We start from the raw sequence: 53,376 nt of genomic DNA on the forward strand, positions 1-53,376 counted from the left end.
TGCGCAAGACGGCGTCGGGGATCAACATCTCCACCGTGTACCGCACGCTGGAGCTGCTGGAGGAGCTGGGGCTGGTCAGCCACGCCCACCTCGGGCACGGTGCGCCCACCTATCACCTGGCCGACCGGCACCACCACATCCACCTGGTCTGCCGGGACTGCACGAACGTGATCGAGGCCGATCTGTCGGTCGCCGCCGACTTCACCGCCAAGCTGCGCGAGCAGTTCGGCTTCGACACCGACATGAAGCACTTCGCGATCTTCGGCCGGTGCGAGAGCTGTTCCCTGAAGGGTTCAACTACCGAGTCGTAGGCGACTCGTAAGCGAGTCGTACGCTGGGCGTATGAAGAGCCCCCTGCTGTCCCTGCCCGGCGCCGTTCCCGCCGAGGGTGTGGACGAAGGCGTCGCCGCCCACTACGGCGACCTGTTCCGCGAGCAGCGTGCCCTCGCCGACGGCACCGGCTTCGTCGACCTCTCCCACCGCGGTGTCGTCACCGTCACGGGCGACGACCGGCTGAGCTGGCTGCACCTGCTGCTCACCCAGCACGTCAGCGACCTGCCGACCGGCCAGGCCACCGAGGCGCTGATCCTCTCCGCGAACGGCCACATCGAACACGCGCTGTACCTCGTCGACGACGGCACGACCGTCTGGGCCCACGTCGAGCCCGGCAGCCAGGAGGCGCTGATCGCCTACCTGGAGTCGATGAAGTTCTTCTACCGGGTCGAGGTCGCCGACCGCACCGCCGACACCGCTGTCGTGCACCTGCCGGCCGGTTCGATCGCCCAGGCCCCCGCCTCGGCCGTCGTGCGCGAGACGCCGTACGGGCGTGACCTCTTCCTGCCGCGGGAGGAGCTGGAGAGCTTCGCCGCCGAGGCCGGGCCCGCGGCCGGGATCCTCGCCCACGAGGCGCTGCGGGTCGAGCAGCACCGCCCGCGCCTCGGCTTCGAGACCGACCACCGGACCATCCCGCACGAGCTGGGCTGGATCGGCACGGCCGTGCACCTCCAGAAGGGCTGCTACCGCGGGCAGGAGACCGTCGCCCGGGTGCAGAACCTCGGCAAGCCGCCGCGCCGGCTGGTCTTCCTGCACCTGGACGGCAGCGAGGTCCACCTGCCGCCGAACGGGGCGGAGATCCGCCTCGCGGACGACGGGCCCGACGGCCGGAAGATCGGTTTCGTCACCACGTCCGCCCGCCACCACGAGCTGGGCCCGGTCGCCCTCGCCCTGGTGAAGCGGAACGTGCCGGTGGACGCCCGGCTGATGGCCGAGGAGACCGCGGCCGCACAGGAGACCGTCGTCGAGCCGTAGGGCCTCCAGGGCCCGTCTCAGACCTCCACGAGGACCGTGAACGGGCCGTCGTTCGTCAGGGACACCCGCATCTGCGCGCCGAAGCGGCCCGTCGCCACGGTCGCGCCCAGCGCGCGCAGGTGCGCGACGACCTCGTCGACCAGGGGTTCGGCGACGTCACCGGGGGCGGCGGCGTTCCAGGTGGGGCGGCGGCCCTTGCGGGCGTCGCCATAAAGAGTGAACTGGCTGATCACCAGCAGCGGCGCGTCGAGGTCGCTGCACGACTTCTCGTCGTGCAGGATCCGCACCGACCAGAGCTTGCGGGCCAGTTGCGCCGCCTTCTCCTTGGTGTCGTCGTGGGTGACGCCGACCAGGACGCACAGGCCCTCGCCGTCGATCGCCCCCACGGTCTCGCCGTCCACGACGACGCTCGCGCCGTCCACCCTCTGCACCACTGCACGCATCCCGCAATGATGCCGTGCGCCCCTAGGGTGGGCAGGGGCGGGTCCGTAGGGGGTTTCTTTTCCCTGCGAACCCCCCATCTGGGGCCGATCGGGGCCGATCGGGGGCACTCGGTCACATAGCGGCCACTTGGGGTGGCACGATGCTCCCAGACGCCGGGCGAGGGGACGGTTGAGGCGCATGAGCACACCGAGTACGGGGCGGTCGTTCGGGACTGCCGCGTTGACATGTCCGAGTGGCCGGGGCGGTCCGAGCGGTCCGGCCGGCCTGGGTGGTCTGGAGGCGCCCCGGGCGCCCGTGCAGCGCACGGACAGCCCCGAGCTGCCGGCCGACCCCCCGGAGGGGGACCTGACCGCGCTGAGCCTGCCGGAGCTGCGCACGCTGCGCCGGGACGCCCAGCGCGAGGAGGCCGACCTCAGTTACGTACGGCGGCTGCTGCAGGGCCGTATCGACATCCTGCGCGCGGAGCTGGCGGGGCGCGGGCCGGCCCCGTCGTCGTCCGTGGTCACCACCGCGGCGACCGGGTCGGTGGTGGAGCGGCTCTCCGAGATCCTCGCCGACGCGCCGGCCCGGCAGCGTTCCTCCGCCCGGCACGTGACGCTGGCCACCCCGCGCAGCGAGGAGTGCCGGCGGCTGGCCGCGGAGATGATGGGCGAGGTGGAGCTGTCCGACCTGACGGCCCGCACCGACGTCGAGCTGACCGCCGGGATGGGGCGGCTCGTCCGCTACGAGCAGCAGGTCTCCCGCAGCAGGCAGCGGCTCCAGCGCACGGCGGACGGCTGCAGCGCGGAGATCGCACGCCGGTACCGTGAGGGGGAAGCACAAGTCGACGACCTGCTCGTGTGACACGGGGCGGCCATCCGCGCCGCCCCTGGAGCCCGGTGATCCCGGGCCGTCGCCGCGGGGGGTCGCCCGTTCCGGAAGGCCACCGCCGATGCCCGCGCCCCAGCCGTCGCAACCGTTGCAGCCGTCACACTCGTCGCAGCCGTCGCATGCGGACCGGGCCGCGCCCACGTCCGCCCTCTCGCCCGTCGTGCCGCCCGTCCTCGCCGAGGTCGTCCGGTCCGGCTTCGTCGAGGGGCGGCACCGGGGCAGCCTGGTGGTCCTGGGCACGGACGGGGCGGTGGAGCTGGCGCTGGGCGAGGTGACGGCGCCGGTCTTCCCGCGCTCCTCGAACAAGCCGATGCAGGCGGCGGGCGTGCTGCGAGCGGGCCTCGACCTCGCGGGGGAGCGGCTGGCGCTGGCCGCGGCGAGCCACTCCGGAGAACCGTTTCACCGTGATCTGGTCCGCAAGATGCTGGACGAGTACGGCCTGGACCCGGCGCTGCTCCAGTGCCCGCCCGACCTGCCGCTGGACGCCGAGGAGCGGGATACGTACCTGGCGTCGGGCGCCGTGCCCGACCGCGTCACCATGAACTGCTCCGGCAAGCACACCGCGATGCTGGCGGTCTGCGCGCAGCGGGGCTGGCCGCTGGAGACCTATCTCGACCCCGAGCACCCGCTCCAGCGCGTCATCCACAGGGTTGTGGAGGACGCGGCGGGCGAGCCGGTCGCCGCCGTCGGCACCGACGGGTGCGGGGCGCCGCTGATGGCGATCAGCCTGGTCGGGCTGGCCCGCGCCTTCCGCTCCTTCGTCGCCGCCGAGCCCGGTTCGGCCGAGCGCCGGGTCGCCGACGCGATGCGCGCCCACCCCGAGTACGTCGCCGGCAGCCGGCGTGCCGACACCTGGCTGATGCGCGAGGTGCCCGGCAGCCTCTCCAAGATGGGCGCCGAGGCCGTACAGGCGGTGGCCCTGCCGGACGGACGCGCCCTCGCCTTCAAGATCGAGGACGGTGCGAGCCGGGCCCTGGGCCCGGTGCTGGCCCGCGCCCTGACCCTGCTGGGCGTGGACGCGCCGGTCGTCGGGCGCATCGGGCGCGCGCCGCTGCTGGGCGGGGGCCGCGAGGTGGGGGAGATCCGGGCGTCCTTCTGACGTCCGGGGTGTCCGGGCCGTCCGGGGCGTCCGGGGCCTTCGGGGCCTTCGGGCGCCCGTTAATCCCCGCGACGCGGCCGGAGCGGCGATCTACGGTGAGCGTATGAGCCGCCGCACCGAGATAGACGTACGTCCCATCACCGAGGCCGATTTCACCGACTGGAACCGGGCCCTGAACACCGGGTTCCTGCAGCCGCCCGCCGTGTCCGAGGAGCAGCTGGAGGCGCGGCGGCGGCAGTTCGTGCCCGGCCGGTCGCTCGGCGCCTTCGACGGCGACCGGTGCGTGGCGACCTTCCGGTCCTTCGACCAGGAGCTGACGGCCGTCGGGGGCGGCCAGGTCCGGGCCGACGCGATCTCCAACGTCACCGTCACCGCGACCCACCGCCGCCGCGGCCTGCTCACCCGGATGATGGCGCAGGACCTGGCCGCGGCGAAGGAGCGCGGGGACGTCGTCGCGACGCTGATCGCGGCGGAGTACCCGATCTACGGCCGGTACGGCTTCGGCCCCGCCACCACCCTGACCGAGTGGGCGGTCGACGTGCCCCGGGCCGGCCTCGACCGGCGCTGGGCGGCCCCGGAGGACGGCGGCCGGATCGACCTCGTGGACGGCGCGGACGTCCGCAGGCTCGGCCCCGGGCTGCACGAGCGGCTGCGCCGGTCCCAGCCGGGCGCGGTCAGCCGGACCGAGCTGTGGTGGCAGTCCAGGACCGGCGTGGTCAACATGAACGGCACCCCCTGGACCGAGCCCTGCTACGCCCTGTACCGCTCGGCGGACGGCGAGGTCGAGGGCCTGGCCTCGTACCGGGCCGACGACCACTGGGGCGACGCCAAGCAGCCGCTGAACACGGCGACCGTGGACTGGCTGCTCGCCGTGACCCCGGCCGCCGAGCGCGCGCTGTGGCACTACCTGTGCTCGATCGACTGGGTCCAGACGGTGAAGAGCGGCTGGCGCTCCCCGGACGACCTGCTCCCGCACCTGCTGCCGGACCCGCGCGCGGCCCGCATCACCATGCAGGCCGACTGGCTGTGGGTGCGGATCCTGGACGTCGCGCGGGCGCTGGAGGCGCGGACGTACGACGGGCAGGGGTCGCTGGTCCTCGATGTCGTGGACCGGGGAGGCCTCACCGGCGGGCGGTGGCGGCTGGAGGCGGGCCCGGACGGGGCGTCCTGCGCGCCGACCACCGAGAGCGCCGACCTCGTGCTGGACGTGGGCGAGCTGGCCGCGCTGTGGCTGGGCGACGAGTCGGCGGTGCGGCTGGCCGCGCTCGGCCGGGTGCGGGAAGAACGAGCGGGCGCCGCCCGTGTGGTCGACGCCCTGCTGCGTACGTCCAGGCGGCCTTGGTGCCCGGACATGTTCTGAGGTGAATCCCTTCCTGAGGTGCCTCCCTTCCTCCGGTGACGGTGGACGTGCGCATCCGTAGCGCGGGTTCTTCGACGTGCTCTTCAGTTGTGGTTGTGGTTGTTGTGCCTGTTGCGCTTGTCGTGCCTGTTGTGCGTGGTGCCTACTGACCGGCCGGGCTCCCGGCTCCCCTCCGGAAGGGGGCCCGGCCGTCAGTACGTCGGTTCAGCCGGACTGGGCGAGCAGCATCACGAGGATCACCGCACCCACACCGCCGATCATGGTGTTCTTCGCCTTGATGCCGATGGACAGCGCGACGAACGCGATGATGCCCATCGGCCCGTACTTCCACTGCACGAGCTGCTCGAACCCGATGGCCAGAGCCGCGACGACGATGGCGATGAGCGGCATGGTGGACCCCCTGTCACCGTGGTGGCCAACCCCCGTGAGGCTCGACCACGTTGCTCAAGTTGGCTGCCAACTTCACTGTACTTATCTCCGCTTGGAAGCGTCTCATAACCACCTTCCCGCGAACTGCCGGAAGATGGCGAGAAGTTGTAGGGTTTGGTCGTGGAGCCGGAACACGCCCCCGTCAACGGGCGGGAGAGACCGCAGCGGCCACAGACAACACATCGAGAGGTGGCCGACGAGCTGCGCGCCCGGATCAGGTCCGGTCGGCTGCGGCCGGGCCAGCGCATGCCCACGCAGGCCCAGTTGGCGGAGGAGTTCGGCGTGGAGCGGGGTGCCGTCCGCCAGGCCCTGCGCATCCTGCAGTCGGAACGTCTGCTCACCAATGTGTCCAAGGGGAGCCCGGCGACCGTCGCACCCGACCTGTACGGCCCCCAGGCCGGCCCCGAAGCGCGGCCGATGCCCACCGGCGTGGCCCTCGCCTCCCGGATCGCGGCGGCCTTCGCCGCCGAGCACGTCGAGATCGACGCGCTCTGCCTGACCTCCGTCTCCCTCACCCTCGCCCTCGGTGAGCCGCTGCGCCAGATCCACGCCGGGCGACTGAAACCGGCCAAGGTCGACGTCCGGGTCCTGCTGCCGAGCGGCGACATCGACCTCGCCTTCCCGGTGGCGGTCACGGGCGGCGCGGCGGGCGGCCCGGTGCACCAGCGGTGGCTGGCGATGCGTGACGCCCAGGGGCAGGTGCTCCGGCACAATCTGCTGAGCCTGCGCGCCACGCACGGCATCGACGTGCGCGTCTCCTTCCGCGCGCTGCCCTTCACCCCGCCGGTGAAGCTGTACGTGCTCAACGGCGGCGAGGCCCTGTTCGCGTACTACACCCTCGGCCGGCGCGAGCAGGAGATCGACCACGAGCAGCTGGAGATGTACGACGCGGAGGGCATCCGCTCGACGCTGTTCGCCTTCGAGCAGGGCGATGGCCTGCGCGACGGCGTGTTCGTGAAGCAGTCCCGGCTGTGGTTCGACGCGCTGTGGGGGACGATCAGCTCGGAGCTGGTGCTCCCGGGCTGACCGCCCGGGTCACAGCGCGGGACCGGCGACCAGGAGGGCCAGCAGCACCGCTCCGGCGGAGCTGACGGAGGGGCTCTTGGCCTTGATGCCTATGGTGAGCAGGAGCAGGCCGACGATGCCGGTGGCACCGTACTTCCACTGGACGATCTGCTCGAAGGCGATGACGAAGACCGCGGAGACCAGGGCGAGGACGGGCATGGCCTTCCCCCCTTCGGGAAGATAGACTTTCGCCAACTGGGAGAAGTTGGCAACCAACTCTCCCTAGGTTGTCCCCACTTGGCTGCTACCTATAAACAAGTTTCAAACAACTCCCTATAGGTAGGTCGAAGTTGTAGCGTTTGGTCGTGACTCAGGAGAACGTGTCCGTGAACGGCAGCAGAAGGCTCTCGTCCCAGGAGATCGCCGACGTCCTGCGGGAACGGATCCGCGGGGGAGACCTCAGGGCGGGCGACCGCCTGCCCACCCAGGCCGAACTGGCCGAGGAGTTCGGCGTGGAGCGCGGCACCGTCCGCCAGGCCCTGCGCGCACTCCAGGAGGACGGCCTGCTCACCAACGTCAGCAAGGGCAGCCCGCCCCGCATCGCCGAGCCCGCCACACCGCGGGCCGAGCCGCAGCCGACGATGGTGGCGCTCGGGCCGCGCCTGGCGGAGGCGTTCGCGGCGCCGCACGTCCGGGTCGACGTCGTGTGCCACACCTCGGAGACGCTGATGCTGGCCCTCAGCGAGCCGCTCCGGCTGATCCACGAGGGCCGCATCCACCCGGAGTCGATCGACTTCCGCGTGCTGATGCCGTCCCGCGACATCGAACTCGCCTTCCCCGTCCTGGTCGAGGACGAGGAGGACGACCCGGTCCACCAGCGCTGGCTGCAGATGCGCAACGCCCAGGCGCGGGTCCTCCAGCACAACCTGCACGCCGTGCGCTCCACCCACCGCGTCGACGTGCGCATCGCCTTCCGCGCCCTGCCGTTCACCCCGCCGATGAAGCTGTACCTGCTCAACGGCGAGGAGGCCCTCCTCGGCTACTACATGCTGACCCGGCGCGAGGAGGAGTACGAGAGCCGGACGCTCCAGATGTACGACGCGCTCGGCTCCCAGTCGCTGCTGTTCTCGTTCCTGAAGCGGACCGGTCACCGCGACGCGGTGTTCGTGGAGGAATCACAGAAGTGGTTCGACGCCCTCTGGGAAACCATCACCACGGACATGACACTCTCCTAGTGACTTCCGATACGGAACAGACGGAACCGGTGAGCGAGCGGGCCGGCCCGGACGAGCAGTCCGAGGCCCTGCGGGACCTGGTCATGGGCGCCCGCGTCGTGCTGTGGGACTTCGACGGCCCCATCTGCAGACTGTTCGCGGGCTACTCGGCCGACCGGGTGGCGGCCGAACTGGTGGACTGGCTGGAGCGGCTGGGCCTGAAGGACCTGCTCACCCAGGAGGAGCAGGTCCACCCGGACCCGCACGCCCTGCTGGCCGCGGTCAACCGCAGACACCGGCAGAGCGACCTGCTCGCCGAGTTCGAGGAACGGCTGACCCGGGAGGAACGGCGCGCCGTGCCCACCGCGTGGCCGACCGCGTACGCGGACGCCCTGATCCGCACCTGGTCCGCCCTCGGCGTGGGCCTCGCGGTCACGACCAACAACTCGCCCCGCGTGGTGAGCGAGTACCTGGAGACCCGGGACCTGCTGGGCTGCTTCGCCCCCCACATCTACGGCCGCACCGGGGACCCGCACCTGCTCAAACCCGACCCCCACTGCCTCAACCGCGCCCTGAGCGCGATGGGCACCGCCCCCGCACGGGCCCTGATGGTCGGCGACTCCGCCTCCGACGTGACCGCCGCCCGACGGGCCGGCGTGCCCTTCCTGGGCTACGGCCACAACGAACGGAAGACGAAGCTCCTCAAACAGGCGGGCGCGGCCACGGTCGTCGACTCCCTGGAGCCGGTCCTCAGACTGCTGTGGGAGGCGGCGGGGCCGGGACTCGTGCGGGCCTGACCCGCCCCGGCGTCGTACACGTGCCCATTCGTTCGCCGTGCGGAGGGACGGCGCGGCGGCGTTCGCCGGGGTTCCGCGAGGTTGAGGGGGACAACAGGAGTACCGTTTTCCCACTCCTGCACCTCCGCAAGGGTCAAGGCGAAAGAAAAACGGTAGATGTCGCCTCAATCGGCCTCCCCCGCCCGGCTCCGTGCCGTCGAGGTGAGCGGTGACGCAAGCGCGGTCGAGGGCCCCCTGCGCGGTTACCACCACGAGACGTACGTGGTTCCGCTGCCCGGAGCCACGGGTGCGGCGGACGGGGCCCGCTGGAAGTGCCGGGAGCCGCGCAGCGGCCTGCTCTGGTTCGACCGCCGGTGCTTCGTCTCGGAGGAGCAGCTGCTGCGCGCGCTGCAGGGCCGGATCACCGATGTGCCGGACGTCTTCGAGGTCGGCGGGCTGGCCCTGCAGCGGTTCGTCGAGGGCCAGACCCTCGGTTCCCTGCACGGGGCCGGCCGGACGGTGCCCGAGGGGTTCACGCGGCAGATCGTGCGGCTCTTCGGCGAGATGGCGGCTGTCACGGCGCGGACGCTGCCGGTGGAGCGGCGGTGCAGCCCCGAGGACCGGCCGGCGGACGGCGACACCGACGGCTTCATGGAACGGCTCGTCTGCTTCACCGAGCAGCGCGTCTACGCGGAGAACCTGCCGCGGTTCGGCTCCCTGTACGCGGCCCTGGGGCTGGACGACGACGCGTTCAGGCGCTTGCGCAAGCACGTCGCCGGGCTCCGGGAACGTCCGTTCTGCCTGCTCCACGCCGACCTGCACCGCGAGAACATCATCGTCGACGCGGACCGGCGGCTGTGGACCATCGACTGGGAGCTGGCGATGGTCGGTGATCCGCTCTACGACCTCGCCACTCATCTGCACCTGATGCGCTACCCGCCCCGGCAGGGCCCCCGGGTGGTGGAGCAGTGGTGCCGCACGGTCGAGGGCGTGCGTCCCGGCGGCACCCGCGGCTGGCGGGAGGACCTGGAGCGGATCGTCGGCTACAAGAGAGCGCAGTCGGTCTTCACCGACGTCGTCCGCGAAGCCGTCTCGCTGGGGAGCGGGGCGCGGTCGGCCGGTCCCGGGGCCGCCGCCGCCAGGCTGCACTCCGTCCTGACCGGCGCGGCCCTGCCCCTCGGACTGGAGTCGGTGCCCGGCCCCGCCGAGATCGGTACCGCACTCGTGCGGTGGGGCCGCGCGCACCCGGACGAGGAGGGGGTCCTGCCGGGCACCCCCTAGGCTCGCCTGCATGAACGCCCCCGGTCTGCGCGAGCGCAAGAAGCAGCGGATGTTCCGGACCCTGTCGGACATCGCCATCGAGCTCTTCCTGGAGAAGGGCTTCGACGCGGTGTCCGTCGCCGAGGTGGCGGCTGCGGCCGAGGTCTCCAAGCCGACGCTCTTCCGGTACTTCCCGGCCAAGGAGGACCTGGTCCTGCACCGGATCGCCGACCACGAGGACGAGGCGGCCCGGGTGGCGGGAGCGGGGCTGCCCGCGCCGGTCGACGCGCTGCGGCGGCACTTCCTGGCGGGCCTTGAGCGGTGCGACCCGGTGACCGGGCTCAACGACCACCCCGCCGTGCTCGCCTTCCACCGGCTGCTCTACGGCACCCCCGCCCTGGTCGCCCGGATGCACACCCAGCTGGAGCGGTCCGAGGCCGCGCTCGCCGAGGTGCTCGGCGGCGATCTGGACGCCAGGCTGGCGGCCGGGCAGATCATCGCCGTGCAGCGGGTCCTCGCACTGGACAACTGGCGGCGGATCGCCGCCGGAGAACGGCTGGAGGATGTCCGGGGCGACGCGGTCGCGGCGGCGGAGCGGGCGTTCGCCGGACTCGCGGCCGGACTGCCGGGGGTGGCCGGGCCGACGGCCACCTGACCGGGCGGAGAGCCGGGCCCCGCGTCTGCGACATGATCCAAACGTTTGGCCCTAGGCTCCGGCGCCGCCGTCGACCGGCACGATCGCGCCCGTCACCCACGAGGCGCGGTCGCTGAGCAGCCACGCGGCGACCTCGGCGATCTCACGGGGCTCGGCCATCCGGCCGAGCGGGGTCGACGTGTTGATCCGCGCGACGACCCCGGGCATCGCCGCCTCCCACGCGTCGATCATCTCCGTCGCGGTGCCGCCCGGCGTGATGCCGTTCACCCGGACGCGGTCCCCGGCCCAGCTCACCGCGGCGGTCTCGGTGAGGCTGTTCAGCGCGCGCTTCATGGCGCCGTACGCGGGCAGGGCGGGGTTCGCGCGGCGGCTGCCGATGCTCGACGTGTTGACGATGGCCCCGCCGCCGCCCCGCCGCATGAGTGCGGCCTCGGCGTTCATGGCGGTCCAGTGCGAGCGGAAGTTCACGGTGAACTGCGTGTCGACGTCCTCGTCGCTCGTCGTGTCGAGCGGACCGGGCCGCTGGATCGCCGCACCGTTGTTGAAGGCGCCGTCGAGGCGGCCGTGCAGCGTCCCGACGTGCTCCACGGCGGCGCGGACGCTCGCGGAGTCGGCACGACGCTGTCGAGGGCGTCGGCGCTGCGAGCGGCGAGCACGACGGCGGCGCCCTCGGCGGCGAAGAGCCGCGCCGCGGCCGCCCCGATGCCGCGGCTGGCACCGGTGATGAACACGACCTTGCCGGTGAGCAGGCCGATGGGTGAGCGGTGGGTGCTCTTCGGGGTGTCCGTGGTGTCTGTGGTGTTCACGGTGTTCACGGTGTTTGCGTCGTTCGTGTCGTTCGTGTCGTTCGTCATGGAGCCAGCGTCCGGCCGGCTCCCGGCCGGATACAGGCACAGGCTGTACCAGGACCCGGCGGCCGTGCCGTGTGCACACTTGGGGTATGGACAGGAAGGAACTGGGAGCGTTTCTCCGCAGCCGCCGCGAGCGGCTCCGGCCTCAGGGCGTCGGCCTCCCCACGGGTCCGCGCCGCCGGACACCGGGTCTCAGACGCGAGGAGGTGGCAGTCCTCGCGCACATCTCCACCGAGTACTACGTCCGGCTCGAACAGGGCAGGGCGCCGCGGCCCTCGGGCGAGGTCCTCGCCGGGATCGCGGACGCGCTGCGGCTCACGGACGCCGAGGCCGGTCACCTGCACGTCCTCGCCGGCACGCCGCCGAGCCGTACCGGACTGCACCGGCGCGAGGTACGCCCCAGCATCCTCGCGCTCCTCGAACGGCTGCCGCAGACGGCCGGCTTCGTCGTCTCCGCCACCTACGAGGTGCTGGCGTGGAACTCTCTCGCGGCCGCGCTGATGGAGGACTTCGCCGCCCTCACGCCCCGGGAGCGCAATCTCGCGCGCCGGGCGTTCCTCGGCGACGGACCCGCCGACGGGGCGCTGTACGGCAGCTCCCAGGCCGCGGAGTTCCGGCTGCACGTGGTCATGGGACTCCGCTCGACCCTCGCCCGGTACCCGTCGGACCCCGCGGTGCGGGAACTCGTCGACGACCTCTGCGACGGCAGCCCCGAGTTCGCCCGGCTCTGGGAACGGCACGACGTCCAGGCCGCGCAGACGCTCACCAAGACCTTCCGGCACCCGGTCGTGGGCCCCATCACCGTCGACTGCGACTCGCTCGGCCTCGCGGACGGCGACCAGCACCTCGTGCTCTACTCCGCGCCGGCCGGATCCCCGGACGCCGAGGCCCTGGCGCTGCTGGCCGTACTGGGGACGGAGGCCGGCGAGTTCCAGCGGTAGCCGCCCGGCCGGACGCTCCAGGCCGGACGCCGCACGGCCGGGCGGTGCGGTGCCTCAGTGCAGCGGGCCGCCTTCGGCGATGTCGGGTGGACCGTGAGGCCGTCGGCTCGGGCCCGGCGGTGCCGCCCTTCCAGTGAGCGTGACCGGGGAAATAATTTAACCGGGTAACGGTATTCCGGTAGGCTCGCTGGAATGACGTCGACCGAACCCGCGCTCCAGCGCGCCCTCGACCGCGAACGCGCCCACCACGAGCACTGCCGGACCGTCCTCACCGCGATGGTCGAGGGCGCCCAGGAACACGTCGTCACCGGCGAGGACGTCTCCGCCTCCGGTGCCGATGCCGAGGCCCTCGGGTACCGGCTGCGCAGCCGGGCCAAGGAGATGCGCGAACTGCCGCCGGGCCCGCTGTTCTTCGGACGGCTCGACTTCGCGGAGGGGGAGGAGCCCGGGCGGTCGCTGCACATCGGGCGGCTGCGGATCACCGAGCACCCGGCCGCCCCGCCCCTCGTCGTCGACTGGCGCGCCCCCGTCTCCCGCGCCTTCTACCAGGCCACCGCGGGCGACCCGCGCGGCGTGGCCGTCCGCCGCCGCTTCGGATGGGCGCCCGGCAGCAGCGGCGACGCCGCCGACCTCACCGGCATGGAGGACGAGCACCTCGGCCGGGGCGAGTCCCGGGCCGGCGCCATCGTCGCGCGGGAGATCGAACGGCCCCGCGTCGGACCCATGCGGGACATCGCCGCCACCATCCAGCCCGAGCAGGACGACCTGGTCCGCGCCGATCTCGGCGCCACCGTCTGCGTACAGGGCGCCCCCGGCACCGGCAAGACCGCCGTCGGACTGCACCGGGCCGCGTACCTCCTCTACACCCACCCGCAGCGCATCCGGCGCGGCGGACTGCTGATCCTCGGCCCGAACCCGACCTTCCTCTCCTACATCGCCGAGGTGCTCCCCGCCCTCGGCGAGAGCGGCGTACGGCAGTCCACGCTGGACCGGGAGATCGCCCGGCACCCGGTCACCCGCACCGACGACGCACCGGCCGCCGCCCTCAAGCACGACGCCCGGACCGCCGAGGTGCTCCGCCGCGCCCTGTACGCGCGCGTGGACCCGGGCGCCGCGGGCGACCTCGCCGTGCCGGACGGCTCCTACCGCTGGCGGGTCCCGGCCGAGGCGCTGGCCCGCATCGTCGCGGAGGTCCGGGAGGAGGAGCCGCCGTACGGCGTCGGACGCGAGCGGGTCAGGGCCCGGATCGTGCGGTACGTCCAGGAGCGGGCCGAACGGCGCGCCGGGCCGCGCGGCAACGCCTGGCTGCGCCGCGTCGAACGGTGCCGTCCGGTCGGCGCGGCCCTCGACGCCGCATGGCCCCGGGTGCGCCCCGAAGAGATCGTCGCGCCGCTGCTCGGCGACCCCGGAGTGCTGGCCCGCGCCGCCGACGGGCTGCTGGACCAGGAGGAGCAGCAGGCCCTGCGGTGGACGGGGCGGGTCCCGCGGTCGTGGAGGTCGGCGCGCTGGTCCGCCGCCGATCTGCTCCTCCTCGACGAGGTCGCCGGACTCCTCGAACACCCCGCGGGCTACGGCCACATCGTCGTCGACGAGGCCCAGGACCTCTCCCCGATGGAGTGCCGGGCCGTCGCCCGCAGGTCCGCCTTCGGTTCGCTCACCGTCCTCGGCGACCTCGCCCAGGGGACCACGCCGTGGGCCGCGCGCTCCTGGCGGACCGTGCTCGCCCACCTGGGCCGCCCGGACGCGGCCGTGGTGCCGCTGACCACCGGATTCCGGGTGCCGAAGGAGGTCGTGGGCCTCACCAACCGGCTGCTCGCACGGCTCGGCGTGGACGTGCCGCCGGCCCGTTCGCTGCGCGGCGACGGCGAGTTGACGCTGCGCGAGACCGCCCCCGGCGCCGTGCCGGAGGCGGTCGTGGACGCCGTACGGCACGCGCTCACCCGGGACGGCTCGGTGGGCGTCGTCGCCGCCGACCCGGACGTGCCGGGGCTGTGGGCCGCCCTCGACGCGGCCGGAATCGCGGCGGCCGGGCCCGAGGCGCTGGGCTCCCGGGTGGTCGTCGTGCCGGCGAGCGTGGTCAAGGGCCTGGAGTACGACCACGTCGTCGCCGTCGAACCGGCGGCGATCGCGGCCGCGGAGGGCCCCGGCGGGCGGGGCCTGCACCGGCTGTACGTGGTGCTCACCCGCGCGGTGTCCCGGCTGGACGTGGTCCACGCGCGGCCGCTGCCCTTCTGACCCCCGACTCCGCCCGACTGCGCCCGACTCCGTCCGGTCGGCGCCCGCTCCGTCCGGTCAGCGCCCGGTGATCACGTCCGCGACCCGGGTGTAGCCGTCGGAGCCGTGCCCCCGCGCGACGACCCGGCGGGCCTGTCCCTCGATCACCCGCATCAGGCTCGCGTCGATGCCGTGCGCCTCGGCGGCGTGGACGACATGCGCCATGGTCGAGACGGCCGAGGTGACCGGGTTGATCGCGCCCGAGTACGTCCCGGCGTCCGTGTCGGCGGCGAACTCCGTGAACAGCGGCGGCAGGATCGCGGCGATGCCCTGCGCGAACGGCGCGAGTTCCGCGCCGGTGACGCCCTCCGCCCGGGCCACCGCGAGGGCGTGCGCGTAGCCCGCCATCGCCGTCCAGAAGATGTCGAGCAGCGCGATGTCGTAGGCCGCCGCCCGCCCGGGGTCCTCGCCCAGGTGGGTGTGGGTGCCGCCGAGCGCGGCCAGCACCGGCCGGTGCTCCTCGTACAGCTCCTCGGGGCCGCTGTGCAGGAACACGCCGTCGTCCGTGCCGATGGTCGGGGCGGGGGTCATGATCGCGCCGTCCAGGTAGCGGACGCCGTGCCGGGCGGCCCACTCGGCCGTGTCCCGGGCGCGGCCGGGTGTGTCGGCGCTCAGGTTCACGACCGTCCGGCCCTTGAGTGCGGCGGTGACGGCCTCCTGGCGCAGCACGGCGTCCGAGGCGTCGTAGTTCACCACGCAGACGACCGTCAGCGGCGAGGCGGCGACCGCCTCCTCGGCCGACGCGGCGGCGACCGCGCCCGCTGCGACCAGCTCGGCGTCCCGCCCCGGCGTGCGGTTCCAGACGGTGGTGGGTACCCCCGCGGCCACGAACGCGGCGGCCAGCGCCCGGCCCATCGGACCCAGGCCGACGACGGTGACGGCGGCGGCGGTGGCGGCGGCGGCGGAGGGCCGCCCGGTGTGTGCGGACATGCTTCAACTCCCGTAACATGAAGAACAATTGCTGATGAATGGGGGCACCTCATGGCACACCGGCGCCACGATCCGAACGTCTGCGGAGTGACCGCCGCGATCGCCGTGATCGAGGGCAAGTGGAAGACCACGCTGCTGTGGCTGCTGGAGTCCGGCCCGCACCGCCCGGCCGAGCTGCGCCGGAGGGCACCGGGCCTCACCGAGAAGGTGCTGACGCAGGCGCTGCGCGAGATGGAGGCGGACGGCCTGGTGGACCGACGGGTGTACGACGTGCTGCCGCTGCGGACCGAGTACTCCCTGACCGCGTTCGGCCGCGAGCTCGCCGAGGCCCTTTCCCCCCTCTCCGACTGGGGCCACCGCCGCCTGGACCGGCTGGCGCCCCCGGAGCCCGCCGTCCGCGCGCCTTCCTGACGCCCGCCCTTCTGCCGTGCCAGTCTCGGACGGCCGCGACGCGTTGCCCAGTACGCACAAAAAAGTGGGTACGGCCCCGCCCCCCCCGGAGCCGGGGAGGAGTCGGGGGCTGAGGTCCGGGGGCGGCGACACACTATTGCAAGCAGGTGCTTGCAATAGTTAGCGCGGTGGCGCATGCTGGAGGCATGGCATCGCTCAACGTCGGCAATCTCGGTGAGTACCTGCGCGAGCAGCGGCGCAACGCGCAGCTGTCGTTGCGGCAGCTCGCGGACGCCGCGGGCGTGTCCAACCCGTACCTGAGCCAGATCGAGCGCGGGCTGCGCAAGCCGAGCGCGGAGGTGCTCCAACAGGTCGCCAAGGCGCTGCGGATCTCCGCCGAGACGCTGTACGTCCGCGCGGGGATCCTCGACGCGGAGCGGGACCGGGAGGACGTGGAGACGCGTGCGGTCATCCTCGCCGACCCCTCGCTGAACGAGCGCCAGAAGCAGGTGCTGCTCCAGGTCTACGAGTCCTTCCGCAAGGAGAACGGGTTCGGGACCGACGCGGAGCCGGGCGCCGACGCCGACATCGCCGTCGACGGGGCTGAAACGACACAAAACCCTCACTCGTAAGCAATTCCGGAGGACCATCACCATGGCCATCACCGACGATCTGCGCAAGACCTTCAGCGACCCCACCCCGCTCTACTTCGCCGCGGGCACCGCCGACCTCGCCTTCCAGCAGGCCAAGAAGGTGCCGGTGCTGGTGGAGCAGCTGCGCGCGGAGGCCCCGGCGCGGATCGACGCCGTACGCAACACCGACCCGAAGGCCGTCCAGGAGAAGGCGACGGCCCGCGTCAAGGAGACCCAGGGCAGCCTCCAGGCCAAGGCCAACGAGCTCTTCGGCTCCCTCGACGCCGACTTCAAGAAGCTCGGCGAGACCGCCCAGGACCTGGCGCTGCGTTCCGTCGGCGTCGCCGCCGAGTACGCCGTCAAGGCCCGGGAGACCTACGAGAAGGTCGCCGAGCGCGGCGAGCACGCGGTGCGCACCTGGCGCGGCCAGGCCGCCGACGGCGTCGAGGACCTCGCCGAGAACGTGGAGGACCTCGCGGTCGCCGTCGAGCCGGCCAAGCCCGCCCCGGCCAGGCCCGCCCCGGCCAAGCCCGCCCCGGCCAGGCCCGCGACCGCCAAGTCCGAGCCGGTCCGGGTCACCGAGGACAAGTCCGCGGCGGCGAAGAAGACGCCCGCCCCGCGCAAGGCGCCGGCCAAGAAGAACACCACCGCCAAGAAGACGACGCCGCCCGCCAAGTAGGGCAGGGCGCGACGAGCGGGGAGCGGGCCGGGCACCCTTGGGGTGTCCGGCTCGTTCTGCGGGTACGGTGACCGCGTAATGACGATCCGATTCTGGTGGTGGACGTTGTGCTGATGCAGGGGTTCGCAGGCTTCATGTGGCTGCTGAGCATCGCCCTGATCCTTTTCAGCGGCTTCGCTTTGATCGACGCCGCCACGCGCCGCGAGGACGCCTACCGAGCGGCCGACAAGAAGACCAAGCCCTTCTGGCTGATCATCCTCGGGATCGCCTTCGTGGTGAACCTGATCTTCAACATCCTGTCGTTCCTGCCGATCATCGGTCTCATCGCGACGATCGTGTACATGGTCGACGTGCGGCCCGCGCTGCGCGGTCTGTCCGGCGGCGGCCGCAGCAGCCGCCGCGGCTCCAGCAGCGACGGCCCGTACGGCCCGTACAACGGCGGACGCTGACCCGTACGACGGGCAGTCCCCGGGCCCGGGTCACCGGGACCGGGCGGCTCAGGCCGTCCGGTCCAGCAGGACCACGGCCAGGTCGTCGGCCAGCTCGCCGCCGTTGAGTTCGCGGACCTCGTTGACGGTCGCCCGCAGCAGCTCCTCGCCGGTCAGCCCCTGGGCACGCCGGCGGCGGACCAGCTCCACCATGCCGTCCTGGCCGAGCCGCTCCCGGCCCTCGCCGACGTGGCCCTCGATCAGGCCGTCGGTGTAGAGCATCAGGCTCCACTCGGCGCCCAGCTCCACCTGCGTCCGCGGCCAGCGGGCGCCCGGCAGCAGCCCCAGCGCGGGGCCGTTGTTGTCGTAGGGCAGCAGCCGTGCGGGCATGCCCGGGCGGCTGAGCAGCGGGGACGGGTGCCCGGCCAGGCACAGGCCCGCGCGGCGGCCGTCCGGGGAGATGTCCACGGCGCACAGCGTCGCGAAGATCTCGTCGTCCGAGCGTTCGTGCTCCAGCACCTGCTGGAGCGTGCCGAGCAGCTCGTCGCCGCACAGCCCCGCCAGCGTCAGCGCCCGCCAGGCGATCCGCAGCTCCACGCCGAGCGCCGCCTCGTCCGGGCCGTGCCCGCAGACGTCGCCGATCATGGCGTGCACGGTGCCGTCCGGGGTGCGCACGACGTCGTAGAAGTCGCCGCCCAGCAGCGCGCGCGAGCGGCCCGGGCGGTAGCGGGCGGCGAAGCGCAGCGGGGAGCCCGCCAGCAGCGGGGTCGGCAGCAGGCCGCGCTCCAGACGACGGTTCTCCTGCGCCCGCACCCTGCCCTCGGCCAGCCGCCGCTCCGCCGAGTCGGACCGCTTGCGCTCCACGGCGTAGCGGATCGCCCGGCTCAGCAGGCGGCCGTCCAGCTCGTCGCGGAACAGGTAGTCCTGCGCGCCGACCGCCACCGCCTCGGCGCCGCGCTCGGCGTCGCTGGAGGAGGTGAGGGCGAGCACGGCGTGCCGGGGCGCCAGCTCCAGGACGTGCCGGAGCACCGCCAGCTCGTCGTGGTCCTCCGCGTCACCGTTGCCATGGGCCGGCGTCGACAGGGCGAGGTCCAGGAGGATGCAGTGGACGTCGTCGGTCAGCAGCCGCTCGGCCTCGGTGAGGTTGCGTGCGGTGCGGACGCGGATCGGCTTGCCGGACTGGTCGAGCAGGTCCGGCACGATCGGCGAGCCGGCCGGATCGTCCTCGATCAGCAGCACCGTCAGGTTCGTGGGAGCCGCGCTCTCGGTCCGGATGCCGGGCGTCGGCGTCCGGTCGGTGCCGGTGCCGGAACTGCTGCCGGTGCCGGTGCCGGTGCCGGGGCTGGTCTCCGTGCTGGTGTCCGTGGGCTTCTCGCGCTTCTCCGTGGGGATCTCTCGGGTGTTCTCTCGCCGGGTGGCGGCGTTCTCGGCCTGGTGCGTCCCGGGCGGGGCCTGTTCCTTGGAAGGGCCGCTGTCCGGGGACGCGGCGGGCGCCTGACCACACTCCACGGCCGGGATCGCCCTCTGCCGCGGTACGGGTACGGGCATCGTCTTGGTTTCCTTCCCTCCCCCCGAGGGCATGGCGGGGCGAGGGACCTCGACCCACCGACGGGGACCATAGCGGGTGACCGCACCGCTGCGGAATGGTCCAGAACACGTCGGGCGGCCATCGGCCACTGTCATATGCCGCGTTATCCCCCGCAGTTGGACACGTCGGCCGGGGACCTGGGATGACGAACGTCACGCGGGGCGGTGCGCCGGGCGTGGACTGGGTCACGTGGCCCGTCTCACGCACCCGGCACCGGGCGCGTGGCCCGCGTCACTCCTTGGGGGTGGACGGCTGCTCCGGGGCCGTGTCCGGGCGGACGACACCGAGGATCGGCATCGAGCCCGCGCCCGCGACGGTGATGGAGCGCCCCGGACGCGGGGCGTGCACCATGGAGCCGTCGCCGACGTACATGCCGACGTGGCTGGCGTCGTCGAAGTAGATGATCAGGTCGCCGGGCCGCATGTCCTCGACGTCGACGTGCCTGAGCTGCTTCCACTGCTGCTGCGAGGTGCGCGGGATCGCCTGTCCGGCCGACACCCAGGCCTGCGAGGTCAGGCCGGAGCAGTCGTAGGACTTCGGGCCCTCGGCGCCCCACTGGTACGGCTTGCCGATCTGGGCGGTGGCGTACTCGACCGCCTTGCGGCCCCGCTCGGTCGCCGCGGCGTCGAGGTCCTCCAGGATGCCGGAGTCGAGCCAGGCGGTCTGCGCCTTGGCCTGCGCCTCCCGCTCCAGCCGGGCGAGGCGCTCCTTCTCCTCCTTCTCCAGCTCGGACTCCAGCTTCTCGGCCGCCGTGATCTGCTTCTCGACCTTCTTCTGGGCGGTGGCCTTGGCCTTGCGGTTCGCCTCCAGCTCCTTGAAGCGGGCGGAGGCGTCCGCCGCGTAGGCCTTGAGGTCCCGCTGGGCGCGGGTCAGCTCGCCGAGCAGGCCCTTGGTGGCGCGCTGGCCCTGGATCACCCGGCCGGTGCCGTCGAGGAAGTCCTCGGGGTCGTCGCTCAGGATGAGCTTCGCCCCGTCGGGCAGGCCGCCGGTGCGGTACTGGGAGCGGGCCGCGGCTCCCGCGCGGTCCTTGAGACCGTCCAGCTTCTCCTGCCCCTTGACGATCTTCTTGGCCAGCTCGACGATCTCGGCGTTCTGCTTCTCGGCCTTCTCCTCGGCGGCGTTGTACTCCTCCGTGGCCGAGGCCGCCGCGCGGTAGAGCTTGTCGAGCTTCTTGCGTACGGCTTCCAGGTCCTTGGCCTTGCCGGGTGTGGCCGACGGGGCGACAGGGGCGGTAGGGGCGGTGGCGGAAGTGCCCGGGGTGCCCGGTGCCGGGGAGGACGAGGGCGAGGGGCCGGGGTCCGCGAACGCCGTCCCCGGTGCCGCCAGCACGGTGATCGCGCAGACCACGGTCACGGCAGTCGTCGTCAGGACACGCTTCCCCGTACGCATACCTCGCCCCCAACCTGATTAACCGTCAGTAACATAGCTCGCTCGGGGGATCGTGCCATGCCGGCGCGAAAAGCGACAGAGGCCGTGCTTTCCTCCCGCTTCCCCTCTGCTTCCTCTCGTTTGCGTCCCTCGGTTGCTTCCCTCGGTTGCTTCCCCGGTGTGTGACGAACGCCGCAGGGAGATCGTTCCCGGCCGGCGGCCCGTCCCCGCCCCCGTCCCCGTCCCTGCCCCCGTCCTCTCGCCCTCGCCCTCCCCGCCTCGCTCCCGTCCGCGCCGCGGGCTCACGCGCGGGGCGCCAACGCCTCCCACCGCACCGTCACTTCGCCCTGCCTCCACCGCACCGGCCCGTCCGTCACCGGCCAGTCGGCCGTCAGGTCCCGCACCGCCCGGATCCAGCGCTGCCGGGCGCCGTAGGAGGCGTAGGGCGCGGCGGCGGCCCAGGCGCGGTCGAAGTCGCGCAGGAAGGCGTGCACGGGTTCGCCGGGGACATTGCGGTGGATGAGCGCCTTCGGGAGCCGTTCGGCCAGGTCGGAGGGGCGGTCCAGGGAGCCGAGCCGGGTCGCGAAGGTGACCGTGCGCGGCCCTTCGGGCCCGAGCGCCACCCACACGTGCCGGCGCCCGATCTCGTCGCAGGTCCCCTCGACCAGCAGCCCGCCGCGCGAGTGCTCCGACGCCGGTGCGAGCCGCGCGCACAGCCGCCGCCAGACGGCGGCGACCTCCCCCTCGTCGTACTGGCGCAGCACGTTCGCCGCGCGGATCAGCAGCGGCGGCGCGGAGACGGGGACCTCGAAACCGCCGTGCCGGAAATCGAGCCCCCCGCGCGCGTACGGCTGGGCCGCCGCCACCCGGGCCGGATCGATCTCGACGCCCACCACGCGCGCGTGCGGCGCGACCGTGCGCAGGCGGTGCAGCAGTTCGACGGCGGTCCAGGGCGCCGCCCCGTAGCCGAGGTCGACGGCGACCGGGTCGGCGGCGCGGCGCAGTTCGGCACCGTGCGCGGCCGCGATCCAGCGGTCCATGCGGCGCAGCCGGTTGGGGTTCGTCGTCCCGCGCGTGACCGTGCCCACGGGGCGGGTGGTGGTGGCGCGGGGTGGCATGCCTACGAGGGTATGCGGCCGACCGGCCGGCACACGGCCGCGGAATGGTGGCACCCGATGGTGGTACCCGCACACCGCGGCCGGGCTCCCGTCGCCACCGGACCGGCGGCGACCGGGTGGGGGACCCGAAGAGCCCTCGAACGGTTGAGCGATCGGCGGTAATGATTCGGCAAAGGTCGCAAAACCGGAATGGAGCGCCGCCCGTCCGGTGTTCCCAACCCTTGGAGGGCAACCCAGGTCCTCCGACCGGCATGCCCGCAGCGAGGAGGAACGGCTCGTGAGCCAGTACGTCAGCAGGCTCGGGCGTCGCTCACCGACGGCCTCCCCGCGGCTGAGGCTGAGCCGAAGGCCCCGCCGCGTCGCCATGCTCTCCGTGCACACCTCACCGCTCCACCAGCCCGGCACCGGCGACGCCGGAGGCATGAACGTCTACATCGTGGAGCTGGCGCAGCGCCTCGCCGCGATCAACATCGAGGTCGAGATCTTCACCCGGGCGACCACCGCCGCCCTCCCGCCCGCCGTCGAACTGGCCCCCGGCGTCCTCGTCCGGCATGTCGACGCGGGCCCGTACGAGGGGCTGGCCAAGGAGGAGCTGCCCGCCCAGCTCTGCGCCTTCACGCACGGCGTGATGCAGGCCTGGGCCGGTCACCGCCCCGGCCACTACGACCTCGTGCACTCCCACTACTGGCTCTCCGGCCACGTCGGCTGGCTCGCCGCCCAGCGCTGGGGCGCGCCCCTGGTGCACGCCATGCACACCATGGCCAAGGTCAAGAACGCCAACCTGGCCGACGGCGACACCCCCGAACCGGCCGCCCGGGTCATCGGCGAGACCCAGATCGTCGCCGCCTCCGACCGGCTGATCGCCAACACGGCCGAGGAGGCCGACGAACTCGTCCGCCACTACGCCGCCGACCCCGACAAGGTCGCCGTGGTCCATCCCGGCGTGAACCTGGAGCGGTTCCGCCCCTTCCCCAAGGGCCGTGTGCCCGGCCCGGGACAGCAGGGCAACGCCCGCGCCGCGGCCCGCGCCCGCCTCGGCCTGCCCCAGGACGCGCTGATCCCGCTCTTCGCGGGCCGGATACAGCCCCTGAAGGCGCCGGACATCCTGCTGCGCGCCGTCGCCGTCCTCCTCGACGAACGCCCCGAGCTGCGCTCCCGCATCGTCGTCCCCGTCGTCGGCGGCCCCAGCGGCAGCGGCCTCGCCAAGCCGGAGGGGCTGCAGAAACTCGCCGCACGGCTCGGCATCGCCGACGTCGTACGCTTCCGCCCGCCCGTCGGCCAGGAACAGCTCGCCGACTGGTTCCGGGCCGCGTCCGTGCTGGTCATGCCGTCCTACAGCGAGTCCTTCGGCCTGGTGGCCATAGAGGCCCAGGCGGCCGGTACGCCGGTGCTCGCCGCCGCGGTCGGCGGCCTCCCGGTCGCCGTGCGCGACGGGCACACCGGGCGCCTCGTCCACGGCCACGATCCCGCCGCGTACGCGCGCGTGCTGCGCGATTTCGCCGACAACCCGGAGCTGACGCCCCGCATGGGCGACGCCGCCGCCCGGCACGCCCAGTCCTTCGGCTGGGACAGCGCCGCCGCCACCACCGCCGACGTCTACACGGCCGCGATCCAGTCGCACCGCCGTCGCGTACGCTCGCACCATGGCTGAGGCACCACAGCAGAAGGCAGCGCAGGTCCTCCAGGAGGCGCTGAAGGACGCCGAGCTGGAGTGGGAGAGCCCCGAGCCCGGCTCCTACGTCGTCAAGCTCCCCGGCACCCGCAAGCTGTCGACGACGGTCTCCCTCCTCCTCGGCCGGCACTCCCTCTCCCTCAACGCCTTCGTCGTCCGCCACCCCGACGAGAACGAACCGGCCGTCCACCGCTGGCTGCTGGAACGCAACCTCAAGCTCTACGGCATCGGTTACGCCGTCGACCGCCTCGGCGACATCTACGTCACCGCGAAACTGCCCCTGGCCGCCGTCACCCCGGACGAGATCGACCGCCTCCTCGGCCAGGTCCTGGAGGCCGCCGACGGCGCCTTCAACACCCTGCTGGAGCTGGGGTTCGCCTCCGCCATCCGCAAGGAGTACGAGTGGCGCACCGCGCGCGGCGAGTCGACGCGGAACCTGGAGGCGTTCCAGCACCTGATCGAGCGCTCAGGCGACTGACCGGCGTCAGGTCCGGGCGCCACTTGCCCGGTACCGCCCGGGCGTGACCCCCACCAACCGCTTGAAGTGCCGGGTCAGATGGGCCTGGTCGTAGAAACCGGTCGCGCCCGCCACCTCCGCCGGGGAGTCACCGGCGAGCAGCAGCCGCCGGGCCCGCTCGACCCGCCGGGACATCAGGTACTGGTGCGGCGCGATGCCGTACGCGCCGCTGAACGCCCGTACGAGGTGGGCCGGATGCGAGGGCACGAGCGCGGCCGCCTCCGCCAGCCCGATCCCCGCGACGACCCGCGCGTCGAGCAGTTCCCGCAGCCGCCGGGCGAGTGCAGGGTCCCGGCGGGCGCCGGGCGCGCCGGTCCCGGGCCGCAGATGGTCGCGCAGCCGGCTGCCGATCAGGGTCAGCCGGCTCTCCGCCTCCAGCTCGTCCCCGGGCAGCGCGAGCGCCGCGTGCAGCTGCCCGACCCGCCGCCGCAGCACCGGGTCGCGCAGGTCGGGCGCGTCCACCGCCGGTCCGATCAGCTCGTCGCCGAGCCGCGAGGCGTCCAGGTACAGGACGCGCTTGCGGAAGCCGTCCGGGGTCGCCGGGGAGCCGTTGTGCGGCACGTGCGGCGGCAGCAGCGACACCGTGTCGTGCGGCGTACCGTGCTCGTGCCGGTCCAGGTCGTACCGTACGGCGCCGTCGTCGACGATGAGCAGCGTCCAGGCGTCGTGGACGTGCATCGGATAGGCGTACTCGGTGTAGTGGGCGTGGAAGACCTCGACCACGCCGGGGACGCGCGGGCGCCAGGCGGAGACGTTCCGCTGGTCCTTCGATCGGCCGCCCATGCAAAAAACGTACAAGACCGGGCGGGGTACGGGTCGGCAGTCTCACCGTATGAGCACGCACGAAGCAGCCCCCGAAGCAGCCCCCGAAGTGCCCGGAACCGGTGCCCCCGTCCGTTTCGACACCAAGATCGCCGTACTGCTGCGCGAGGACCTGGAGACCTGGCAGCGCCTCAACGTCACGGCGTTCCTGGTCAGCGGCCTGGGCAAGCAGTTCCCCGAGGTGATCGGGGAGCCCTACGAGGACGCGGACGCCGTCGGCTACCTGCCGATGTTCCGCCAGCCGGTGCTGGTCTTCGAGGGCACGAAGGAGACGCTGACGACCGCCCACGCGCGCGTACTGTCCCGCGCCCTGCCCCGCGCCCTCTTCACGTCCGACCTCTTCGCCACGGGCAACGACCGCGACAACCGCGCGGCGGTACGGGCGGTGGCGACGGCGGACCTGGACCTGGTGGGCCTGGCGGTGTACGGCCCGAAGAACGCGGTGGACAAGGTGCTGAAGGGTGCGCGGATGCATCCGTGACGGGATGCATCCGCGCGGGCGAGCGGCGGGGTCAGACGGCGCCGGTCCCGGCCCGGGGCGCGGGGGCGGCGGACGCCTCCTCCTGGCCCACCGGCATCTCGTCGCCGTCGCCGTCGCCGTCGCTGTTGCTGTCGGTGTTGCTGTCGCTGTCGTCCGGCAGGCCCCGCATGAGCCCCCAGTACCCGGCCGCCGCCACCGTGCCGACGACGGCGCAGATGCCCCACAGCCACTCGGCGCCCCAGCGGTCGATGACGAACCCGGACATCAGCGGGGCGACGAGGGAGGCGACCGCCCAGGACATGGTGTACATCCCCTGGTACCGGCCGCGCCCGTGCACCGGCGACAGCCGGACGACGAGCCCGGTCTGGGTCGGCGCGTTGACGATCTCGGCCAGTGTCCACACGCACACGGTGAGGGCGAAGACGCCGACCGACCCGGCGAAGGCGGTGAGCCCGAAGCCGTACCCGGCCAGCAGCGACGAGGCGACGAGCAGCAGTCGCGGATCGCGGTGCTCGATGAACCGAGTGACGGGAATCTGCAGGACGACGATCAGGAAGCCGTTGACGGCGATGGCCAGCCCGAAGTCGGCGGGCGTGAACCCGGCGTCGCCCATGGCGACGGGCAGCCCCACATAGGCCTGCTGGAAGATCACGGCGATCAGGAAGGACAGCCCGACGACGCTCATGTACCGCCCGTCGCGCACCACGGTCCCCAGCGAGACGGCCCCGTCCTTGCCCGCGACGTCGGCGGTCTTCTCCTGCTGGGGCCGGGACTCGGGCAGCTTCACGAAGACGAGGACCGCGCAGACGAGCGTCATCCCGGCTTCGATCATGAACCCGGCGAGATAGCTGACCTCCGCGATGAACCCGGCCGCCATGGAGGAGATCGCGAAGCCGAGGTTGATCGCCCAGTAGTTGAGCGAGAATGCCCGGATACGGTCCTCGGGCCGCACGATGTCCGCCATCATCGCCTGCACCGCCGGCCGGGAGGCGTTGCTCGCCATGCCGACCAGGAAGGCGACGGCGGCGATGGCCACCGGGTCCCGCACGAAGCCGAGCAGCGCGACCGACAGCGCGGTGGAGGTCTGCGCGACCAGCAGCGTGGGCCGCCGCCCCAGCCGGTCGGACATCACCCCGGCGCCCAGCGAGGACACGACCCCGCCGAGCCCGTGCAGGGCGGCGACCAGACCGGCGTACGAGGCGGAGTAGCCGCGGTCGATGGTGAGGTAGAGCGCCATGAAGGTGGCGACGAAGGCACCGAGCCGGTTGACCAGGGTGCTGGTCCACAGCCACCAGAACTCGCGGGGGAGCCCGGAGACGGTCTCGCGTGCGGCACGTCCGAGTCCGGCGACAGGCATGGGTCCCCCGAGGTGATGTGAGATCGCTGTAAGCGGCTGATGCGGTAAGCACAACTTACAAACGGCTCTCTCGGGGAAGCCATCCAATTAACACTTCCCGTCAACCGTCCGCCCACCGGGCGCACGCGCGGGGGATCAGGGCCTTGGATTACGCTCGGGAGCATGGCCGACGCACCGTACAAGCTGATCCTCCTCCGCCACGGCGAGAGCGAGTGGAACGAGAAGAACCTGTTCACCGGCTGGGTGGACGTCAACCTCACCCCGAAGGGCGAGAAGGAGGCGACGCGCGGCGGCGAGCTGCTCAAGGACGCCGGCCTGCTGCCCGACGTGGTCCACACGTCCGTCCAGAAGCGCGCGATCCGCACGGCCCAGCTCGCGCTGGAGGCCGCCGACCGCCACTGGATCCCGGTCCACCGCCACTGGCGCCTGAACGAGCGCCACTACGGCGCCCTCCAGGGCAAGGACAAGGCCCAGACCCTCGCCGAGTTCGGCGAGGAGCAGTTCATGCTGTGGCGCCGCTCCTACGACACCCCGCCGCCCGCGCTGGACCGCGACGCCGAGTACTCCCAGTTCTCCGACCCGCGTTACGCGATGCTCCCGCCGGAGCTGCGCCCGCAGACGGAGTGCCTCAAGGACGTCGTCGGCCGGATGCTCCCGTACTGGTTCGACGCGATCGTCCCCGACCTCCTCACCGGCCGCACGGTCCTGGTGGCGGCGCACGGCAACTCCCTCCGCGCCCTGGTCAAGCACCTCGACGGCGTCTCCGACGCGGACATCGCGGGCCTGAACATCCCGACGGGCATCCCGCTGTCCTACGAACTGAACGCCGAGTTCAAGCCCCTGAACCCGGGCGGCACGTACCTGGACCCGGACGCGGCCGCAGCCGCGATCGAGGCCGTGAAGAACCAGGGCAAGAAGAAGTAGAGTTGGTGATCATGCCTCCCACCTGCGCAAACGGCGCGGATGGGAGGCATTTTCGTGCCCTGGAACCTCCCTGGAACCTCAGTCCGTGTGATCTTGGGGCCGGAGTGCCCTGCCGAGTGCTTTCCGGGCCCGGTCCCGACTGCTCGGCATGAGGTGCGCGTACACCTTGAGCGTCAGCCCTGGATCCGAGTGCCCGAGGTACTCGGCAAGCGCCTTGATGCTCTCCCCTGCGTCCAAGAGCACGGACGCGTAGAAGTGCCGGAGAGCGTGCATGCCGTGCTCGCGCGCGGCGGCGTGCTCCCGGCTCTTGGCCTTGGGGATGACCCCGGCCTTGGCGAGCGCGGGCTTCCAGTGGTCTTCGTTCAGCGACGTGCGCCAGACGTGCCCGCCGTTGGGGCCTGTGAAGATGAGCCGCCGCGTCACCGGCTGGCCGTTCGCTCGCATCCAGGGGAGCTTGATCTCCACAGGCGGGAACCGCTTGATGTGTTCCTGTAGTGCCTCTGCCACGGGGGCGGGCAGCGGTACGTCACGGAGCTTGCCGCCCTTCGGGGGCGCGAACACGGCCTTGCTCAAGCTCAGCTTGAGTTGCTGCACCACGTGCACGGTGCCCTGGTCGAAGTCGATGTCCTCGACGGACAGGCCGAGGATCTCGCCCTGTCGCAGGCCGCACCCTGCGCCGACATCGACCATGGGCCGGAAGCGTTCGACCATCGCAGCGCGCATGGCGAAGACGCGCTCAGGCTCCCAGGGGACGACACGGCGCGCACCGATGGCCGGCGGGGTGACCGTGTGCGAGTTGCAGGGGTTCCGGCGTAGGCATCCGTCTTCTACAGCAGCGGAGAGCACAGCGCGGACGTTGGAGAAGATGACGCGGGCGTACGAGCCAGACATGCCGGTCTCTTCGAGCTGCGTCACGAACTCGCGGATGTGGCTCGGCTGGAACGACCCGAGCTGACGCGACCCAATGCGAGGGAAGGCGTGCAGCTTGAGCTGAGACTCCATCGACGCACGGGTGTTGGGGTCACCGCTCTGGCTCGCGAGCCACTTCTCCGCGAACTCCTGAAAGGTCCTACGGGATGCGTTCGGGTCGATGAAGTCGCCGCGGGCCACGTCCGCCTGCATGGCGCTCAGCCACTGCTCGGCGAGGCGCTTCTGTCCGTCGGGAAAGGACTTGTTCTTCCGCTTGCCATCGGGCGTGAGGTAGCGGGCTTGGTAGCGCATCCCAGTGCCGTAACGGTCGGTCTTGACGCGGACAGTCTTGCCGTCGGCGTCGGTGGTGGTCTTGATCCAGCGGTCGAAGATGTGGCCAGCCATGGGGCTGTGTCCCTTCTCGGTAGCAGGGGCCCGGCGGGGCCGATGGCGCCCGTCCGGCCGGTTTCGGGGTGTGCTGGGCAGAGCCCGCTACTTGCTACGGGCCTGATCACTGGAGGTTTGGGCTGCTAGCGGGGCTGCTACCGGTAGCGGGTGTGGGTGCTACCGGTAGCAGCCCAGCGGGGGTCTCAGGGAGGCGGAGCCAGGGGGTACCGGGTGGCTTCCTGCGGGGGGGGGGGGCAGGGGTACCGGGAGCGTGCCTCCCTGCCTCCCTGAGGGAGCGTCTGCGCTGGTCAAGCAGAGGGAGGCGGGGCGGGGAGGCGGTCAGGGAGTTCTCCCTGCCTCCCTCGGCCGGCGGGCGGTGCCTCCCTGCGCCTCCCTGCGGTTGGCGGCGCCCGTCGGGGAGGCAGCGGCAGGGGTTCCGGGAGGCTTCCAGGGGCTGTTTTCCGGGGTGCTTCGGCGGTGCCTCCCCGCCTCCCCGAAGCGGTGTTTGCGCTGCTCAGTGCGGGGGGTTGGGGCCGGGGAGCGGGTTGGGGAGTTCTCCCCGCCTCCCCGGCCGGTCGGGCGGTGCCTCCCCGCCGGTTGAGGGGGTCAGGCAGCGTCTTCGATGGCCGCCCGTTCGGTCACCCACGCACGCACGGCGGCCGGGTCGTAGCGCAGGTGCTTGCCGACGCGGAAGCCTGCCGGTCCGATGCGCTTGCGGCGCCACTGGTAGACGGTTTCGACGCTCGGGAGGCTGAACATGGTGACCAGGTCTTCCGGGGTGAGGTAGCGGTCCGGGAGGCCGCCGCGCAGGGTGGCGCGGGGGTCGTTCGGCTCGGTGGTGGCCATGGCGGTGGTGACTCCTCGTGTCCGTGGGGCGGTGCGTGGGAGTGGTGCCGGTCGCCGTCCTAGAGAGTTCGTGTATCTCAGCGTCCGCAGCGTCCCAGCGTCCGCACGGCCGCATTACGGCAGTTCAGCGTGGGTGAGAGGTGCGGACGCTAGTGCGGACGCTGCGGGCGCTGGACGGCTGTAGCGTCCGCAGTCCTGTACGTGTCCGGGCCGCTGGTGTGCGGCCCGGCCCGGCGGTGTTCCGGCTACGTCAGGTCTGGTCAGGCAGGGTTCTGCCCCGTCCCGTGGGGGCAACCTCCGGCCACAGTGAGCCTTGGTCGGGTGCGGACGCTGACGGGTCGTCGTCGGGCGCGCGGGAGAGAATCAGCAGCTTGTGCCGGGTCCGGTCTCGACTACGTTGCGTGTCGTCCACCGTGATCCCGATCGAGCGCAGCAACGGCGCGAGCCGCTTGACGCGTCCGCCGGCGCGGGTGGGGTCCTTGGGCCAGGTCGGCGGCCGGACCAGACCCGGCACGGGCAGCGCTTCGAGCAACTGCGCGGCCGTGCCCTGCCAGGTGCCCGCCTGGTCGACCAGGGCGGCGATGGCCATGGCGAACGGGTCGCCTTCCAGCGCGTCCGTGGCGACGTTCGCCGACGTGGCGAGGTAGTCGTCCAGCGTGCGCCAGCCCTGCGTCTGGTCGACGGCCGCGAGCACGCGGGCGAAGTCGGCCATGCGCGGCATGGACTCCAGCCGCACCGACGGGAGCACGGCGAGCGCGCAGGCCAGCACATCGAACAGGGCCCCGAGCACGGCCGGACGGACCGCGTCGAAGGTGGCGTCCAACTCCTCCTCGGAACGGCGGTGGTGGGAGTCGATGAGCTGCAAGTCCAGCAGCAGCACACGCTCGGCCAGGTCCCCGGCGAGAGCTCCCGCGTCGATCGTGGTCATGGCCAGCACCCGCTTGAAGGTGAGGACCACCACGTCATCGTCGGTGTACAGGGCGCGGTCGACCACGCCGTCACCGGTCACCGCCTTGCACAGGGTGTCCGACAGCCACGGCGGGATCGTGCTCACGTTGTCCAGGCACAAGGCCCATGAGCTGAACGCCTGCCTCGACCACGCTTTCTCGTCCCGCGGCTGGCTACGCTTGGCGGCCGGGGACGGGTCCACCAGGTTGATGAACATCTGCGCGGCCTTGGACTTGCCCGTGCCCTGCTCGCCCTTGCACACGATGGCCGGGTGCGGGATGTCGGGAATCCACGCGGCGACCAGCCACCCGACGAGCTGATGGAACGCGGACTCATCCATGTTCAGCAGCGCGTGCAGCTTGGCCAGCCCGTCCCCGTCCAGCACCGGTACGGGCATCGGGGCCATGGCACCGGAGCGGCGGAAGAGGACCGGGGAGCGGTCCACGACCTGCCAGCCGAGACCGGAGACCACGACCGCGCGGCCGTCGGCGCTGCCGAGGTCGACCACGATCGCGCCGTCCGGTGCCCGCCCTACGCGCAGGTTCACCGGCACGGGGTCGTGGTCCTCGGCGATGCCTTCCAGCACGGTCATGGCGTCCGCGAGCGCGGACTGTGAGGCCACCTCGCCCGGGTAGGCGTCCGCGAACCGTCGGGCCAGACGCTGCCTGAGCCCTGCCTTGCCCCGCAGCGGCACGGCGACGTTCGCCCCGTCCAGGGCGACCGCGTACGGGCGGCCGTCGGTGGACATCACGAACCGGTACTCCTCGCGCGCCATGGCCACGATCCGCGCGGCGGCCGGCGGCTGCTTGCCGCCCTCGCCGCCCCCGCCGGGGGTGACCGGCCGACGGGTGTTCACGGTCCCGCCGCTCGTGTTCACGCCGTCGGTGGCCGTGTTCACGGGTCGGGTCGATTCGTTCACGGGCGTGGTCCGGCCGTTCACGGGTCGGGTCGATCCGTTCATCTGAGTGTTCACCTCGTTCACGCGGACACCGCCTCTCCAGTCGGGCCCGCGCACGCCCGCACCGGCCAGGGCGCGCGCAGACAGTCGGGCCGTACGGGCCGCTGGGCGGGGCAGTGCGGGGTCGATTCGTGCAGGTGGGGGGTCGACCGTGCGCCGGTCGCATTGGGCGCGACGGCGGGTGTGACGCGGCTCGTCACGCTGGTCAGGGCCGACTGGTGAACAGCGGCGAGTCGGGCCAACAGCGGCCAGTCGACCGGCCTTACGACCGGCGCGGTCGGGTCGATCCATGCCAGCAGGACGAGGGCGAGTGAGAGCGGGAGTCGGTCGGCCTTGGCCTGGTTGCAGTCGGCGCAGGCCAGCATGAGCGAAGTGACCGACCATGAACGCCACAGCGATTGCGGCGCGATGTGGTCGAGGGTGGCCTCACTCAGGTCGGTGAACGGGCGTCGGCAGTAGGTGCAGTGCTGCCCGTGGCGGCGCGCGAGCTGCTCCTTGCGCACGCGCCGTCGCGTCGAGTTGAGCGGGTGGCCGTGCTTCATGCCGCGACCGCCATGCGGTCGCTGGCCATGGTCTGCCCGGAAACGGTCACGCCGACCCAGGCAGTCATCCGGTTCTTCCCGGGGCCAGCCTGGCGGATGACACCTTCCTTGCGCAGCTCGGAGAAGAGCGTCCGCCACTTGGCCGGGCTCTGAGGGACGGCGACGTTGTGCCGGGCGACCAGGTCGGCGGAGGTGAATTCGCGGCCCGTGGACGCCTCGCACAGAGCGGCGCGACGCGCGACGTTCTCCCACAGCTCCGCAGGGCCTTCCTGCACCACGGGCCGCAAGACCGCCATGGCCGCGTGCAGCCGGTTGAGCACGGTCCTCCGGCTGACGCCCATCACAGCCGCCGCTTCCACGGTCGAGAGCCCGTCAAGCGCGTGCAGAGTGAGCGCCTGACGCTCACTCGCCGGCAGCAGGTAGAGCAAACGGCGAACCTCGGCGTACTGCACAACAGTCTCTTCCGGGCACGACAGCGCGTCGGTCGCGAACGCCTCCGGCATGGAAGGCGCTCCGTCGGTGTCGTCGGCCGGTCGGCTCAGCTCCTCGCGCCGGGTCCGGGCGTACCTCCAGTGGTCAACGACCAGGCTCCGGGAGATGGTGGCCAGCCACGCGTACAGGCGGTCGTCGCGGGCCGGGTCCAAGGTGGGGAGCGACTTGCCCAGTCGAATGAACACCTCGCTGGCGATGTCTTCCGCCAGTGCGCGATCCGACAGGCGCGCGTTCAGCCGCCGGAGCACCCAGGGGTGGTACTGCTCGAACAGCCTCCCCCAACGCTCCTTGTCGGCCTCAGAGAGAGCTGCGGCCTGCTCTGTGCCTCGTTCTGTGGCAGTTCCAGGCATGATGGATGTACCCCTTAGAGGGTCGGGGAGCGGCTATCTGCTTGGCGGTAGGGAGCCGCTCCTTGCTGTTTTCCACGCCTTTTGGGCATGGCGGTGCCCCTGAGCAGGGGCATAGGAGTCTCGCACTCACTTCTCATGAGAAGTGATGCACTGACCATAGGCACCCGTCTCGGCGCCCGTCAACCACTTCTCATGAGAAGTCGTCGGTTCTTCTCATGAGAAGTTCGGCTAAGCTGAGGTCATGCCAAATCAGCGCCGCTCTGACACCGCACCGAGGGTCCACGAGATCGCCTCCGACCTGCGGCTTCGCATCGACGCAGGTGAGTTCCCCCCGGGCAGCAAGCTGCCGAGCACGCGCATGCTGTCCGAGCACTACGACATCAGCGGACAGGCAATCGCCCGAGTGATCTCCCAGCTCAAAGCTGACGGGGTAGTCGAGGGGCGTCAGGGCGCCGGCGTGTTCGTCCGTACATGGCAGCCCCTCGTCTACCGGCCACAGAGCGAGTTCCGTCGCAAGCCTCCGACGGTCGACATCTTCAAGAACCTGTTGGCCTCGGAGGGCAGGGACGGCGGTCAGACCATCGAGGTCACGACCGTGGTTCCTGACGAAGCAATCCGTCGGCGCCTCCAGCTCGATGAAGGGGAGCTGGCCGCAGTGCGCCGACGTACCAGCTACGTCGACAACGATGAGCCGTTCGCCACCGATGACTCGTACGTCCCCCTGAAGTTGGTTGAAGGCTCGGAGTGGATGACCGAGGGCAGTGTCGAGCGCGGCACTAACCAGGTGCTGGCCGAGCTTGGCGCTGAGCTGGTGCAGGCTCTGGACGAGCTTTATGTGCGGATGCCCAAGCCAGCCGAGGCGGAACGGCTCAAGCTCTCCGCAGGCACGCCGATCGCTGAACTGATCACCACCGGGCACGACCGTGACGGCCATCCGGTCCAGGTGACTACCTGCATCCTTCCTGGTGACCGTCACGTCGTGGTGTACGAACGAACCAAGCCGCCGAAGGACAGCGAGTGATCATCGAACCTGCCAGACTCTCCGATCTTCCTTGCCTGCTCCGTTTTCGTTCGGATGCCGCCATGTGGCTGGCCGCCCTCGGAATCGATCAGTGGTCAACGCCCTTTCCGGCAGACCACATAGCGGCAAGTGTGCAGGCAGGGGAGGTTTTCCTCGTCAGGGCGAGCGAGGGGGCTGAGCCAGCAGCCACGGTGACACTTGACCACAAAACAGACCCCGAACTCTGGGATCTGTGGACCCCTGAAGAACGGGCAGAACCTGCCCTGTACGTGCACAAACTCACGGTCGATCGCCGCTACGCCGGGCAGGATCTCGGGGGCCGAATCCTTGACTGGGCAGGCGATCGTGCAGCGCGTCAGGGCGCGCGGTGGCTGCGCCTGGACGCCTGGACGACAAACACCCGACTGCACAAGTACTACGTGCGTCAGGGCTTCGAGCACCTACGCACTACGAATGATCCCGACGAGGTATCCGGCTGGATCGCCCAGCGCCCTGCCCGCCTCGCTCAGCACGGATTCGACGATCGCACGATCACTCACCGTTCAAGCGACCAATGACGAGCGGCCGTAGGCCGCACATCTCTGGCAGCTCGCTACGCTCGCGCTCCCAAAGCATCCGCCATCGTGAGAGGCCCACGCCCAAACAAGAGGAGCAGCAGGGCGGCCGGTGCTCTTCTTGTCTGTGCTCACGCTTCTGTTCCGAGGGGTGGCGTCCGCCAGCGTCCGCAACCCGCCGTCTGCTACGAGCCGCTCTGACCTGCGGAAAGGCGCCTCTTAGTGGCGGAACGTGGCCGGACGCTGCGGACGCTGGCGGACGCTAAGCAGACTGATTAGCGTCCGCAGCAACAGTGCAGGTCAGGCGGTGCGAGAAAGGCCCGGCGGACGCTGCGGACGCTATTTTCCTCAACTCTCTAGGAGAGAAGGAAGGCTCTTCAGCGGGGGGCTGGGTGCTGTCCTCTCCTGGGGAGGCCCGAGGACGGCAATCCAGGGGCGGGGGTGGATGTCGCCCGCCCTGAATGGCCGTCCTCGGGCCGTAGGCGCTGCAGCCGCGCACCGGGCCCACGTCCCACGGCGGCCGGCGCGCGAGCGGAGCGAGCCGAGAGACTCGCGGCCGTAGGCCGCTCCTTCTTGCCCTTCTCTCCCGAGCGTGCGGCTCACAGGTCACGTTGAGTTGCGGTTTCCGGGTTTCCCGGTTTCTGGCAAAGGCCCTTACGCGTGCGCGCGCGAGGACGGAAACTTCCCTCACGGAGCGTCGCTACGGGGCCTCTGACGGCTCAGTGTTCTCTCAGGGGTGTTGACCCGTCGGGACGGGGGGCAATCGCTCCACGGGCCGCTCACGGCTTCCGGTCCACCCTTGGGGAAGCGTGCCGCCCGCTTGTTGCTTGTCGCTTGTCGCGCGATCGGCACCCCTAGAGCAACGTACGGGACACGTCTGGCGCTCTGACCTGCGAGCGGACAAGCGACAAGACAAGCGACAAGCGACAAGCGGGCGGGTTAGCCCAGACGCGGCGGCGGAAGGATGCTGCTATGCCCAAGCCGAAGACCTTCACTGCATGGTTGAAGACCCACGCCGATCACCGCACGGCCATCGGAGATCTGGCGCGCGACGTCTCCAACGACCCCGACTGGCCCTCACGCAAGGGAAGGCAGGGCCAGCTCGACTACCTCGAAGAGCGCGGCGCCATCGACGCGGCTATCGAGACGCTCGAACGTGCCTGGTCGCAATACGAGGCGTACCAGGCCGCTCAGACAGATACCTGAGCAGGCAGGAAGCCGGAACCTGTCTGGAACCTCCGAGGACAACAAGCAACGACAGGCAACGACCACCAACAACCGCCGTACCGCAGGTCAGGTGCGGTGCAGCCTTGGTTGACCAGGGCCAAAATACGGGCGGTCGAAACCCAGGGCAAGAAGAAGTAACCCGACACCAGCGAGCCCCCGACCTGCTGTTTCCTGGCAGGGCGGGGGCTTCTTGGTGAAGCTGGGCCGTCTCGGGCCCGGGCGAGCAGGAGACCGTGCCTAGAACGGCACCGGCGCGTCCACGGCCCGCAGGACCCCTATTTCCTCGGCTTCCTCACCGGCGCGGAGTGCCACGGCGAGTTCGGACAGGGCCGCACGATCCTCCCCGGTGCGCCCGTCGAAGCAGATCATCTCCCCGCCCACGAGGAACGTGACCCAGAGCTGCGGGCGCCGCCGCGTACCCGTGTCCCAGGGCTCGTCCCAGGAGACGAACCGCACGGTGGCGTCCTTGTGCGGCCACGCGTAGAGGCTGCCCCGCTCGCGTTCCGCGATGGCGCCGTGCTCGTAGACGTGCACCCACGCGCCCCCGGCCCGGAACCGGCCGATGATCAGCGGCACCGCCAGCCAGACGGTCAGCACGAGGCACACCAGCCCGGAGAGGCCGGAGACGAGCACGGCCGTGACGGTGAGCCTCTCCCAGTGGTCGAAGTAGGTGCCGTGCCACGGGGTCGCCGTCCACGCCATCGTGAGGAACACGGCTGCGACGACCGGCAGCATCAGCACGCCGACGGCCATGTCCTGGTCGTGGGCGCGGTTCACGCGGTACGAGGCGTGGCAGGCGCCGTATTCCTGCTCGTCGGCGATCCGCGCCGCCCGCTTCGTGACCCCTCTGTACGGCGATCGAGGCTGCTCCGGCATCGTCATCAACTCCTCATGCCCGCCCCAGACTCCCACGCCTGTACGACGACCTCGTCGCCGACCGACAGCTTTCCCGGCGTGATCACCGAGAACTTCGCGCCGAACACCACGCCGCCGCCTGCCGCCCGTCGGTAGCTCGCGAGGGTGCGCAGCGGCTCCGGGCCCCGCCTTGCTCCGGCCTCCTGCTCAACGAGGGTGACGGCACAGCGCACCGCGAGCTTGGCGTAGCCCAACTCGGCACCGCCGATGGAGATGCGGCGTGCGCGGTCCTCGGCGTGCGGTAGGGCCGCCCAGTCGCTGTCGACGACGATGTTCGGGCGGAAGCGGTTCATCGGCAGGGCCGGGGCGCCGCGTTCGGCCATCCGCTGGTTGAGCAGGGCGAGGGAGGCGCGGGACAGCAGGTGCACCGCACTGCTGTCGGCGTAGCCGGACGGGCCGGGGGTCAGGCCGTCGGTGATGCGGTCGTGCTCCGGCGGCACGCGGACCAGACGGCTGGGGGTGCCGAGGAACTCCGACAGCCAGGCGGCGGCTTCGCCACCCTGGTCGATGCCCTGGAAAGCGGTGCCGAACAGATCGACTTCGCGGCGCGGCGCGGATGTCGTCACGTCGAGGCACAGGGTGCCGAAGCGGCCCGAGCCGTCGGCACCGTCCGCACCGTCGGCCGCGTCGAGCGTGAGCCGGGTGCCGTCGGCGCTGACGGCGGGCCAGATCAGGGCGAGGCGGGGATGCCGACGTTGCGTGCGGAAGACTCCGTCCTCGCTGATGACCATGAAGCTGCGGTCGTGGGCGAGGCCCGCGGGGGTCAGGAGCGCATCGCTCGTCGAGGTGCCCGCACACCCCTTGACGGGATAGCGGATCAGTTCCACGACGTATGCCATGCGGCGCTCCTTCGGTCCGCGACCACCGTAGAACGTACGCCGTCGTTGCCGCGCAGCGTCTTAGGACGACAGCGGCGCGGGTAGCGCTCCGGGTGCGGAGGGTAGCCGTGTGTGATTCGCTGGTGTGCGCAACTGCCGCTCACGATGCGAGGACGGATCACATGAGTGCAGGTGGAGAAGCTCGCGCCCGGCTCCAGCAGATGCGCGACAAGGCCCAGGAGTTGAAGGCCGCCTCGGAACGGACCAGCGACCCCGACGAGCGGAAGAGGCTCCAGGAGAAGGCCCGAAGGCTGCAGAGCCAGAGCGAAGAGGAAAGCATGGAGCGGGGTGGGGACATCTATCCGTCGGAATGAGGAAGCGGGACGGTACCAGCGGTGCCGTCGAGAACTGGGCTATGTTCTGGAGTCATGACTACCGGGACGGCCGCGCGCCACACACGGATTGGTGACCCGGTGCTCTTCTGAGTGCCGTACGGCCCGCTGCGGGCCCGCTGTCCGACCGAGGAACCGGCGCTGCCGCGCGGGCTCCGCCTCCGTCGTGTTGATCACAAGCTCGACACATCAACCACGACAGGAGAATCCATGCCCACCAAGTCGCTGCAGATTCCGACCGCGGACGGACAGGCCGACGCGTTCGCCGCCTTCCCGGGCGACGGGGATCGGCACCCCGGGGTGCTGATGTACGGGGACGGCTTCGGGATCCGGCCCGTGCTGCGGGAGATGGCCCGCGAACTGGCGGGGCACGGGTACTACGTACTCGTGCCCAACTACTTCTACCGGCACGGCCCGGCGCCGGTCGTCGAGCTTCCCGAGTACATCGGAGAAGAGGCCCGGGACGCGGTCTTCGCCCAGCTGATGCCCTTGATCGAGGCGCACACGGCGGAACGGGCCCTGCGTGACGCCGACGCCTATCTCACGTTCCTCACGGCTCAGCCCGAGGTCGGTCCGGGGCCGGTCGCGGTGACCGGCTACTGCATCGGCGGCCTCTTGGCTACGCGCACCGCGGTGGCCCACCCGGGCCGGGTGGCGGCCCTCGCCGCGTTCCACGCTCCCGTGGCGGCCGACGGGCCCGAAAGCCTCGCCAAGCTGGCCGCCGAGGTCCACTTCGGCCACGCCGAGAGCGACTTGACGCCGGAGGGCTTCGGCGAGCTGAACCAGGCACTGGACGCGGCGGGTGTCGGCTACACCTCGGAGATCTACCCCGGTACCGTGCACGGCTTCACCATGTCCGACACCGACGCCTTCGACGCCGCAGCGCTGCGGCTTCACTGGGAACGCCTGCTGCCCCTGCTCGGCCGCACCCTGGATCGCGGTGGGGAAGTCGGTCACCCGCGTCGTTGATGGGTGCGCGGTCGGCGCTGGCAGGTCTCGCTCTTGGCCATCGACCAGGCCCGGCCGTCGGTTGGGTCCCGGGCTGTTCCCGGGCCGCCCCCAGACAGAACCGGGGATGCAGCCGCATTGCAGAGCTGGGCACCTCGGATGCCGACCACGCGTCCGCGACCCTAGCCGTAGCCACTGACAACGGCTCGCTCATGAGCAGTCGGCGGGGAGCCTCCGATCAGACGGTGCCAGGCTGCGCACGACGTCGAACTCGTTGCCCTCGGGGTCCGCCATGACCACCCAGCTCCGGCCGGGTCCTTGGCCCACGTCCACCTTGGTGGCGCCGAGGGCGAGGAGCCTGGCCGCCTCGTCTTCGGTGCTGCCGTCGATCGGGCTGACGTCCAGGTGGAGCCGGTTCTTCACGGTCTTGCCCTCCGGCACCCGGATGAAGACGATCGTGGGCGGCATCTGGTGGGCGCGGACCTCCTCGACCGTCGGCTCCCAGGAGCCGATCTCGACCTTGCCCTCGCCCCTGTCGATCACCTTGAAGTCCAGGACCGCGCACCAGAAGGCCGCGAGCCGCTCCGGATCGCGGCAGTCGAGCACCAACTCCGTGAACCTACTGGTCATTTCTCCCCCAGGCAGTGCGGACGGGCGCTCAGAGTATGGGGTCTCCGCCGCCGCCGAGCGGACTTTCAGTTCCCGGCGTCCTGCGCACCGGAGCCGTCCCGCTCGGCGACCGCGTACCCGGGCACGGACGGCCACCGCACCGTCAGGACCACGGACTCCTCCTCCGCGTACCAGGAGTGGTCGACGCCCCTGCCCCACACGACGTAGTCGCCCTGTTCGGCCAGTACGACGCTGCGGCCGGGGAAGTCCACCCGGAAGCGTCCGCTGACGAGGACCTGTAGCGCGGTGCGGTCTTCGCCGGTGACCCAATGGGCGCGCTCGTCCCCCTTCGGATGGACGCCCCACTTGATCTCGACGTCCTCGCTGTGCCGAGGGCCGGAGGGGTCCTTGAAGTGCCCCAGCAGCCATCCCCGGTCCAGTGCCGCGTCCTCGCCCGCGTTGCCCACGTACACGCTGTCCGTCATGGCTCCGGAAGCTAGCACTCCGCTGCGCGGGGCCCGGCCAGGGCTCAGGGTGAACTGGCGGACGAGCTGCGGGCGGTCTGAGCGGCTCGTCCTCAGGCCGGTTCCACCGGGAGCCACAGTTCCGTTGTCGCCGTCGTGAAGTCGTCCGCGCGGTCCAGGACGGAGACGATCGACGGGCCGGGGCGCAGGCGCCACGGGTTGGAGGGGAACCACTCGGCCGCGGTGGCCGCCCAGGTGGTCTGGAGGGCGTCCGGGTAGGCGCCCGAGCTGCGGAAGACCGCCCACGTGCCCGCCGGGACCTCGATGGCGTCGAGGTCGTCGGGGGCCGGGGTGCCGGTGGTGACGGCCACGCCGTGGAGGTAGGTCAGTTCGGTGCCCTCCGGGCTGTCCTGGGCCACGTCGTCGGTGACCTGGAGCAGGCCGGCCGGGTCCGTGTCGCCGAGGGACTTCAGGCGGGCGTGGGCCTCCTGGGGGAGTGCGGCGATGTGCCGCTGGATGTGCGGGTTGACGCCCTCGTGGATGAGGGGGACGCGGGTCGCGTGGCCGATCAGGCGGAACGCGGGGCGGTCGGTGAAGCGGGTGTCCATGGGGGTGCTCCCTTCGACGGTCAGGCGGAACCTGAGCTGCGGCTGTGTCCGAAGGGGGCCGCCGTCGCGGCGTACGTCGCGCGGGGCGGCGCCGTGGACCGACCGGAACGCGCGTCCGAACGCCTCCGTCGAGCCGTAGCCGTACCGGACGGCGATGGTCAGCAGGTCGTCCTCGCCCCGTACGACGTCGGCGGCGGCCACCGTCATGCGGCGCCGGCGGACGTACTCCGACAGCGGCATGCCCGCCAGCGACGAGAACATCCGGCGCAGGTGGTACTCGGTCGTGCCGAGCCCCGCGGCCAGCGCGGGGACGTCGGGCTCCTCGCCGAGGCGGTCCTCGACCAGGTCGACCAGGCGGTTCAGTGCCGAGATCATGCGGCCTCCCTTCGGCATCCACCGTGGCAGGGGGTGTCCCCGCAGCGCCCGATCGCTCCGGTTCGGTCCGGTCAGGCGGGCAGCGACACCGGCGGCTGGTCCGGCCAGGTGAAGGCGTACCCGGGGTCGCCGCCGCGGGCCAGGCGTACGTAGCGGAGCAGTTCGCGGACGATTCCCGCGTTGCCCATCGCCCAGCCGAGCTGCGGTTCGAGTTCGGACGGCGTGGAGCGGAAGTCGACGTTGGACCAGTGGGCGCCCTTGCGGTCCCGGGTGGCGCGGGCGGTCAGGTCCGTGACCAGGACGTCGGCGAAGTCGAAGGCGTCCCGCTGCTCGGCGATCCGGTCGCAGGCCAGGGCCAGGACACCCGCGGTGCCGCAGCAGCGGCCGTTGTTGTCCCAGAAGCCGGGGCGCAGCCGCCGGGGGAGCCCGGAGTGGGTCACCGTGTGCCAGCAGCGGTCGGCCAGCGCGGTCCAGGCGGGGTCGGCCGTGACGTCGCGCAGGGTGCGGAAGAGCTGGGCGTCGCCGGAGGGGCCGTGGCACCAGCCGTAGCTGACCGGGTCGATCAGGTCCGGGAGGAACTGCGGGGTGGAGTGCGGGGCCAGGAAGCCGTCGGGGCCGGCGGAGTCGCGGGACACGACGTCGGCCGCCGCGGCCAGCGCCAGGTCGAGCAGATCCCGGCGGCCGGTGGCGCCGCCGACGCGGGCGAGGGCCAGGGCGATACCGAGGGTGCCGTGCGAGACGTGGTGCAGGCGGGAGACGACGCCGGTGCGGTGCGGCCAGTGGACGCCGTGCGCGGTCTGCTCCGCCGTACGCAGGTACGGCTCCACGGCGAGGACGGCCAGCTCGGCGTCGCCGGCCAGGAGGGCGCCCAGGCCGATGCCCGCGTTGCCGCCCATCAGCTCGAAGAGTTCGCCCCAGCGGGTGCCGTCGAAGCGGGAGCGGACCAGGCGCAGGGCGCGGTCGGCGGCCTCGCCCGACGCCGGGTCGCCCAGTTCGGCGTGGACGGTCCGCAGGACCAGGGCGAGTCCCGTGCGGCCGAAGTACAGGGAGTCGTCCTCCAGGTCGTCGACCCGGGCGGCCAGGTCCCGGGCCGCGCGCAGGGCGGTGTCGGCGTACGCGTCGTCGCCGAAGTGCCGCCACGCCTCCAGGAGCACGGGGACGTTTCCGGCCGTGCCGTTGTAGAGCATCGGCTCGACGGCGTCGTCCGAGGGCCTCACCGGCCAGGCGAGGCCGCCGCCGGGGGTCTCCCGCGCCGCCCCCGTCAGCCGGCGCAGCCCGTCCACCGCGATGTCCTCGACCTCGTCGACCGCCACGCCCGTGGCTCCTGGTGCCGTCATGGGGCCACTCTCGCATCCGCGTCCGGCCCGGAAGCAGACGGAGGCCGCGGCGGCGGGGGAGGGGGCGGGGTCAGTGCGCCGCCGTCAGGTGGCCGCGGTTGCCCCGGCGCCCCCGCAGGGCCCGCCACACCGACCCCAGGGCCAGCGACTGGACGAGCGCCGAGAGCACGATGCCGCCGACGAAGAACCACGTCGGGGCGTCGCCGCCCCAGCCCGCCTCGCCGAGCCAGGCCACGAAGCCGAAGGCCGGGAAGGTGAACAGGGCCGGCCAGACCCACACGAGGGACGCGTCGGGGCCGGTCCCGAAGAGGGGCTGCGCCGCGGCGACCGCCATCGCGCCGCCGACCACGGTGAGGTACACCGCCGAGACGCGGTTGGCCAGGGTCAGGCGGACGAGGCTGCGTATCCGGGCGGTCCCGTCGGTCGCGTCGGGGCGGGCGTTGTTCGGCTGGGTGCTGCTGTTCATGGGATCCGGGCTCCCCGGGGTGGTGGTCGTGGTCGTGCTCCTGAACCAGGGTCGACCGGGAGCCCGCCCCGGGCCTGAGTACCCGTACTCAAGTCCGGGGCGACGCGGTACCCGCCTGCGGGAGGCCTGTCCGGCCTAGACCGACAGGGGGACTTCGTGGATCTCGTCCGCCTTGTGCCCCGCGCGTTCGTGCACGCGCTGGACCGCCTCGGCCGACGGCCCCTCGGAGAGGCAGTAGATCGTGCCGGAGGCCGGGTCCGCCCACGCCTGTTCGAAGTGGACGTTCTCGTCCTTCTCCACGGCGAGATCGGCCTGGTGGGCCTGGTGCAACTGGTCCGAGGTGATGCCGTGCATCCCGCGGTGTACGTCCATGAAGTGAGCCATGGCGCCTCGCACCCCCTTCAGGGTCCTGCTTCCAGGGTGCGCCCGTATGGCGGCCGGGGCGACCCCGGCCGTCACACCACGGTCCGCGTCAGCCGCACTGGCACGGGCTGCCCGACTGGCAGCCGCAGCCGCAGCCCGAGCCGCAGCCGCACGCGGCGATCAGCGGGAGGCTGCGGATCTCGGTCGGCTGCTCGGTGGGGCGCTCCTGTGCGGGGTCGGGCTTCGTGCTGGGGGAATCGGCCATGGTTCCTCCTGGAAGCGGGTGCCTGGGGCCCTGGGTCCGGGCCCCGGGGTCCTGAGTCCATTGCACGCCCCGAGTGGCCGTCGCATCAACGGCGCACTGGGGCGAACGCGCGCCCCCGCTGCGCTCCGCGCGGGTGCGCTCAGGCCCCCTCGACCTGCGTCGCCGGCTGGATGTCCGCCTGGAGGTCGTCCGCGTGCTCGCCCGTGACCAGGTAGACCACCCGCTTGGCGACCGCGACCGCGTGGTCGGCGTAGCGCTCGTAGTAGCGGCCCAGGAGGGTGACGTCCACCGCCGTCTCGATGCCGTGCTTCCAGCGGTCGTCCATCAGGTGCTGGAAGAGCGTGCGGTGCAGGAGGTCCATCGCGTCGTCGTCCTGCTCCAGCTGGAGGGCCAGGTCGACGTCCTTGGTGATGATCACCTCGGCCGCCTTCGCCATCAGGCGCTGCGCGAGCTGGCCCATCTCCAGGATGGTCGCGTGCAGGTCGTGCGGCACCGCCCGCTCCGGGTAGCGCAGCCGGGCCAGCTTGGCCACGTGCTGGGCCAGGTCGCCCGAACGCTCCAGGTCGGCCGACATCCGCAGCGAGGTGACGACGATCCGCAGGTCGGTGGCCACCGGCTGCTGGCGGGCCAGCAGGGTTATCGCCCGGGCCTCCAGCTCGTGCTGGAGGTCGTCGACCTTCTGGTCCGCCTCGATGACGGCCTCGGCCAGCTTCAGGTCGGAGTCGAGGATCGCGGTCGTGGCGCGTCCGATGGCCGAGCCGACCAGCCGGGCCATCTCCACCAGACCGTCACCGATCGAATCAAGTTCCTCGTGGTACGCGTCCCGCATCAGGATTCCCTCTCGTACGTCCGTTTCGGGGGCTCGAGGACGGCCTCGCGCCCCCCGCCGTGCCCCCACGCTTACACGTTCCGGCCTGTACGCGTCCGTTTCCGGCACCCCAAATGAACCGTCCCTGGCTCCAAGGTGAACTCTGGGCGACGAGTGTTCGAGGTCGCACCCGGATGGCTGGGGCCGGACGGTTCGCCGTGCCTAACCTGGAGACATGGACGTGAACGCGGCGGTCGCCGCAGTGGCAGCGATCGCCGGAGTACTCACCGGCGTCATCGCCATGCTGGCGTTCCGCTGGAGCGAACGGGAGCAGAAGCGCCCCACCCGCACCTCGCTCCACACCGACCCCGTGCTGCCGCCCGGTGTCGACACCGTCCTTTCCGTGCTGCGCTCCTCCGCCGTCGTCCTCGACGAGGCCGACGCGGTGGTCAAGGCCAGCTCGGCGGCGTACGCCCTCGGCCTGGTCCGGGGCGGCAGGCTCGCCGTCGAGCCGATGCTGCAGATGGCCAGGGACACCCGGCGGGACGGAGAGATACGGCAGGTCGAGCTGGACCTGCCCCGGCGCGGCAACGGGCGGGGGGAGGCCCTCGCCGTCTCCGCCCGCGTCGCGCCGCTCGGCTCGCGGCTGGTGCTGCTGCTGGTCGAGGACCTCACCGAGGCCCGCCGTATCGAGGCGGTACGGCGCGACTTCGTCGCCAACGTGAGCCATGAGCTGAAGACGCCGGTGGGGGCCCTCTCGCTGCTGTCCGAGGCCGTGATGGACGCGGCGGACGACCCGGAGGCCGTGGAGCGGTTCGCCGGGCGGATGCAGATCGAGGCGACCCGGCTGACGAACCTGGTGCAGGAGCTCATCGACCTGTCCCGGGTGCAGAACGACGACCCCCTCGACGACGCCGAGCCCGTCCGGGTGGACGAGCTGGTCGCCGAGGCCATCGACCGCTGCCGGCACGCGGCCGGCACCAAGCAGATCACCATGGCCGCCGGAGGCACGGCGGATCTGCACGTGCGCGGCAACCGCGGCCAGCTCGCCGCCGCCCTCGGCAACCTCGTCGAGAACGCCGTCAACTACTCGCCGGCCCGCACCCGCGTCGGCATAGCCGCCCGCCGCGTCGCCGCCCCCGGCGGCGACCTGATCGAGATCGCCGTGACCGACCAGGGCATCGGCATCTCGGAGAAGGACAAGGAGCGCGTCTTCGAGCGCTTCTACCGCGTGGACCCGGCCCGCTCGCGGGCCACCGGAGGCACCGGTCTGGGTCTCGCGATCGTCAAGCACGTGGTCGCCTCGCACGGCGGGGAGGTCACGGTGTGGAGCGCCGAAGGCCAGGGCTCCACGTTCACCCTGCGACTGCCGGAGGCGGGCCTGGCCCGCGACCGCGCGCAGCGGCGGTCCGACCGCGCCGGGCTCAGCGACGAGACCGAGCGGTCGTCCTCGTCCCCGCATTCCCCCCATACATCCACGTACGAAACGTTTCCTGCCCCGGAGGTCCTTCCGTGACCCGTGTGCTCGTCGTCGAGGACGAGGAGTCCTTCTCCGACGCCCTGTCGTACATGCTCCGCAAGGAGGGCTTCGAGGTCGCCATCGCGACCACCGGCCCCGACGGACTCGACGAGTTCGAGCGCAACGGCGCCGACCTCGTGCTCCTCGACCTGATGCTGCCCGGCCTGCCGGGCACCGAGGTCTGCCGCCAGCTGCGCGGCCGCTCGAACGTTCCCGTGATCATGGTGACCGCCAAGGACAGCGAGATCGACAAGGTCGTCGGGCTGGAGATAGGGGCCGACGACTACGTCACCAAGCCCTTCTCCTCCCGCGAGCTGGTCGCCCGCATCCGTGCCGTACTGCGGCGGCGCGGCGAGCCGGAGGAGGTCGCCCCGGCCGCCCTGGAGGCCGGGCCCGTCCGGATGGACGTGGACCGGCACGTGGTGACCGTGGGCGGCACCAAGGTCGACCTGCCGCTGAAGGAGTTCGACCTGCTGGAGATGCTGCTGCGCAACGCGGGCCGCGTGCTGACCCGCATGCAGCTGATCGACCGGGTCTGGGGCGCCGACTACGTCGGTGACACCAAGACCCTCGACGTCCACGTCAAGCGGCTGCGCGCCAAGATCGAGCCCGACCCGGGCGCGCCGCGGTACCTGGTGACGGTGCGCGGGCTGGGATACAAGTTCGAGCCGTAGGCCGGCCCACCGGACACGGCGAAGGGCGGGACCTCACGGAGAGGTCCCGCCCTTCGCCGTACGCCGGTGCGTCCGTACGGGGCTCAGTGGCCGGTTTCGGTGCCCGTGCCCGTGTCGGTGCCGGTGCCCGTGCCGGTCTGGTCCGTGTCGCCGGTGGCCCCACCGGTGGACTCGTCCGTTCCGGGGGCCGTCTCGCCGTCCGCCGGGGTGCCCGAGGCCTCGCCGTCCGCCGGCTCGCCCGAGGTCTGTGCGGAGGCGTCCCCGGAGGGCTGCGCGGAGGCGCCCGGGGCCGCCGGGGTCTCGCTCGGGCCCCACCCGGAGTAGTAGCTCTCCGCGGGGACGACGAACGCGCGCAGGCTCACGGCGCCGGTCTCGCTGAAGTTGAAGGTGATCTTCTGCGCGTTGCCGTCCTGGATCGCCTCGCGGCTGCTGGGCAGGACCGCCGCGGCGTTGTCCTTGCCGCCGAGGATCAGGCGCCCGCCGGCCGGGACGGTCAGGTCGCCCGTCTCGCCCTTGGCGGGCTTCAGCTCGGCGGACTTGTCGGTTCCGGCCACGGTGACGGACTCGAGGGTCTGGTCCTTGTCACCGCTGTTGAACAGGGTGGCGGAGACCGCGGCCGGGCCGGTCGACTCCAGGTCGGGCTGGGTGATGACGACCGCGTTCTGGACCTTGATGTCGCCCACGGACGTCGCAGCGTTGTCCGGCTTGATCTCCAGCGTCTGGGCGTTGTGACCGGCGCCGCACGCGGCGAGCGAGGCGATCGAGAACGCGATGGCGGCGGCGGCGAGGGCACCGCGTCGAAGGCTGCTGCTCACGGCGGCGGCAACTCCTTGGACTCGAGCGGGGTGGCGGCAACGGATAAAGCCGCCCTAAGTGGCTGTCAGCGGCCTCAGGCTACCGAGCCGTTGTTGAGCCGCCGCACCCGACCCTCCCCGAAGACATCCGGCTTCGCTCGGCAGGCGGTAGGCGCGGGGGCGGCACGGGACGGGAGGAAGGCGCGAAGGGGAGGCGCGGTACCGGTGCGCCGCGGGCGCCGTTCCCGCACGGTCGGGGCGCCGGTGCGTGTTGTTCCGGTGGGCCGTTTAGCGGCTCGTACTCGTCCGACATTCAGCTATGAAGCCCTCCGCCATACAGGTCGGGATCGGTACGCGAAATTTCCGTGAAGGAATGCGCGGACGGCCAGGAATTTGATCACCCGCGGGACGGCCGGGGGCGCGTCGTGATCAATTCCGGATTCGTCCGGAACCCTGCCGTGGCCTCCGAACGGAGTAGCGGAAGTCGCACACGCGGAACCCGACATATCGGGATCTTCGGGCGGGTGGCGAGGGCTCCGGACGTGTGTGACGTGCGTGTTTCGACCGGCCTGGAGAGCTGCTCCGACCTGCGAATACTTTCTTCCGCTCGCCCGGCGCAGCACGTTCCTGTTGCTGTTGTCAAGCCCCGAGATATGCCCTGACCTGCGAAAACGCCATTCAGAAGACGCCGTTTCCGTGTTACCCTGGATAGCCACGGAAGGGGTACCTGTCACATGACGTTCAAGGTTGGCGACACCGTGGTCTATCCCCATCACGGGGCCGCGCTGATCGAGGCTATCGAAACTCGCCAGATCAAAGGCGTGGACAAGACCTACTTGGTGCTGAAGGTCGCCCAGGGCGACCTGACGGTACGTGTGCCAGCGGACAATGCGGAGTTCGTCGGCGTGCGTGATGTGGTCGGTCAGGACGGGCTGGACCGGGTCTTCGAAGTACTGCGCGCGCCGTACGCCGAAGAGCCCACGAACTGGTCGCGTCGTTACAAGGCAAACCTGGAGAAGCTCGCCTCCGGCGACGTCATCAAGGTCGCGGAAGTCGTGCGCGATCTGTGGCGCCGCGAGCGCGAGCGCGGACTCTCCGCAGGTGAGAAGCGGATGCTCGCCAAGGCCCGCCAGATCCTGGTGAGCGAGCTGGCTCTCGCGGAGAACACCAACGAGGACAAGGCGGAGGCCCTGCTCGACGAGGTGCTCGCCTCCTGATCCGACTGGATCCGAGGCGAGGCGCAGACCGTCACCCATTCGGTTCAGCGCACTGAAATGCCGCGGTGCCCGATGACATCCTTGCTGTCGCCGGGCGCTGCGGCATGTTCGTACCCGGACGCGGTTTCCGGCATCCGGACGTCCGGATGCCGATGATCCTCGTACGCTCATCCCGGGAGGTTTCCCCGGGTCCTGGCGTGCCGGGCCCGGGCTGCTGGCTCGACCAGGGTCACGGAAGGGTCCGGTCAAGGCATCGCGCCCGGCACGGTGAGGCCATACCCAACTAGGTCGAGCACACAAACCTGACAGGAACCGATGTCTGACGAATCGCGTCCCTCACCCGTCGAGACGCCTGCGGAGACGTCCACGGAGACGTCCGCGGAGACGTCCGCCGCGGACCGTCCGCACGCCAGGACCGCCGCCGTGATCCCGGCAGCGGGCCGGGGCGTGCGGCTCGGTCCGGGTGCGCCCAAGGCTCTGCGCGCGCTGGGCGGCACGCCGATGCTCATCCACGCGGTCCGGGCGATGGCCGCCTCCCGCGCTGTCTCCCTCGTCGTGGTCGTCGCCCCGCCCGACGGCGCGGGCGAGGTCAAGAGCCTCCTCGACGCGCACGCGCTGCCCGAGCGGACGGACTTCGTCGTGGTGCCCGGCGGCGAGACCCGGCAGGAGTCGGTACGGCTCGGCCTGGACGTGCTGCCGCACGAGTACGGCATCGTCCTCGTGCACGACGCGGCCCGGCCGCTGGTGCCGGTGGACACGGTGGACGCGGTGATCGACGCCGTACGGCAGGGCGCGCCCGCGGTGGTGCCGGCGGTGCCGCTCGCCGACACCGTCAAGCAGGTCGAGCCCGCGGCGGCGCCGGGCGGGCCGGAGCAGGTGGTGGCCACGCCCGAGCGGGCGCGGCTGCGCGCGGTGCAGACCCCGCAGGGTTTCGAGCGCGCGACGCTGGTGCGGGCCCACGGGACGGTGACCGACGACGTCACCGACGACGCCGGCATGGTCGAGCGGCTGGGGCTCGCCGTGGTGGTGGTGCCGGGGCACGAGGAGGCGTTCAAGGTGACGCGTCCGCTGGACCTGGTGCTCGCGGAGGCGGTACTGGCGCGCAGGAGGCTGAACGATGGGTTCTGAGTCGGGCGAGCAGGGGCAGCGGCTGCTGCTGCCGCAGGTCGGGATCGGTACGGACATCCACGCCTTCGAGGACGGGCGTGAGCTGTGGTGCGCCGGGCTGAAGTGGGAGGGCGAGGGGACCGGGCTGGCCGGGCACTCCGACGCGGACGTCGTCGCGCACGCGGCGTGCAACGCGCTGTTCTCCGCGGCGGGGGCCGGGGACCTGGGCCGGCACTTCGGCACCGGGCGGCCGGAGTGGTCCGGGGCGTCCGGGGTGACGCTGCTGACGGAGGCGGCGCGGATCGTGCGGGCGCGGGGGTTCCGGATCGGGAACGTCGCGGTGCAGGTGGTCGGGGCGCGGCCGAAGATCGGCAAGCGGCGGGACGAGGCGGAGGCGGTGCTCTCCGCGGCGGTGGGGGCGCCGGTGTCCGTGTCGGGGGCGACGACGGACGGGCTGGGGTTCCCCGGGCGGGGGGAAGGGCTGATGGCGGTGGCCACGGCGTTGGTCGTGCGGGTGTCTTAGAGCGCGGGGGTGGGCACCCGGCGCTGCCCTGCCGTGCGGGGCTCCGCCCCGCGCCCCGCCAGGGGCTCCCGCCCCTGGACCCCGGCCTGTGCCCACCCACCACCCGACTCGCTGGGACAAGGAGTCCCCGCAACAACGGCGCATGTGTGCCCCTGGCACTGCTCTGCGCCTACTACCCTGGACACGTGACTATTCGCCTGTACGACACCAGCGCCCGGCAGATCCGTGACTTCGCCCCCCTCACGCCGGGCTGCGTCTCGATCTACCTGTGTGGCGCCACCGTGCAGGCCGCCCCGCACATCGGGCACATCCGGTCGGGGCTGAACTTCGACATCATGCGCCGCTGGTTCGCGTACCGCGGCTACGACGTCACGTTCGTCCGCAACGTCACCGACATCGACGACAAGATCATCAGGAAGGCCGCCGAGCAGCACCGCCCCTGGTGGTCCATCGGCTACGAGAACGAGCGGGCGTTCAACGACGCCTACGCCGCCCTCGGCTGCCTGCCGCCCACCTACGAGCCGCGTGCCACCGGCCACATCACCGAGATGGTCGAGATGATGCGCGGTCTCATCGAGCGCGGGCACGCCTACGAGGCCGACGGCAACGTCTACTTCGACGTGCGGTCCCTGCCGGGCTACCTGTCGCTGTCCAACCAGGACCTCGACGATCTGCGCCAGCCCTCCGAGGACGGCGAGACCGGCAAGCGGGACCTGCGCGACTTCGCCATGTGGAAGGCGGCCAAGCCCGGGGAGCCCAGCTGGGAGACGCCGTGGGGGCGGGGCCGGCCCGGCTGGCACCTGGAGTGCTCCGCGATGGCGCACAAGTACCTGGGCGAGGAGTTCGACGTCCACGGGGGCGGGATCGACCTGATCTTCCCGCACCACGAGAACGAGATCGCCCAGGCCAAGGGCTTCGGCGACGCCTTCGCCCGCTACTGGGTGCACAACGCCTGGGTCACCATGAGCGGCGAGAAGATGTCCAAGTCGCTCGGCAACAGCGTGCTCGTGAGCGAGATGGTGAAGAAGTGGCGCCCGGTCGTGCTGCGGTACTACCTCGGCACCCCGCACTACCGCTCCACCATCGAGTACAGCGAGGAGTCCCTGCGCGAGGCCGAGTCGGCGTACGCGCGGATCGAGGGCTTCGTGCAGCGCGTCACCGAGCTGGCCGGTCATGCCGTGGAGCCCGCCGCCGAGGTGCCGCCCGCCTTCGCCGAGGCGATGGACGACGACCTGGGAGTGCCGCAGGCGCTCGCGATCGTGCACACCACCGTCCGGCAGGGCAACAGCGCGCTGGCCGCCGACGACAAGGACGCCGCCGTCGCCCGGCTCGCCGAGGTGCGGGCCATGCTCGGCGTGCTGGGGCTCGACCCGCTGGACGCGCAGTGGGCCGGGGAGCAGGAGCAGGGCGAGGACCTGCGGCACGTCGTCGACAGCCTCGTACGGCTCGTGCTCGACCAGCGCGAGGGCGCGCGGGCGCGGAAGGACTGGGCCACGGCCGACGCCATCCGCGACCGGCTCGGGCAGTCCGGACTGGTCATCGAGGACAGCCCGCAGGGGCCCCGCTGGGGCCTCGGCCCCCGCTGACCCGGGTCCGGGACCGTAGATCGATTGTGCCGCCCGGCCCTCCGGGCGGCACACTGCACAAGACGCACGTAACAAGACGCACGTACGACGCACACCCCCGTAAGACGCAGAGACGCAGAGAAGCACAGAAGCGGAGACAGGTACTCATGGCCGCGAACAACCGCCGCATGTCCGGCAAGAAGGGCGCGCAGGTCGGCAGCGGCGGCAAGCGACGCCGGGGCCTGGAAGGCAAGGGGCCGACGCCCCCCGCCGAGATGCGCAAGGGGCACGCCAAGCAGCGCGCCGCCAACGCCAAGGCGCGCCGCGCCACCGGCGGCCGCCCGCAGCAGCGGCGCGGCGGTGGCCGCTCGACGTCCGAGCTGGTCGTCGGCCGCAACCCGGTCTACGAGGCGCTGCGCGAGGGCGTGCCCGCCTCCACGCTCTACGTCCAGCAGTTCATCGACAACGACGAGCGGGTGCGCGAGGCCCTCCAGCTCGCCGCCGAGCGCGGCGGCATCAACCTCATGGAGGCACCGCGTCCCGAGCTGGACCGGATGACCAACGGGCTCAACCACCAGGGGCTCGTCCTCCAGGTCCCGCCGTACGAGTACGCGCACCCCGAGGACCTGGTCGCCGCCGCCCACGACGAGGGCGCCGACCCGCTGATCGTCGCCCTCGACGGCGTGACCGACCCGCGCAACCTGGGCGCCGTCGTCCGCTCCGTCTCCGCCTTCGGCGGCCACGGCGTCGTCGTGCCCGAGCGGCGCGCGGCCGGTATGACGGCGGGCGCCTGGAAGACGTCCGCCGGTACGGCCGCCCGTACGCCGGTGGCCCGCGCCACCAACCTCACCAGGGCGCTGGAGCAGTACCAGAAGGCCGGCATCACGGTCGTCGGCCTCGCCGCCGACGGCGAGGCCGAACTCGGCGACCTGGCGGCCCTCGACGGCCCCGTGGTCATCGTCGTCGGCAGCGAGGGCAAGGGGCTCTCGCGGCTCGTCGGCGAGACGTGCGACTTCCGGGTGCGCATCCCGATGCCGGGCGGGGCCGAGTCCCTCAACGCCGGTGTGGCGGCGGGGATCGTGCTGTACGAGGCGGCGCGTCGGCGCTCCTGAACAGGTGTTCGCTGGATAACCCAAACGGGGTGTTCGAGGCTGTCCGGACATGCTTGACGCGGTCCGGACAGATCGGGGCGGTCAAGGCAGTGTCCTAACGACACATCACTCGGTTAGATGAGTGTGGACACCAGAACACCCCGCACACCCACGGGGGACCGCTCGTCGGGATACGACGACGCTCCCGCGCTGAGCATGGTGAAGGTGCCGAGCGATCCGGCCCAGGTCATCGTCAACCACGCGAGCTTCCGCGTGCAGTTCGGTGCCTCCGCGCGGCGGACCCAGTCCCCGCGAATCGCGCGGCACCTGAGCGCCACCCAGGACACCGCCCGCAGGCCCGCCGCCCCGGCCGCGGGCCGTCGCCGCGCCGTCGTGTGGAGCGGGCGCTCCGACCCGGACGACACCGGCGCGCACCGGCTGCTCCAAGCGGTGCGGGCGGGAGCCGGTCACCACGCCGAGGACCCGGCCGCCGACCGCTCCGCCGACGCCGGAGCCACCCAGGTCATCCCGCGGGTCGACCTCGACGGCGGCCCCCTGGACTACGACGACGGCCCCGCCACCCAGACGCTGGAGACCCCCCTCGTCGGCGCCCAGCGCGGCCCCGTGCCCGACGGCACCCGGCTGCTGCCCGCCATGCGCACCGTCGGCAGCGCCTACGACGAGCCGGCCTACGACGACTCCGCCTACGGCACGCAGGAGTTCGGGACCGGCCCCGGCGGCTACGGCTCAGACGGCTACGGCTCCGACGGCTACGGCGAGGACACGGACCCGGGCGAGCCCCGCAGCAGGCGCCGCACCGACGACCCGGCGCGGCACGCCTACTTCCCCGGCCGCCGCATGAACCTCGGCGTAGTCCTGCTTCCGCTGCGCG

At 71.9% G+C, this 53,376-nt stretch carries 58 protein-coding genes and 1 pseudogene (2 of these 59 only partly in view); 33 read left to right on the top strand and 26 right to left on the bottom strand.

The genetic code is table 11. The annotated features are described in order from the left end of the window. Both ACH4D3_RS36375 and ACH4D3_RS36380 read left to right on the top strand, forming a co-directional pair. On the top strand, positions 1-311 hold the 3' portion of the coding sequence (locus ACH4D3_RS36375) for a Fur family transcriptional regulator (protein ID WP_115743326.1). It extends 127 nt beyond the left edge of the window; the window shows 311 of its 438 coding nt (coding positions 128-438); its start codon lies off the left edge, out of view; its stop codon occupies positions 309-311. Positions 312-342: 31 nt separating this feature from the next. Further along, positions 343-1,308, top strand: a complete 966-nt coding sequence (locus tag ACH4D3_RS36380) for a YgfZ/GcvT domain-containing protein (protein WP_398331555.1) — start codon at positions 343-345, stop codon at positions 1,306-1,308. 17 nt (positions 1,309-1,325) lie between these two features. Here the strand turns inward: ACH4D3_RS36380 and dtd are convergent, their stop codons facing one another. Next, complete coding sequence (gene dtd / locus ACH4D3_RS36385; protein WP_007388827.1) at positions 1,326-1,751, bottom strand: D-aminoacyl-tRNA deacylase; 426 nt, start codon at positions 1,749-1,751, stop codon at positions 1,326-1,328. 178 nt (positions 1,752-1,929) lie between these two features. Here dtd and ACH4D3_RS36390 point away from each other — a divergent pair, with 178 nt between their 5' ends. From ACH4D3_RS36390 to ACH4D3_RS36400, 3 genes are all read left to right on the top strand, one after another. Next, on the top strand, positions 1,930-2,595 hold the full coding sequence (locus tag ACH4D3_RS36390) for an aerial mycelium formation protein (protein WP_398331558.1): 666 nt from the start codon (positions 1,930-1,932) through the stop codon (positions 2,593-2,595). Between the two features lie 88 nt (positions 2,596-2,683). Continuing rightward, a complete protein-coding gene (locus tag ACH4D3_RS36395) occupies positions 2,684-3,721 on the top strand; it encodes an asparaginase (protein ID WP_398331561.1) in 1,038 nt (345 codons plus the stop codon). Positions 3,722-3,824: 103 nt separating this feature from the next. Continuing rightward, positions 3,825-5,081, top strand: coding sequence for a GNAT family N-acetyltransferase (locus ACH4D3_RS36400; RefSeq protein WP_398331564.1), 1,257 nt, complete (start codon positions 3,825-3,827; stop codon positions 5,079-5,081). Positions 5,082-5,285: 204 nt separating this feature from the next. Here the strand turns inward: ACH4D3_RS36400 and ACH4D3_RS36405 are convergent, their stop codons facing one another. Further along, the gene (locus tag ACH4D3_RS36405) at positions 5,286-5,471 is read right to left on the bottom strand and encodes a hypothetical protein (protein WP_003974784.1); all 186 of its coding nucleotides are present in this window, start codon (positions 5,469-5,471) and stop codon (positions 5,286-5,288) included. 153 nt (positions 5,472-5,624) lie between these two features. On the opposite strand from ACH4D3_RS36405, the gene ACH4D3_RS36410 reads away from it, so the two are divergent. Continuing rightward, complete coding sequence (locus tag ACH4D3_RS36410; protein WP_398331567.1) at positions 5,625-6,536, top strand: FadR/GntR family transcriptional regulator; 912 nt, start codon at positions 5,625-5,627, stop codon at positions 6,534-6,536. A gap of 9 nt (positions 6,537-6,545) precedes the next feature. Here ACH4D3_RS36410 and ACH4D3_RS36415 read toward each other — a convergent pair whose 3' ends face one another. Continuing rightward, entirely contained in the window at positions 6,546-6,734 is a 189-nt protein-coding gene (locus ACH4D3_RS36415) for a hypothetical protein (RefSeq protein ID WP_104635634.1), read from the bottom strand. Positions 6,735-6,874: 140 nt separating this feature from the next. Here ACH4D3_RS36415 and ACH4D3_RS36420 point away from each other — a divergent pair, with 140 nt between their 5' ends. From ACH4D3_RS36420 to ACH4D3_RS36435, 4 genes are all read left to right on the top strand, one after another. Continuing rightward, a complete protein-coding gene (locus ACH4D3_RS36420) occupies positions 6,875-7,750 on the top strand; it encodes a winged helix-turn-helix domain-containing protein (RefSeq protein WP_398331570.1) in 876 nt (291 codons plus the stop codon). Further along, positions 7,750-8,526: an HAD family hydrolase gene (locus ACH4D3_RS36425; RefSeq protein WP_398331573.1), complete on the top strand. Its 777-nt coding sequence runs from the start codon at positions 7,750-7,752 to the stop codon at positions 8,524-8,526. Before ACH4D3_RS36420 ends, ACH4D3_RS36425 begins: the two co-directional genes overlap by 1 nt. A 156-nt stretch (positions 8,527-8,682) precedes the next feature. Then, positions 8,683-9,786, top strand: a complete 1,104-nt coding sequence (locus ACH4D3_RS36430; protein ID WP_398331576.1) for a phosphotransferase — start codon at positions 8,683-8,685, stop codon at positions 9,784-9,786. A gap of 10 nt (positions 9,787-9,796) precedes the next feature. Further along, the gene (locus ACH4D3_RS36435; RefSeq protein ID WP_398331579.1) at positions 9,797-10,420 is read left to right on the top strand and encodes a TetR family transcriptional regulator; all 624 of its coding nucleotides are present in this window, start codon (positions 9,797-9,799) and stop codon (positions 10,418-10,420) included. Between the two features lie 51 nt (positions 10,421-10,471). Here ACH4D3_RS36435 and ACH4D3_RS36440 read toward each other — a convergent pair. Continuing rightward, positions 10,472-11,274, bottom strand: a pseudogene (locus ACH4D3_RS36440) (SDR family NAD(P)-dependent oxidoreductase). 86 nt (positions 11,275-11,360) lie between these two features. On the opposite strand from ACH4D3_RS36440, the gene ACH4D3_RS36445 reads away from it, so the two are divergent. Next, entirely contained in the window at positions 11,361-12,212 is an 852-nt protein-coding gene (locus ACH4D3_RS36445) for a helix-turn-helix transcriptional regulator (RefSeq protein ID WP_398331582.1), read from the top strand. Between the two features lie 192 nt (positions 12,213-12,404). After that, positions 12,405-14,447, top strand: a complete 2,043-nt coding sequence (locus ACH4D3_RS36450) for a HelD family protein (RefSeq protein ID WP_398331585.1) — start codon at positions 12,405-12,407, stop codon at positions 14,445-14,447. A gap of 57 nt (positions 14,448-14,504) precedes the next feature. Here ACH4D3_RS36450 and ACH4D3_RS36455 read toward each other — a convergent pair whose 3' ends face one another. Next, the gene (locus ACH4D3_RS36455; RefSeq protein WP_398331588.1) at positions 14,505-15,416 is read right to left on the bottom strand and encodes an NAD(P)-dependent oxidoreductase; all 912 of its coding nucleotides are present in this window, start codon (positions 15,414-15,416) and stop codon (positions 14,505-14,507) included. A 51-nt stretch (positions 15,417-15,467) separates the two neighbouring features. Here ACH4D3_RS36455 and ACH4D3_RS36460 point away from each other — a divergent pair, with 51 nt between their 5' ends. From ACH4D3_RS36460 to ACH4D3_RS36475, 4 genes are all read left to right on the top strand, one after another. Further along, positions 15,468-15,827 carry a winged helix-turn-helix transcriptional regulator gene (locus ACH4D3_RS36460; protein WP_398331591.1) on the top strand — a complete coding sequence of 120 codons (360 nt, stop codon included), beginning with the start codon at positions 15,468-15,470 and terminating at the stop codon, positions 15,825-15,827. A 185-nt stretch (positions 15,828-16,012) separates the two neighbouring features. Next, positions 16,013-16,438, top strand: a complete 426-nt coding sequence (locus ACH4D3_RS36465; RefSeq protein WP_037897639.1) for a helix-turn-helix domain-containing protein — start codon at positions 16,013-16,015, stop codon at positions 16,436-16,438. A gap of 22 nt (positions 16,439-16,460) precedes the next feature. Next, a complete protein-coding gene (locus ACH4D3_RS36470) occupies positions 16,461-17,117 on the top strand; it encodes a hypothetical protein (protein ID WP_398331593.1) in 657 nt (218 codons plus the stop codon). A 113-nt stretch (positions 17,118-17,230) separates the two neighbouring features. Next, a complete protein-coding gene (locus tag ACH4D3_RS36475) occupies positions 17,231-17,566 on the top strand; it encodes a DUF2516 family protein (protein ID WP_333748165.1) in 336 nt (111 codons plus the stop codon). 48 nt (positions 17,567-17,614) lie between these two features. Here ACH4D3_RS36475 and ACH4D3_RS36480 read toward each other — a convergent pair whose 3' ends face one another. The 3 genes from ACH4D3_RS36480 to ACH4D3_RS36490 form a co-directional block, all read right to left on the bottom strand. Further along, a complete protein-coding gene (locus ACH4D3_RS36480; protein WP_398331596.1) occupies positions 17,615-19,093 on the bottom strand; it encodes a PP2C family protein-serine/threonine phosphatase in 1,479 nt (492 codons plus the stop codon). A 271-nt stretch (positions 19,094-19,364) separates the two neighbouring features. Beyond that, positions 19,365-20,522 (bottom strand): NlpC/P60 family protein, encoded by a 1,158-nt coding sequence (locus ACH4D3_RS36485; protein WP_398331599.1) that lies wholly within the window; start codon positions 20,520-20,522, stop codon positions 19,365-19,367. A gap of 281 nt (positions 20,523-20,803) precedes the next feature. Continuing rightward, positions 20,804-21,619: a class I SAM-dependent methyltransferase gene (locus ACH4D3_RS36490; RefSeq protein ID WP_398331602.1), complete on the bottom strand. Its 816-nt coding sequence runs from the start codon at positions 21,617-21,619 to the stop codon at positions 20,804-20,806. A 277-nt stretch (positions 21,620-21,896) separates the two neighbouring features. On the opposite strand from ACH4D3_RS36490, the gene mshA reads away from it, so the two are divergent. Together mshA and ACH4D3_RS36500 are read left to right on the top strand one after the other, a co-directional pair. Continuing rightward, the gene (gene mshA / locus ACH4D3_RS36495) at positions 21,897-23,270 is read left to right on the top strand and encodes a D-inositol-3-phosphate glycosyltransferase (RefSeq protein ID WP_398331605.1); all 1,374 of its coding nucleotides are present in this window, start codon (positions 21,897-21,899) and stop codon (positions 23,268-23,270) included. Next, positions 23,263-23,769 (top strand): YbjN domain-containing protein, encoded by a 507-nt coding sequence (locus tag ACH4D3_RS36500; protein WP_398331608.1) that lies wholly within the window; start codon positions 23,263-23,265, stop codon positions 23,767-23,769. The genes mshA and ACH4D3_RS36500 overlap by 8 nt, the downstream gene beginning before the upstream one ends. 6 nt (positions 23,770-23,775) lie before the next feature. On the opposite strand, the gene ACH4D3_RS36505 is transcribed toward ACH4D3_RS36500, so the two are convergent. Further along, positions 23,776-24,591: a helix-turn-helix domain-containing protein gene (locus tag ACH4D3_RS36505; protein WP_398331611.1), complete on the bottom strand. Its 816-nt coding sequence runs from the start codon at positions 24,589-24,591 to the stop codon at positions 23,776-23,778. A gap of 49 nt (positions 24,592-24,640) precedes the next feature. Here ACH4D3_RS36505 and ACH4D3_RS36510 point away from each other — a divergent pair, with 49 nt between their 5' ends. Then, positions 24,641-25,111 carry a DUF2000 family protein gene (locus ACH4D3_RS36510; protein WP_398331614.1) on the top strand — a complete coding sequence of 157 codons (471 nt, stop codon included), beginning with the start codon at positions 24,641-24,643 and terminating at the stop codon, positions 25,109-25,111. Between the two features lie 31 nt (positions 25,112-25,142). Here the strand turns inward: ACH4D3_RS36510 and ACH4D3_RS36515 are convergent, their stop codons facing one another. Continuing rightward, positions 25,143-26,468 carry an MDR family MFS transporter gene (locus ACH4D3_RS36515; RefSeq protein ID WP_398331617.1) on the bottom strand — a complete coding sequence of 442 codons (1,326 nt, stop codon included), beginning with the start codon at positions 26,466-26,468 and terminating at the stop codon, positions 25,143-25,145. A gap of 162 nt (positions 26,469-26,630) precedes the next feature. Between ACH4D3_RS36515 and ACH4D3_RS36520 the strand changes: the two genes are divergently transcribed. Then, a complete protein-coding gene (locus ACH4D3_RS36520) occupies positions 26,631-27,392 on the top strand; it encodes a phosphoglyceromutase (RefSeq protein ID WP_398331620.1) in 762 nt (253 codons plus the stop codon). 78 nt (positions 27,393-27,470) lie between these two features. Here ACH4D3_RS36520 and ACH4D3_RS36525 read toward each other — a convergent pair whose 3' ends face one another. The 5 genes from ACH4D3_RS36525 to ACH4D3_RS36545 form a co-directional block, all read right to left on the bottom strand. After that, the gene (locus ACH4D3_RS36525) at positions 27,471-28,706 is read right to left on the bottom strand and encodes a tyrosine-type recombinase/integrase (RefSeq protein ID WP_398331623.1); all 1,236 of its coding nucleotides are present in this window, start codon (positions 28,704-28,706) and stop codon (positions 27,471-27,473) included. A 588-nt stretch (positions 28,707-29,294) separates the two neighbouring features. Continuing rightward, positions 29,295-29,534, bottom strand: a complete 240-nt coding sequence (locus ACH4D3_RS36530; protein WP_398331626.1) for a helix-turn-helix transcriptional regulator — start codon at positions 29,532-29,534, stop codon at positions 29,295-29,297. 250 nt (positions 29,535-29,784) lie between these two features. Continuing rightward, positions 29,785-31,380: an ATP-binding protein gene (locus ACH4D3_RS36535; protein ID WP_398331629.1), complete on the bottom strand. Its 1,596-nt coding sequence runs from the start codon at positions 31,378-31,380 to the stop codon at positions 29,785-29,787. 80 nt (positions 31,381-31,460) lie between these two features. Next, positions 31,461-31,982, bottom strand: coding sequence for an HNH endonuclease (locus ACH4D3_RS36540; RefSeq protein ID WP_398331632.1), 522 nt, complete (start codon positions 31,980-31,982; stop codon positions 31,461-31,463). Next, the gene (locus tag ACH4D3_RS36545; protein ID WP_398331635.1) at positions 31,979-32,824 is read right to left on the bottom strand and encodes an RNA polymerase sigma factor; all 846 of its coding nucleotides are present in this window, start codon (positions 32,822-32,824) and stop codon (positions 31,979-31,981) included. Before ACH4D3_RS36545 ends, ACH4D3_RS36540 begins: the two co-directional genes overlap by 4 nt. 241 nt (positions 32,825-33,065) lie before the next feature. Between ACH4D3_RS36545 and ACH4D3_RS36550 the strand changes: the two genes are divergently transcribed. The 3 genes from ACH4D3_RS36550 to ACH4D3_RS36560 all read left to right on the top strand — a co-directional run bounded on the left by ACH4D3_RS36550 (position 33,066) and on the right by ACH4D3_RS36560 (position 35,605). Next, positions 33,066-33,845 (top strand): GntR family transcriptional regulator, encoded by a 780-nt coding sequence (locus ACH4D3_RS36550; protein ID WP_398331637.1) that lies wholly within the window; start codon positions 33,066-33,068, stop codon positions 33,843-33,845. Next, entirely contained in the window at positions 33,842-34,402 is a 561-nt protein-coding gene (locus ACH4D3_RS36555) for a GNAT family N-acetyltransferase (protein WP_398331640.1), read from the top strand. Before ACH4D3_RS36550 ends, ACH4D3_RS36555 begins: the two co-directional genes overlap by 4 nt. Before the next feature lie 969 nt (positions 34,403-35,371). Beyond that, entirely contained in the window at positions 35,372-35,605 is a 234-nt protein-coding gene (locus tag ACH4D3_RS36560) for a YozE family protein (protein WP_398331642.1), read from the top strand. A gap of 258 nt (positions 35,606-35,863) precedes the next feature. Here the strand turns inward: ACH4D3_RS36560 and ACH4D3_RS36565 are convergent, their stop codons facing one another. Beyond that, positions 35,864-36,502: a hypothetical protein gene (locus ACH4D3_RS36565; protein WP_398331645.1), complete on the bottom strand. Its 639-nt coding sequence runs from the start codon at positions 36,500-36,502 to the stop codon at positions 35,864-35,866. Between the two features lie 5 nt (positions 36,503-36,507). Then, a complete protein-coding gene (locus tag ACH4D3_RS36570; RefSeq protein ID WP_398331648.1) occupies positions 36,508-37,380 on the bottom strand; it encodes an MOSC domain-containing protein in 873 nt (290 codons plus the stop codon). 161 nt (positions 37,381-37,541) lie between these two features. Here ACH4D3_RS36570 and ACH4D3_RS36575 point away from each other — a divergent pair, with 161 nt between their 5' ends. After that, entirely contained in the window at positions 37,542-37,733 is a 192-nt protein-coding gene (locus ACH4D3_RS36575) for a DUF6381 family protein (protein ID WP_164278581.1), read from the top strand. Between the two features lie 228 nt (positions 37,734-37,961). Then, on the top strand, positions 37,962-38,720 hold the full coding sequence (locus tag ACH4D3_RS36580; protein WP_398331651.1) for a dienelactone hydrolase family protein: 759 nt from the start codon (positions 37,962-37,964) through the stop codon (positions 38,718-38,720). A 189-nt stretch (positions 38,721-38,909) separates the two neighbouring features. Here ACH4D3_RS36580 and ACH4D3_RS36585 read toward each other — a convergent pair whose 3' ends face one another. The 8 genes from ACH4D3_RS36585 to phoU all read right to left on the bottom strand — a co-directional run bounded on the left by ACH4D3_RS36585 (position 38,910) and on the right by phoU (position 44,015). Next, positions 38,910-39,329, bottom strand: coding sequence for a VOC family protein (locus ACH4D3_RS36585; protein WP_398331654.1), 420 nt, complete (start codon positions 39,327-39,329; stop codon positions 38,910-38,912). A gap of 65 nt (positions 39,330-39,394) precedes the next feature. After that, positions 39,395-39,793 (bottom strand): signal peptidase I, encoded by a 399-nt coding sequence (locus tag ACH4D3_RS36590; protein WP_398331657.1) that lies wholly within the window; start codon positions 39,791-39,793, stop codon positions 39,395-39,397. A 92-nt stretch (positions 39,794-39,885) separates the two neighbouring features. Further along, a complete protein-coding gene (locus ACH4D3_RS36595; protein WP_398331660.1) occupies positions 39,886-40,755 on the bottom strand; it encodes a GyrI-like domain-containing protein in 870 nt (289 codons plus the stop codon). A gap of 71 nt (positions 40,756-40,826) precedes the next feature. After that, on the bottom strand, positions 40,827-42,092 hold the full coding sequence (locus ACH4D3_RS36600; protein WP_398331663.1) for a lanthionine synthetase LanC family protein: 1,266 nt from the start codon (positions 42,090-42,092) through the stop codon (positions 40,827-40,829). Positions 42,093-42,162: 70 nt separating this feature from the next. Continuing rightward, a complete protein-coding gene (locus ACH4D3_RS36605) occupies positions 42,163-42,558 on the bottom strand; it encodes an SCO4225 family membrane protein (RefSeq protein ID WP_398331666.1) in 396 nt (131 codons plus the stop codon). Between the two features lie 135 nt (positions 42,559-42,693). Next, the gene (locus tag ACH4D3_RS36610; RefSeq protein WP_030868395.1) at positions 42,694-42,942 is read right to left on the bottom strand and encodes an SCO4226 family nickel-binding protein; all 249 of its coding nucleotides are present in this window, start codon (positions 42,940-42,942) and stop codon (positions 42,694-42,696) included. Between the two features lie 88 nt (positions 42,943-43,030). Further along, positions 43,031-43,186: a hypothetical protein gene (locus ACH4D3_RS36615; protein WP_164883312.1), complete on the bottom strand. Its 156-nt coding sequence runs from the start codon at positions 43,184-43,186 to the stop codon at positions 43,031-43,033. Positions 43,187-43,325: 139 nt separating this feature from the next. Beyond that, positions 43,326-44,015, bottom strand: a complete 690-nt coding sequence (gene phoU, locus ACH4D3_RS36620; protein ID WP_031047766.1) for a phosphate signaling complex protein PhoU — start codon at positions 44,013-44,015, stop codon at positions 43,326-43,328. A gap of 214 nt (positions 44,016-44,229) precedes the next feature. Between phoU and ACH4D3_RS36625 the strand changes: the two genes are divergently transcribed. Together ACH4D3_RS36625 and ACH4D3_RS36630 are read left to right on the top strand one after the other, a co-directional pair. After that, the gene (locus ACH4D3_RS36625) at positions 44,230-45,510 is read left to right on the top strand and encodes a sensor histidine kinase (protein WP_398331670.1); all 1,281 of its coding nucleotides are present in this window, start codon (positions 44,230-44,232) and stop codon (positions 45,508-45,510) included. Next, a complete protein-coding gene (locus tag ACH4D3_RS36630; RefSeq protein WP_003974745.1) occupies positions 45,507-46,187 on the top strand; it encodes a response regulator transcription factor in 681 nt (226 codons plus the stop codon). Before ACH4D3_RS36625 ends, ACH4D3_RS36630 begins: the two co-directional genes overlap by 4 nt. A gap of 83 nt (positions 46,188-46,270) precedes the next feature. On the opposite strand, the gene ACH4D3_RS36635 is transcribed toward ACH4D3_RS36630, so the two are convergent. Further along, entirely contained in the window at positions 46,271-47,002 is a 732-nt protein-coding gene (locus tag ACH4D3_RS36635) for a DUF461 domain-containing protein (RefSeq protein WP_398331673.1), read from the bottom strand. A gap of 713 nt (positions 47,003-47,715) precedes the next feature. On the opposite strand from ACH4D3_RS36635, the gene ACH4D3_RS36640 reads away from it, so the two are divergent. From ACH4D3_RS36640 to ACH4D3_RS36665, 6 genes are all read left to right on the top strand, one after another. Further along, positions 47,716-48,198 carry a CarD family transcriptional regulator gene (locus ACH4D3_RS36640; RefSeq protein WP_003953493.1) on the top strand — a complete coding sequence of 161 codons (483 nt, stop codon included), beginning with the start codon at positions 47,716-47,718 and terminating at the stop codon, positions 48,196-48,198. A gap of 315 nt (positions 48,199-48,513) precedes the next feature. After that, positions 48,514-49,326: a 2-C-methyl-D-erythritol 4-phosphate cytidylyltransferase gene (gene ispD, locus ACH4D3_RS36645; RefSeq protein ID WP_398331676.1), complete on the top strand. Its 813-nt coding sequence runs from the start codon at positions 48,514-48,516 to the stop codon at positions 49,324-49,326. Further along, positions 49,316-49,828 (top strand): 2-C-methyl-D-erythritol 2,4-cyclodiphosphate synthase, encoded by a 513-nt coding sequence (ispF, locus tag ACH4D3_RS36650; RefSeq protein ID WP_398331678.1) that lies wholly within the window; start codon positions 49,316-49,318, stop codon positions 49,826-49,828. Before ispD ends, ispF begins: the two co-directional genes overlap by 11 nt. Before the next feature lie 185 nt (positions 49,829-50,013). Continuing rightward, positions 50,014-51,414 carry a cysteine--tRNA ligase gene (gene cysS / locus ACH4D3_RS36655; protein ID WP_398331681.1) on the top strand — a complete coding sequence of 467 codons (1,401 nt, stop codon included), beginning with the start codon at positions 50,014-50,016 and terminating at the stop codon, positions 51,412-51,414. 146 nt (positions 51,415-51,560) lie between these two features. Then, on the top strand, positions 51,561-52,505 hold the full coding sequence (gene rlmB, locus ACH4D3_RS36660) for a 23S rRNA (guanosine(2251)-2'-O)-methyltransferase RlmB (protein WP_398331684.1): 945 nt from the start codon (positions 51,561-51,563) through the stop codon (positions 52,503-52,505). Between the two features lie 117 nt (positions 52,506-52,622). Beyond that, a protein-coding gene (locus ACH4D3_RS36665) for a DoxX family membrane protein (RefSeq protein WP_398331687.1) crosses the window boundary here: on the top strand, positions 52,623-53,376 show its start. The gene runs 983 nt beyond the window's last position; only the first 754 of its 1,737 coding nucleotides appear in the window; the start codon lies at positions 52,623-52,625; the stop codon falls past the right edge of the window.

Origin of the sequence: Streptomyces sp. NPDC018026 (genome assembly GCF_044327745.1) — a bacterium.
In the GTDB taxonomy this organism is placed as follows: Bacteria; Actinomycetota; Actinomycetes; order Streptomycetales; family Streptomycetaceae; genus Streptomyces; species Streptomyces rubrogriseus.

Bases quoted from the DNA above. Each gene is read 5' to 3' on its own strand.
- ACH4D3_RS36380 (WP_398331555.1), top strand. From the start codon at position 343: ATGAAGAGCCCCCTGCTGTCCCTGCCCGGCGCCGTTCCCGCCGAGGGT.
- dtd (WP_007388827.1), bottom strand. From the start codon at position 1,751: ATGCGTGCAGTGGTGCAGAGGGTGGACGGCGCGAGCGTCGTCGTGGAC.
- ACH4D3_RS36390 (WP_398331558.1), top strand. From the start codon at position 1,930: ATGAGCACACCGAGTACGGGGCGGTCGTTCGGGACTGCCGCGTTGACA.
- ACH4D3_RS36395 (WP_398331561.1), top strand. From the start codon at position 2,684: ATGCCCGCGCCCCAGCCGTCGCAACCGTTGCAGCCGTCACACTCGTCG.
- ACH4D3_RS36400 (WP_398331564.1), top strand. From the start codon at position 3,825: ATGAGCCGCCGCACCGAGATAGACGTACGTCCCATCACCGAGGCCGAT.
- ACH4D3_RS36405 (WP_003974784.1), bottom strand. From the start codon at position 5,471: ATGCCGCTCATCGCCATCGTCGTCGCGGCTCTGGCCATCGGGTTCGAG.
- ACH4D3_RS36415 (WP_104635634.1), bottom strand. From the start codon at position 6,734: ATGCCCGTCCTCGCCCTGGTCTCCGCGGTCTTCGTCATCGCCTTCGAG.
- ACH4D3_RS36430 (WP_398331576.1), top strand. From the start codon at position 8,683: ATGTCGCCTCAATCGGCCTCCCCCGCCCGGCTCCGTGCCGTCGAGGTG.
- ACH4D3_RS36435 (WP_398331579.1), top strand. From the start codon at position 9,797: ATGAACGCCCCCGGTCTGCGCGAGCGCAAGAAGCAGCGGATGTTCCGG.
- ACH4D3_RS36445 (WP_398331582.1), top strand. From the start codon at position 11,361: ATGGACAGGAAGGAACTGGGAGCGTTTCTCCGCAGCCGCCGCGAGCGG.
- ACH4D3_RS36450 (WP_398331585.1), top strand. From the start codon at position 12,405: ATGACGTCGACCGAACCCGCGCTCCAGCGCGCCCTCGACCGCGAACGC.
- ACH4D3_RS36455 (WP_398331588.1), bottom strand. From the start codon at position 15,416: ATGTCCGCACACACCGGGCGGCCCTCCGCCGCCGCCGCCACCGCCGCC.
- ACH4D3_RS36460 (WP_398331591.1), top strand. From the start codon at position 15,468: ATGGCACACCGGCGCCACGATCCGAACGTCTGCGGAGTGACCGCCGCG.
- ACH4D3_RS36465 (WP_037897639.1), top strand. From the start codon at position 16,013: ATGGCATCGCTCAACGTCGGCAATCTCGGTGAGTACCTGCGCGAGCAG.
- ACH4D3_RS36470 (WP_398331593.1), top strand. From the start codon at position 16,461: ATGGCCATCACCGACGATCTGCGCAAGACCTTCAGCGACCCCACCCCG.
- ACH4D3_RS36475 (WP_333748165.1), top strand. From the start codon at position 17,231: ATGCAGGGGTTCGCAGGCTTCATGTGGCTGCTGAGCATCGCCCTGATC.
- ACH4D3_RS36480 (WP_398331596.1), bottom strand. From the start codon at position 19,093: ATGCCCGTACCCGTACCGCGGCAGAGGGCGATCCCGGCCGTGGAGTGT.
- ACH4D3_RS36485 (WP_398331599.1), bottom strand. From the start codon at position 20,522: ATGCGTACGGGGAAGCGTGTCCTGACGACGACTGCCGTGACCGTGGTC.
- ACH4D3_RS36490 (WP_398331602.1), bottom strand. From the start codon at position 21,619: ATGCCACCCCGCGCCACCACCACCCGCCCCGTGGGCACGGTCACGCGC.
- ACH4D3_RS36500 (WP_398331608.1), top strand. From the start codon at position 23,263: ATGGCTGAGGCACCACAGCAGAAGGCAGCGCAGGTCCTCCAGGAGGCG.
- ACH4D3_RS36505 (WP_398331611.1), bottom strand. From the start codon at position 24,591: ATGGGCGGCCGATCGAAGGACCAGCGGAACGTCTCCGCCTGGCGCCCG.
- ACH4D3_RS36510 (WP_398331614.1), top strand. From the start codon at position 24,641: ATGAGCACGCACGAAGCAGCCCCCGAAGCAGCCCCCGAAGTGCCCGGA.
- ACH4D3_RS36515 (WP_398331617.1), bottom strand. From the start codon at position 26,468: ATGCCTGTCGCCGGACTCGGACGTGCCGCACGCGAGACCGTCTCCGGG.
- ACH4D3_RS36520 (WP_398331620.1), top strand. From the start codon at position 26,631: ATGGCCGACGCACCGTACAAGCTGATCCTCCTCCGCCACGGCGAGAGC.
- ACH4D3_RS36525 (WP_398331623.1), bottom strand. From the start codon at position 28,706: ATGGCTGGCCACATCTTCGACCGCTGGATCAAGACCACCACCGACGCC.
- ACH4D3_RS36530 (WP_398331626.1), bottom strand. From the start codon at position 29,534: ATGGCCACCACCGAGCCGAACGACCCCCGCGCCACCCTGCGCGGCGGC.
- ACH4D3_RS36540 (WP_398331632.1), bottom strand. From the start codon at position 31,982: ATGAAGCACGGCCACCCGCTCAACTCGACGCGACGGCGCGTGCGCAAG.
- ACH4D3_RS36545 (WP_398331635.1), bottom strand. From the start codon at position 32,824: ATGCCTGGAACTGCCACAGAACGAGGCACAGAGCAGGCCGCAGCTCTC.
- ACH4D3_RS36550 (WP_398331637.1), top strand. From the start codon at position 33,066: ATGCCAAATCAGCGCCGCTCTGACACCGCACCGAGGGTCCACGAGATC.
- ACH4D3_RS36560 (WP_398331642.1), top strand. From the start codon at position 35,372: ATGCCCAAGCCGAAGACCTTCACTGCATGGTTGAAGACCCACGCCGAT.
- ACH4D3_RS36565 (WP_398331645.1), bottom strand. From the start codon at position 36,502: ATGCCGGAGCAGCCTCGATCGCCGTACAGAGGGGTCACGAAGCGGGCG.
- ACH4D3_RS36570 (WP_398331648.1), bottom strand. From the start codon at position 37,380: ATGGCATACGTCGTGGAACTGATCCGCTATCCCGTCAAGGGGTGTGCG.
- ACH4D3_RS36575 (WP_164278581.1), top strand. From the start codon at position 37,542: ATGAGTGCAGGTGGAGAAGCTCGCGCCCGGCTCCAGCAGATGCGCGAC.
- ACH4D3_RS36580 (WP_398331651.1), top strand. From the start codon at position 37,962: ATGCCCACCAAGTCGCTGCAGATTCCGACCGCGGACGGACAGGCCGAC.
- ACH4D3_RS36585 (WP_398331654.1), bottom strand. From the start codon at position 39,329: ATGACCAGTAGGTTCACGGAGTTGGTGCTCGACTGCCGCGATCCGGAG.
- ACH4D3_RS36590 (WP_398331657.1), bottom strand. From the start codon at position 39,793: ATGACGGACAGCGTGTACGTGGGCAACGCGGGCGAGGACGCGGCACTG.
- ACH4D3_RS36595 (WP_398331660.1), bottom strand. From the start codon at position 40,755: ATGATCTCGGCACTGAACCGCCTGGTCGACCTGGTCGAGGACCGCCTC.
- ACH4D3_RS36600 (WP_398331663.1), bottom strand. From the start codon at position 42,092: ATGACGGCACCAGGAGCCACGGGCGTGGCGGTCGACGAGGTCGAGGAC.
- ACH4D3_RS36605 (WP_398331666.1), bottom strand. From the start codon at position 42,558: ATGAACAGCAGCACCCAGCCGAACAACGCCCGCCCCGACGCGACCGAC.
- ACH4D3_RS36610 (WP_030868395.1), bottom strand. From the start codon at position 42,942: ATGGCTCACTTCATGGACGTACACCGCGGGATGCACGGCATCACCTCG.
- ACH4D3_RS36615 (WP_164883312.1), bottom strand. From the start codon at position 43,186: ATGGCCGATTCCCCCAGCACGAAGCCCGACCCCGCACAGGAGCGCCCC.
- phoU (WP_031047766.1), bottom strand. From the start codon at position 44,015: ATGCGGGACGCGTACCACGAGGAACTTGATTCGATCGGTGACGGTCTG.
- ACH4D3_RS36625 (WP_398331670.1), top strand. From the start codon at position 44,230: ATGGACGTGAACGCGGCGGTCGCCGCAGTGGCAGCGATCGCCGGAGTA.
- ACH4D3_RS36640 (WP_003953493.1), top strand. From the start codon at position 47,716: ATGACGTTCAAGGTTGGCGACACCGTGGTCTATCCCCATCACGGGGCC.
- ispD (WP_398331676.1), top strand. From the start codon at position 48,514: ATGTCTGACGAATCGCGTCCCTCACCCGTCGAGACGCCTGCGGAGACG.
- ispF (WP_398331678.1), top strand. From the start codon at position 49,316: ATGGGTTCTGAGTCGGGCGAGCAGGGGCAGCGGCTGCTGCTGCCGCAG.
- rlmB (WP_398331684.1), top strand. From the start codon at position 51,561: ATGGCCGCGAACAACCGCCGCATGTCCGGCAAGAAGGGCGCGCAGGTC.